This is a genomic window from Pseudomonas sp. BNK-45 (assembly GCF_047456255.1).
Lineage (GTDB): Bacteria > Pseudomonadota > Gammaproteobacteria > Pseudomonadales > Pseudomonadaceae > Aquipseudomonas.
The window spans coordinates 6,397,281-6,454,690 of the sequence record NZ_CP179909.1 but is presented as its reverse complement, the minus strand read 5'-3'; the positions used below and the strand labels follow the sequence as shown (position 1 = coordinate 6,454,690).

Annotated in this window: 49 protein-coding genes (2 of these 49 cut by a window edge); 29 read left to right on the top strand and 20 right to left on the bottom strand. The window is 63.6% G+C overall.

The features are described from left to right. Positions 1-222 carry the 3' portion of a GIY-YIG nuclease family protein gene (locus ACMGG8_RS29315; RefSeq protein ID WP_060842547.1) on the top strand. 99 nt of this gene lie to the left of the window's left edge, so only the last 222 of its 321 coding nucleotides appear in the window; its start codon lies beyond the left edge, outside the window; the stop codon is at positions 220-222. 88 nt (positions 223-310) lie between these two features. Beyond that, complete coding sequence (locus tag ACMGG8_RS29310; RefSeq protein ID WP_414158869.1) at positions 311-1,246, top strand: glutathione S-transferase family protein; 936 nt, start codon at positions 311-313, stop codon at positions 1,244-1,246. A 105-nt stretch (positions 1,247-1,351) separates the two neighbouring features. On the opposite strand, the gene ACMGG8_RS29305 is transcribed toward ACMGG8_RS29310, so the two are convergent. Both ACMGG8_RS29305 and yejK read right to left on the bottom strand, forming a co-directional pair. Next, positions 1,352-1,705, bottom strand: a complete 354-nt coding sequence (locus tag ACMGG8_RS29305) for a glutaredoxin family protein (RefSeq protein ID WP_060837658.1) — start codon at positions 1,703-1,705, stop codon at positions 1,352-1,354. Next, positions 1,705-2,709: a nucleoid-associated protein YejK gene (gene yejK, locus ACMGG8_RS29300; RefSeq protein WP_092319840.1), complete on the bottom strand. Its 1,005-nt coding sequence runs from the start codon at positions 2,707-2,709 to the stop codon at positions 1,705-1,707. The genes ACMGG8_RS29305 and yejK overlap by 1 nt, the downstream gene beginning before the upstream one ends. Positions 2,710-3,103: 394 nt before the next feature. Between yejK and ACMGG8_RS29295 the strand changes: the two genes are divergently transcribed. Then, a complete protein-coding gene (locus tag ACMGG8_RS29295) occupies positions 3,104-3,385 on the top strand; it encodes an HU family DNA-binding protein (protein ID WP_003440137.1) in 282 nt (93 codons plus the stop codon). 105 nt (positions 3,386-3,490) lie between these two features. Here ACMGG8_RS29295 and rlmF read toward each other — a convergent pair whose 3' ends face one another. The 5 genes from rlmF to ACMGG8_RS29270 all read right to left on the bottom strand — a co-directional run bounded on the left by rlmF (position 3,491) and on the right by ACMGG8_RS29270 (position 10,117). Then, the gene (gene rlmF, locus ACMGG8_RS29290) at positions 3,491-4,513 is read right to left on the bottom strand and encodes a 23S rRNA (adenine(1618)-N(6))-methyltransferase RlmF (protein WP_414158868.1); all 1,023 of its coding nucleotides are present in this window, start codon (positions 4,511-4,513) and stop codon (positions 3,491-3,493) included. A gap of 171 nt (positions 4,514-4,684) precedes the next feature. Then, the gene (locus ACMGG8_RS29285) at positions 4,685-7,531 is read right to left on the bottom strand and encodes a valine--tRNA ligase (protein WP_414158867.1); all 2,847 of its coding nucleotides are present in this window, start codon (positions 7,529-7,531) and stop codon (positions 4,685-4,687) included. A gap of 119 nt (positions 7,532-7,650) precedes the next feature. Then, positions 7,651-8,130, bottom strand: coding sequence for a DNA polymerase III subunit chi (locus ACMGG8_RS29280; RefSeq protein WP_414158866.1), 480 nt, complete (start codon positions 8,128-8,130; stop codon positions 7,651-7,653). A gap of 7 nt (positions 8,131-8,137) precedes the next feature. Continuing rightward, positions 8,138-8,566: a DNA polymerase III subunit chi gene (locus ACMGG8_RS29275; RefSeq protein WP_060837663.1), complete on the bottom strand. Its 429-nt coding sequence runs from the start codon at positions 8,564-8,566 to the stop codon at positions 8,138-8,140. A 60-nt stretch (positions 8,567-8,626) separates the two neighbouring features. Next, positions 8,627-10,117 carry a leucyl aminopeptidase gene (locus ACMGG8_RS29270; RefSeq protein WP_060837664.1) on the bottom strand — a complete coding sequence of 497 codons (1,491 nt, stop codon included), beginning with the start codon at positions 10,115-10,117 and terminating at the stop codon, positions 8,627-8,629. A gap of 306 nt (positions 10,118-10,423) precedes the next feature. Here ACMGG8_RS29270 and lptF point away from each other — a divergent pair, with 306 nt between their 5' ends. The 8 genes from lptF to pdxJ all read left to right on the top strand — a co-directional run bounded on the left by lptF (position 10,424) and on the right by pdxJ (position 18,911). Then, a complete protein-coding gene (gene lptF, locus ACMGG8_RS29265) occupies positions 10,424-11,542 on the top strand; it encodes an LPS export ABC transporter permease LptF (protein ID WP_060837665.1) in 1,119 nt (372 codons plus the stop codon). Beyond that, positions 11,535-12,596: an LPS export ABC transporter permease LptG gene (gene lptG / locus ACMGG8_RS29260; RefSeq protein ID WP_060837666.1), complete on the top strand. Its 1,062-nt coding sequence runs from the start codon at positions 11,535-11,537 to the stop codon at positions 12,594-12,596. The genes lptF and lptG overlap by 8 nt, the downstream gene beginning before the upstream one ends. A 168-nt stretch (positions 12,597-12,764) precedes the next feature. Next, positions 12,765-14,564 carry a translation elongation factor 4 gene (gene lepA, locus ACMGG8_RS29255; protein WP_060837667.1) on the top strand — a complete coding sequence of 600 codons (1,800 nt, stop codon included), beginning with the start codon at positions 12,765-12,767 and terminating at the stop codon, positions 14,562-14,564. Between the two features lie 5 nt (positions 14,565-14,569). Beyond that, positions 14,570-15,424, top strand: coding sequence for a signal peptidase I (gene lepB / locus ACMGG8_RS29250; protein WP_060837668.1), 855 nt, complete (start codon positions 14,570-14,572; stop codon positions 15,422-15,424). Positions 15,425-15,639: 215 nt separating this feature from the next. Further along, entirely contained in the window at positions 15,640-16,329 is a 690-nt protein-coding gene (gene rnc / locus ACMGG8_RS29245) for a ribonuclease III (RefSeq protein ID WP_011059421.1), read from the top strand. After that, positions 16,322-17,224, top strand: coding sequence for a GTPase Era (gene era, locus ACMGG8_RS29240; protein ID WP_019094760.1), 903 nt, complete (start codon positions 16,322-16,324; stop codon positions 17,222-17,224). The genes rnc and era overlap by 8 nt, the downstream gene beginning before the upstream one ends. Before the next feature lie 118 nt (positions 17,225-17,342). Continuing rightward, entirely contained in the window at positions 17,343-18,032 is a 690-nt protein-coding gene (recO, locus tag ACMGG8_RS29235) for a DNA repair protein RecO (RefSeq protein WP_060837669.1), read from the top strand. 132 nt (positions 18,033-18,164) lie between these two features. Then, the gene (pdxJ, locus tag ACMGG8_RS29230) at positions 18,165-18,911 is read left to right on the top strand and encodes a pyridoxine 5'-phosphate synthase (protein ID WP_060842554.1); all 747 of its coding nucleotides are present in this window, start codon (positions 18,165-18,167) and stop codon (positions 18,909-18,911) included. A 66-nt stretch (positions 18,912-18,977) separates the two neighbouring features. Here the strand turns inward: pdxJ and mltF are convergent, their stop codons facing one another. Next, positions 18,978-20,438 (bottom strand): membrane-bound lytic murein transglycosylase MltF, encoded by a 1,461-nt coding sequence (mltF, locus tag ACMGG8_RS29225; protein ID WP_060837671.1) that lies wholly within the window; start codon positions 20,436-20,438, stop codon positions 18,978-18,980. A gap of 287 nt (positions 20,439-20,725) precedes the next feature. Here mltF and purL point away from each other — a divergent pair, with 287 nt between their 5' ends. Continuing rightward, entirely contained in the window at positions 20,726-24,622 is a 3,897-nt protein-coding gene (purL, locus tag ACMGG8_RS29220) for a phosphoribosylformylglycinamidine synthase (RefSeq protein WP_060837672.1), read from the top strand. Between the two features lie 5 nt (positions 24,623-24,627). Next, positions 24,628-24,939, top strand: coding sequence for a YqfO family protein (locus ACMGG8_RS29215; RefSeq protein WP_060837673.1), 312 nt, complete (start codon positions 24,628-24,630; stop codon positions 24,937-24,939). Positions 24,940-25,062: 123 nt separating this feature from the next. Here ACMGG8_RS29215 and nagE read toward each other — a convergent pair whose 3' ends face one another. The 7 genes from nagE to ACMGG8_RS29180 all read right to left on the bottom strand — a co-directional run bounded on the left by nagE (position 25,063) and on the right by ACMGG8_RS29180 (position 33,591). Then, positions 25,063-26,769: an N-acetylglucosamine-specific PTS transporter subunit IIBC gene (gene nagE, locus ACMGG8_RS29210; RefSeq protein ID WP_108544400.1), complete on the bottom strand. Its 1,707-nt coding sequence runs from the start codon at positions 26,767-26,769 to the stop codon at positions 25,063-25,065. A gap of 22 nt (positions 26,770-26,791) precedes the next feature. Beyond that, positions 26,792-29,314 (bottom strand): phosphoenolpyruvate--protein phosphotransferase, encoded by a 2,523-nt coding sequence (ptsP, locus tag ACMGG8_RS29205; RefSeq protein ID WP_108544892.1) that lies wholly within the window; start codon positions 29,312-29,314, stop codon positions 26,792-26,794. Positions 29,315-29,341: 27 nt separating this feature from the next. After that, complete coding sequence (locus tag ACMGG8_RS29200; protein WP_108544403.1) at positions 29,342-30,364, bottom strand: SIS domain-containing protein; 1,023 nt, start codon at positions 30,362-30,364, stop codon at positions 29,342-29,344. Then, positions 30,345-31,451, bottom strand: coding sequence for an N-acetylglucosamine-6-phosphate deacetylase (nagA, locus tag ACMGG8_RS29195; RefSeq protein ID WP_060837677.1), 1,107 nt, complete (start codon positions 31,449-31,451; stop codon positions 30,345-30,347). The genes ACMGG8_RS29200 and nagA overlap by 20 nt, the downstream gene beginning before the upstream one ends. 29 nt (positions 31,452-31,480) lie before the next feature. Continuing rightward, positions 31,481-32,212: a GntR family transcriptional regulator gene (locus tag ACMGG8_RS29190; protein WP_060837678.1), complete on the bottom strand. Its 732-nt coding sequence runs from the start codon at positions 32,210-32,212 to the stop codon at positions 31,481-31,483. A gap of 274 nt (positions 32,213-32,486) precedes the next feature. Beyond that, a complete protein-coding gene (locus ACMGG8_RS29185; RefSeq protein WP_047301939.1) occupies positions 32,487-32,990 on the bottom strand; it encodes a L,D-transpeptidase family protein in 504 nt (167 codons plus the stop codon). A 49-nt stretch (positions 32,991-33,039) separates the two neighbouring features. After that, the gene (locus ACMGG8_RS29180; protein ID WP_414158865.1) at positions 33,040-33,591 is read right to left on the bottom strand and encodes an NUDIX hydrolase; all 552 of its coding nucleotides are present in this window, start codon (positions 33,589-33,591) and stop codon (positions 33,040-33,042) included. Between the two features lie 146 nt (positions 33,592-33,737). Between ACMGG8_RS29180 and ACMGG8_RS29175 the strand changes: the two genes are divergently transcribed. From ACMGG8_RS29175 to purT, 5 genes are all read left to right on the top strand, one after another. Continuing rightward, the gene (locus ACMGG8_RS29175) at positions 33,738-34,337 is read left to right on the top strand and encodes a CoA pyrophosphatase (protein ID WP_060837680.1); all 600 of its coding nucleotides are present in this window, start codon (positions 33,738-33,740) and stop codon (positions 34,335-34,337) included. A 55-nt stretch (positions 34,338-34,392) separates the two neighbouring features. Next, on the top strand, positions 34,393-34,917 hold the full coding sequence (locus tag ACMGG8_RS29170; RefSeq protein WP_060837681.1) for a gamma carbonic anhydrase family protein: 525 nt from the start codon (positions 34,393-34,395) through the stop codon (positions 34,915-34,917). Then, the gene (locus ACMGG8_RS29165) at positions 34,914-35,129 is read left to right on the top strand and encodes a DUF1289 domain-containing protein (protein ID WP_060837682.1); all 216 of its coding nucleotides are present in this window, start codon (positions 34,914-34,916) and stop codon (positions 35,127-35,129) included. Before ACMGG8_RS29170 ends, ACMGG8_RS29165 begins: the two co-directional genes overlap by 4 nt. Before the next feature lie 123 nt (positions 35,130-35,252). Then, on the top strand, positions 35,253-35,720 hold the full coding sequence (locus tag ACMGG8_RS29160; protein ID WP_414158864.1) for a preQ0 transporter: 468 nt from the start codon (positions 35,253-35,255) through the stop codon (positions 35,718-35,720). Between the two features lie 100 nt (positions 35,721-35,820). Then, positions 35,821-37,002 (top strand): formate-dependent phosphoribosylglycinamide formyltransferase, encoded by a 1,182-nt coding sequence (gene purT, locus ACMGG8_RS29155; RefSeq protein ID WP_129405424.1) that lies wholly within the window; start codon positions 35,821-35,823, stop codon positions 37,000-37,002. A gap of 77 nt (positions 37,003-37,079) precedes the next feature. Here the strand turns inward: purT and ACMGG8_RS29150 are convergent, their stop codons facing one another. From ACMGG8_RS29150 to ACMGG8_RS29140, 3 genes are all read right to left on the bottom strand, one after another. Further along, positions 37,080-38,396 carry an MFS transporter gene (locus ACMGG8_RS29150; protein WP_414158863.1) on the bottom strand — a complete coding sequence of 439 codons (1,317 nt, stop codon included), beginning with the start codon at positions 38,394-38,396 and terminating at the stop codon, positions 37,080-37,082. 319 nt (positions 38,397-38,715) lie between these two features. Further along, positions 38,716-39,945: an HlyC/CorC family transporter gene (locus ACMGG8_RS29145; RefSeq protein ID WP_414158862.1), complete on the bottom strand. Its 1,230-nt coding sequence runs from the start codon at positions 39,943-39,945 to the stop codon at positions 38,716-38,718. 9 nt (positions 39,946-39,954) lie between these two features. Then, entirely contained in the window at positions 39,955-40,767 is an 813-nt protein-coding gene (locus ACMGG8_RS29140) for an inner membrane protein YpjD (protein WP_060837687.1), read from the bottom strand. A gap of 208 nt (positions 40,768-40,975) precedes the next feature. Here ACMGG8_RS29140 and ffh point away from each other — a divergent pair, with 208 nt between their 5' ends. The 5 genes from ffh to rplS all read left to right on the top strand — a co-directional run bounded on the left by ffh (position 40,976) and on the right by rplS (position 44,546). Continuing rightward, positions 40,976-42,352 carry a signal recognition particle protein gene (gene ffh, locus ACMGG8_RS29135; protein WP_060837688.1) on the top strand — a complete coding sequence of 459 codons (1,377 nt, stop codon included), beginning with the start codon at positions 40,976-40,978 and terminating at the stop codon, positions 42,350-42,352. 249 nt (positions 42,353-42,601) lie between these two features. After that, positions 42,602-42,853, top strand: coding sequence for a 30S ribosomal protein S16 (gene rpsP / locus ACMGG8_RS29130; RefSeq protein ID WP_007927680.1), 252 nt, complete (start codon positions 42,602-42,604; stop codon positions 42,851-42,853). Positions 42,854-42,858: 5 nt separating this feature from the next. Further along, complete coding sequence (gene rimM, locus ACMGG8_RS29125) at positions 42,859-43,395, top strand: ribosome maturation factor RimM (RefSeq protein ID WP_016967527.1); 537 nt, start codon at positions 42,859-42,861, stop codon at positions 43,393-43,395. Then, on the top strand, positions 43,377-44,150 hold the full coding sequence (trmD, locus tag ACMGG8_RS29120) for a tRNA (guanosine(37)-N1)-methyltransferase TrmD (protein ID WP_016967526.1): 774 nt from the start codon (positions 43,377-43,379) through the stop codon (positions 44,148-44,150). Before rimM ends, trmD begins: the two co-directional genes overlap by 19 nt. Positions 44,151-44,195: 45 nt before the next feature. After that, positions 44,196-44,546 (top strand): 50S ribosomal protein L19, encoded by a 351-nt coding sequence (gene rplS / locus ACMGG8_RS29115; protein ID WP_009047143.1) that lies wholly within the window; start codon positions 44,196-44,198, stop codon positions 44,544-44,546. A 58-nt stretch (positions 44,547-44,604) separates the two neighbouring features. On the opposite strand, the gene ACMGG8_RS29110 is transcribed toward rplS, so the two are convergent. Further along, positions 44,605-46,731 carry a DUF4132 domain-containing protein gene (locus tag ACMGG8_RS29110; protein ID WP_414158861.1) on the bottom strand — a complete coding sequence of 709 codons (2,127 nt, stop codon included), beginning with the start codon at positions 46,729-46,731 and terminating at the stop codon, positions 44,605-44,607. Between the two features lie 325 nt (positions 46,732-47,056). Here ACMGG8_RS29110 and ACMGG8_RS29105 point away from each other — a divergent pair, with 325 nt between their 5' ends. Continuing rightward, the gene (locus ACMGG8_RS29105; RefSeq protein WP_060837690.1) at positions 47,057-47,470 is read left to right on the top strand and encodes an acyl-CoA thioesterase; all 414 of its coding nucleotides are present in this window, start codon (positions 47,057-47,059) and stop codon (positions 47,468-47,470) included. Positions 47,471-47,536: 66 nt separating this feature from the next. On the opposite strand, the gene ACMGG8_RS29100 is transcribed toward ACMGG8_RS29105, so the two are convergent. Then, entirely contained in the window at positions 47,537-49,339 is a 1,803-nt protein-coding gene (locus tag ACMGG8_RS29100) for a cation:proton antiporter (RefSeq protein ID WP_108544413.1), read from the bottom strand. 107 nt (positions 49,340-49,446) lie between these two features. On the opposite strand from ACMGG8_RS29100, the gene xerD reads away from it, so the two are divergent. From xerD to ACMGG8_RS29075, 5 genes are all read left to right on the top strand, one after another. Beyond that, the gene (xerD, locus tag ACMGG8_RS29095; RefSeq protein WP_060842564.1) at positions 49,447-50,343 is read left to right on the top strand and encodes a site-specific tyrosine recombinase XerD; all 897 of its coding nucleotides are present in this window, start codon (positions 49,447-49,449) and stop codon (positions 50,341-50,343) included. Between the two features lie 150 nt (positions 50,344-50,493). Then, a complete protein-coding gene (locus tag ACMGG8_RS29090) occupies positions 50,494-51,225 on the top strand; it encodes a thioredoxin fold domain-containing protein (protein ID WP_060837693.1) in 732 nt (243 codons plus the stop codon). A gap of 135 nt (positions 51,226-51,360) precedes the next feature. Then, positions 51,361-52,665: a homoserine dehydrogenase gene (locus tag ACMGG8_RS29085; RefSeq protein ID WP_060842565.1), complete on the top strand. Its 1,305-nt coding sequence runs from the start codon at positions 51,361-51,363 to the stop codon at positions 52,663-52,665. 104 nt (positions 52,666-52,769) lie between these two features. Next, positions 52,770-54,179 carry a threonine synthase gene (gene thrC / locus ACMGG8_RS29080; protein ID WP_011059452.1) on the top strand — a complete coding sequence of 470 codons (1,410 nt, stop codon included), beginning with the start codon at positions 52,770-52,772 and terminating at the stop codon, positions 54,177-54,179. A gap of 100 nt (positions 54,180-54,279) precedes the next feature. Next, positions 54,280-57,410, top strand: the 5' portion of a protein-coding gene (locus ACMGG8_RS29075) for an ATP-binding protein (protein ID WP_060837695.1). 475 nt of this gene lie beyond the right edge of the window; only the first 3,131 of its 3,606 coding nucleotides appear in the window; the start codon lies at positions 54,280-54,282; the stop codon falls past the right edge of the window.

The following is a 57,410-nucleotide window of genomic DNA, read 5'->3' as shown; positions in this document are numbered from 1 at the left end:
CTCTACTGCGGCATCAGCGACGACCCGGTGAAGCGCTTTGCCAAGCACCAGAGCGGCAAGGGCGCGCGTTTCTTTCTCTCCAGCCCGGCGGTGGCCCTGGTCTACACCGAAGCATGCCGAGACAAGAGCGAGGCCCTGCGCCAGGAGCGGCTGATCAAGAAACTCAGGAAGAGCGCCAAGGAGTGCCTGGTGGCCGCGGCCAGTGCAGCGGCATCAATCTGACTGATAGGTTCTCATCAGTTGGATCTGTAGGCCGTCCACGGATTGCGCGCTAAGCTTCAGCGCTCTCCCTCTTGTGGCGGACCCCAGCATGTCAGAGTTGATTCTCCACCATTACCCGACCTCTCCCTTCGCGGAAAAAGCCCGCTTGCTCCTGGGGTTCAAGGGCCTGTCCTGGCGCTCCGTGAAGATCTCCCCGGTCATGCCCAAACCCGACCTGACGGCCCTGACCGGCGGCTATCGCAAGACCCCGGTGTTGCAGATCGGGGCGGACATCTATTGCGACACGGCCTTGATCGCGCGCCGCCTGGAGCGGGAGAAAGCCTCGCCGGCGCTGTTCCCCGAAGGCCAGGAAATGATCAGCGCGACCTTCGCCGCCTGGGTCGACTCGGTGGTGTTCCAGCATGCGGTGACCCTGGTGTTCCAGCCCGAGTCGGCAGCCGTGCGCTTTGGCAAGCTGCCGCCGGAAGCGGTCAAGGCCTTCATGGCCGACCGCGCCGGGTTGTTCAGTGGCGGCAGCGCCAGCCGTCTGCCCCTGGACGTGGCCAAGCATCAGTGGCCGACCATCATGGCGCGTCTGGAGCAGCAACTGCAGCGCGAGCCGGGGGACTTCCTGTTTGGCGAACCGTCGATTGCCGATATCGCCCTGGCGCACCCGCTGTGGTTCCTCAAGGGCACGCCGGTGACCGCACCGCTGGTGGACGAGTATCCGGCGGTATCCGCCTGGTTGGCGCGGGTGCTGGGCTTTGGTCATGGCTCCTTCACCGAGCTGAGTGCCGAAGAGGCCCTTGAGGTGTCGCGCAGCGCTACGCCGGCGCCGCTGCCGGATGAGCGGTTTGTCGATCCCAATGGCTTTGCTGCAGGGCAGCAGGTGGTGATTGCTGCGACCGACTATGGCGTCGATCCGGTGGCGGGCGAGTTGCTGTTTGCCGGTACTGAAGAGTTGATCCTGCGTCGCGAAGATTCGCGTGCCGGTGTGGTGCACGTGCACTTCCCGCGGTTGGGGTTCCGTATCCAGGCACAGTGATCCACACCTGTAGGCGCTGGCTTGCCAGCGAAGGCGTCCTCAAGATCGATGCTCGATCTACTGGCCCTTTCGCCGGCAAGCGGCGCGCCGCCCGGCCGGCTCCGACTAAGGTTTCAGCGCAGCCATGATCGCGTCGGGGTCGTAGGTACGGATCAGGCTGCCATTCACGTCCAGGATCGGAATCCCGGCACCGCCCAGGGCGGTATAGGCCTGACGCGCCTCGGCATCTTTCTCGATGTCGAACTCCCGGTAGGGAATGCCCTTCTGATCGAGAAAGCGCCGGGTGGCCTTGCAGTAGCCGCACCAGTCGGTGGCGTACAGCACCACCCGGGCCTGGCTGCGGATCGCTTCGCTGACCACCGCCGAAGGGTTGAACAGGCGCTCGATCTTGCCCCAGTGCTGGTAGATCACCACCACCAGCAGGATCAGCAAGAACTTCTTCAATACCCCCTGGAGCATCAGTTGCGGCGCTTGAGCTGGTCGGTCAGTTGGGTCGGCAGGCCCTTGATGATCAGGGTCCCGGCTTCTTCGTCGTACTCGATCTTCGAGCCCAGCAGGTGGGCTTCGAAGCTGATGGACAAGCCTTCGGCGCGGCCGGTGAAGCGGCGGAACTGGTTGAGGGTGCGTTTGTCCGCGGGAATCTCCGGCGACAGCCCGTAATCCTTGTTGCGGATGTGATCGTAGAAGGCCTTGGGGCGGTCTTCGTCGATCAGTTCCGAGAGTTCCTCCAGGCCCATGGGCTCGCCGAGCTTGGCCTGGCTGCTGGCGTACTCCACCAGGGTCTTGGTCTTTTCCCGGGCCGACTCTTCCGGCAAATCCTCGCTTTCGACGAAGTCGCTGAAGGCCTTGAGCAGGGTGCGGGTTTCGCCCGGGCCGTCGACGCCTTCCTGGCAGCCGATGAAGTCGCGGAAGTACTCCGAGACCTTCTTGCCGTTCTTGCCCTTGATAAAGGAGATGTACTGCTTGGACTGCTTGTTGTTCTGCCACTCGGAGATGTTGATCCGCGCCGCCAGGTGCAACTGGCCCAGGTCCAGGTGGCGCGACGGCGTCACGTCCAACTGGTCGGTCACGGCCACGCCTTCGCTGTGGTGCAGCAGGGCGATGGCCAGGTAGTCGGTCATGCCCTGTTGGTAATGAGCAAACAGCACGTGGCCGCCCACTGACAGGTTGGATTCCTCCATCAGCTTCTGCAGGTGTTCCACCGCCACCCGGCTGAACGCGGTGAAGTCCTGGCCGCCGTCCAGGTACTCCTTCAGCCAGCCGCTGAAGGGAAACGCGCCGGACTCGGGATGGAACAGTCCCCAGGCTTTGCCCTGTTTGGCGTTATAGCTTTCGTTGAGGTCGGCGAGCATGTTCTCGATGGCTGCGGACTCTGCCAGTTCGGAGTCTCGGGCATGAAGAACTGCGGGGCTGCCGTCGGGTTTTTTGTCGATCAGGTGGACGATGCAATGACGGATCGGCATGGGCTTCTCGGCTGATTGAAGGGGGAGGGCGGGCTCCCCGAAAAAGTGCCCAGTGTACCGCAGCCGAGGGTTCGGGCGCGGTTTGCCGGGCGATGAACGGCTCGTCGGTAACGCTTATGCATTTTTTTACCGATTTAGAGCAATAAAGCTGACCAAATGGCTAGGTAGAGGCGGATATTTCCCCGTCTGTGTGCTAGTTTTGCCCCGTCTTACGCGATGTCTCAGCGTTAAGCGTGCATTCAGCATTTGTCGGGTCGAACCAAACCCTGATTTCGGTATCTATAACCCCGATCTGTCGTGGTTGTAACCGGGGTGCCAGATTCACAAGATCTGGCTCGATGGCTGACACTGCACTCTGCAATCCAAATGAATTTGATAGGGAAGGAACACCACAATGGCTATTACTAAAGACCAACTGATCGCTGATATCGCTGAAGCTATCGACGCGCCGAAAACCACCGCGCGTAACGCTCTGGACCAACTGGCCCAGATCGTTGCTGATCAATTGGAAAATGGCGGCGAAATCACTCTGCCAGGTATCGGCAAGCTGAAAGTGACCGAGCGTCCTGCCCGTACTGGCCGTAACCCATCGACTGGCGCTGCCATCGAAATCGCTGCCAAGAAAGTTATCAAGCTGGTTGTGGCTAAAGGCCTGACCGACGCTGTTAACAAGTAAGACTTGCAGTGAAACCGTGCTCAGAAGTTCTCCGGGCACGGTTTGTGTGACACCGATTCACGCAAGGTGAATCGTCTTTGAATCCCCCGCCTCTCTAGTTCTTCCTCAGTTCTTCCTGCCCCAGCGTTCCTGACTCCAGGCCTGTTGCTGTGCCTTGTCCTTGAAGGTCCAGGCGACGAAGCGGCTCTGTTTCTGTCCCTGGGACATCTCCACCACCTGGCTTTCCAGGGCGCCGGCCTTTTTCAGTGCGCTTTCAATGGCTGGCAGGTTCGAGGCCTTTGACACCAGGGTGCTGAACCACAGCACTTGCTGGCCGACGCTTGCGCTCTCGCTGATCAACTGGCTGACGAAGCGGATCTCGCCACCTTCGCACCAGAGTTCCCGGGCCTGCCCGCCAAAGTTCAGCACCGGCAGCTTGCGCTTGGGATCGGCCTTGCCCAGGGCTCGCCATTTGCGCTGGCTACCGCGGGTGGCTTCATCCAGGGAGGCGTGGAACGGCGGGTTGCACATCGTCAGGTCGAAACGCTCGGTGCTTTCCAGCAGACCGGTGAGGATCTGCCTGGGATTGCCCTGCTGGCGCAGGCTGATGGCCTTGTTCAAGCCGTTGGCCTGGACGATGGCCTTGGCGGCGGCCAGGGCGGTGCTGTCGATGTCCGAACCGAGGAACTGCCAGCGGTAGTCGCTGTAGCCGATCAGCGGATAGATGCAGTTGGCGCCGACCCCGACATCCAGCACCCGTACCGCCGCGCCACGCGGGATTTCACCCTGGTTGTGGCGGGCCAGCAGGTCGGCGAGGAAGTGCACATAGTCGGCGCGACCGGGCACGGGCGGGCACAGGAAGTCCGCCGGAATGTCCCAGTGGGCAATGCCGTAGAAGGCCTTGAGCAGGGCGCGGTTGAACACCCGCACGGCTGCCGGGTCGGCAAAATCGATGCTTTCCTTGCCGTAGGGATTGAGGATCACGAACTGCCCCAGCTCCGGGGTGCTCTTGATCAGTTGCGGGAAGTCGTAACGCCCCTGGTGACGATTGCGCGGATGCAGGCTGGCCTTTTCCCGGGGCGCGGCGGTTTTTGGGGCGGCGGGCTTGGGCTTTTTGCGCGCAGGCTTGGGTGTGCTGGGGGCGGTCATGGGGGATCGATTCGGGGCTGGTTCAAAGTGGCGGGCATTGTCACACAGGAGCAGCGGTAAGTTTCAAGCGGTGAGCGACAAGTGATGCCTGCCTCCGCGCCGCCCAAGACAAGGCGCACAAAAAAGGGAGGCCTGTATGGGCCTCCCTTTTTCACACTGCGCGAATATTCGTTACAGGCTGGAAATCCGTGCGTGCTGTTCCGCCAGCTTGCCCAGGGCCTGTTCGGCCTCGGCCAGTTTGGCGCGTTCCTTCTCGATCACTTCCGCCGGTGCCTTGTCGACGAAGGACGCGTTGGACAGTTTGCCGCCCACGCGCTGCACTTCGCCTTGCAGGCGTTGGATTTCCTTGTCCAGACGGGCCAGTTCCGCGCCCTTGTCGATCAGGCCGGCGATCGGTACCAGCACTTCCATCTCGCCCACCAGGGCGGTTGCGGACAGCGGTGCTTCATCGCCGGCGCCCAGTACGGTGATGGACTCGAGCTTGGCCAGCTTCTTCAGCAAGGCTTCGTTCTCGGTCAGGCGACGCTGGTCTTCGGCACCGGCGTTCTTCAGGAACAGGGCCAGGGGCTTGCCCGGACCGATGTTCATTTCCGCGCGAATGTTGCGAGTGCCGAGCATCAGGCCCTTGAGCCATTCGATGTCGTCTTCGGCGGCCTGGTCGATGCGGGCTTCGTTAGCCACCGGCCAGGGTTGCAGCATGATGGTCTTGCCGTTGCTACCGGCCAGCGGCGCCAGGCGCTGCCAGATCTCTTCGGTGATGAACGGCATGAACGGATGCGCCAGGCGCAGGGCAACTTCCAGTACCCGTACCAGGGTGCGACGGGTGCCACGCTGGCGTTCAACCGGCGAGTTCTCGTCCCACAGCACCGGCTTGGACAGCTCCAGGTACCAGTCGCAGTACTGGTTCCAGATGAACTCGTACAGGGCCTGGGCGGCCAGGTCGAAACGGAACTGGTCGAGCTGACGGGTGACTTCGGCTTCAGTGCGCTGCAGTTGCGAGATGATCCAGCGGTCCGCCAGGGACAGCTCGTAGGCCTCGCCGTTCTGGCCGCAGTCCTCGCCCTTGTCCAGCACGTAGCGCGCGGCGTTCCAGATCTTGTTGCAGAAGTTGCGGTAACCCTCGACGCGACCCATGTCGAACTTGATGTCGCGGCCGGTGGTGGCCAGGGAGCAGAAGGTGAAGCGCAGGGCGTCGGTGCCGTAGCTGGCGATGCCGTCGGCGAATTCGGCGCGGGTCTGCTTCTCGATGGCTTTCTGCAACTTGGGCTGCATCAGGCCGGTGGTGCGCTTTTGCACCAGGGTTTCGAGGTCGATGCCGTCGATGATGTCCAGCGGGTCGAGGACGTTGCCCTTGGACTTGGACATCTTCTGGCCCTGGCCGTCGCGGACCAGGCCGTGCACGTACACGGTCTTGAACGGAACCTGCGGCGTGCCGTCTTCGTTCTTCACCAGGTGCATGGTGAGCATGATCATCCGGGCGACCCAGAAGAAAATGATGTCGAAGCCGGTGACCAGCACGTCGGTCGGGTGGAAGGTCTTGAGGAACTCGGTCTGCTCCGGCCAGCCCAGGGTGGAGAAGGTCCACAGGCCCGAACTGAACCAGGTGTCGAGTACGTCGTTGTCCTGCTGCAGGGCAACGTCCGGACCTAGGTTGTGCTTGGCCCGCACTTCGGCTTCGTCGCGGCCGACATAGACCTTGCCGGACTCGTCGTACCAGGCCGGAATGCGATGGCCCCACCACAGCTGGCGGCTGATGCACCAGTCCTGGATGTCGCGCATCCAGGAGAAGTACATGTTTTCGTACTGCTTGGGCACGAAGGCGATGCGGCCGTCTTCCACGGCGGCGATGGCAGGCTCAGCCAGAGGCTTGGTGGAGACGTACCACTGGTCGGTGAGCCACGGCTCGATCACGGTGCCGGAGCGGTCGCCCTTCGGTACTTTCAGGGCGTGGTCGTCGACGCTGACCAGCAGGCCGGCGGCGTCGAAGGCGGCCACGATCTGCTTGCGCGCTTCGAAGCGGTCCAGGCCGACGTACTCGGCCGGGATCTTGCCGTCGACGGTTTCGTTGAGGCTGCCGTCCAGGTTGAACACCTGGCAGGCCGGCAACACGGCGGCGTTCTTGTCGAAGATGTTCAGCAGCGGCAGGTTGTGGCGCTTGCCGACTTCGTAGTCGTTGAAGTCGTGGGCCGGGGTGATCTTCACGCAGCCGGTGCCGAATTCAGGGTCGCAGTAGTCGTCGGCGATGATCGGGATGCGCCGGCCGACCAGGGGCAGTTCGACGAACTGGCCTATCAGGGCCTTGTAGCGCTCGTCTTCGGGGTTCACCGCGACGGCGGAGTCGCCGAGCATGGTTTCCGGACGGGTGGTGGCGACGATCAGGTAGTCGTTGCCTTCAGCGGTCTTGGCGCCGTCGGCCAGTGGGTACTTGAGGTTCCACAGGAAGCCTTTCTCGTCGTGGTTTTCCACTTCCAGATCGGAAATCGCCGTGTGCAGCTTGGTGTCCCAGTTCACCAGGCGCTTGCCGCGGTAGATCAGGCCGTCTTCGTGCAGGCGCACGAAGGCTTCCTTGACCGCTTCCGAGAGACCGTCGTCCATGGTGAAGCGCTCGCGGCTCCAGTCCACGGAGGAACCCAGGCGGCGGATCTGGCGGCTGATGTTGCCCCCGGACTGATCCTTCCATTCCCAGACTTTTTCGAGGAACTTTTCCCGGCCCAGATCGTGACGATTCTGGCCCTGGGCTTCGATCTGGCGCTCCACCAGCATCTGGGTGGCGATACCGGCGTGGTCGGTGCCCGGCTGCCACAGGGTGTTGCGACCCTGCATGCGGCGGAAGCGGATCAGGGCGTCCATGATCGCGTTGTTGAAGCCGTGGCCCATGTGCAGGCTGCCGGTGACGTTCGGCGGCGGGATCATGATGGTGTAGGAGTCGCCCGCGCCTTGCGGGGCGAAGTAGTTCTCGGACTCCCAGGTCTGGTACCAGGAAGTTTCAATGGCGTGCGGCTGGTAGGTCTTATCCATGCGCGGCGGGACCCTATTGGCATTTATTCAGGAAAAGCCGGGAAGTATAGCGGAGGGCGGCAGCAGCAAGCCACAAGCGGCAAGCGACAAGATGGCCATGCCCGGCTTTTGCGTGTGGCTTATGGTTTGCCGCTGGTGGTTGCTGCGAGCAGGCGTTCCAGGCGGGCGTCGAGGCGACGCTTGATCTCGGTTTCGATGTGTGGGGCGAAGTCGTCGATCACGTCTTGCATGATCAATTGCGCGGCGGCGCGCAGCTCGGTGTCCAGATGCAGCAGGGCGTCGGCACTGTTGCTGGCGGCTGCGGGTTTGGCTGCCGGCGTTGGCGCGGGAGCCGGGGGCGCAGCAGGGGTTGGTGCTGGTGCTGCGACTTGAGCCGGGGTCGGCGCAGGTTGCGGTTTGGCTGGCACGGCAGGGGCGGTTTCGGTGGTGGTCGGTTGCTGGCTGCCCACCATGTCGAACAGCAGGGGGATTTGCACTTCACTGCTCACGGTCTCGGTCAGCAGCGGTGGTTGCAGGTTGTCATCACCGAGCAGTTGACGGATCGACTCGAGGTCGTCCAGCAGGTGCGCGGGTTTTTGCAGCGGGTTGGGAGTGTCCATCGGGTGCTCAGAGTCGCTGTAAACGGTGATCTTGCAGAGGATAGCCCTGTTCGCGATAGAAACGGAAACTCTCGCGGGCCGCCTGACGAATAGTCGGGTCTTCCACCACGACCTCGGCAATTCGGGCAAAGCGCGGGGCGAAGGCCGGTACTTTCAGGTCCAGGTTCACCAGCAGGTCGTTGTGTTCGCCGGGGTCCTGGCCCAGGCCGAGGACGATCAAGCCTTCGGGTTCGCTTTCCGCCGGGCCGTGGGGGACGAAGGTTTCGCCCTTGAAGCGCCACAGGCGGGCATCGAGTTCATCCCGTTGCGCGGCATCGCTGCAATGCAGGTAGATGCGGTGGCCCATGCGCCAGGCCTTGTCGGTGAGCTTGCAGGCAAAATCCAGGCGCGCCGCGGGGTCCGCGCTGGGAAGGATATAAAAGTCGACTTTGGTCATTGTGGTTCCTGAGCCGGAGAGGGCGCCGCCTTCAAGCGACACCCTCCGCGGTCATGGTTTTCAGGCTTTGGCGCGGTCCAGCAGGTATTGGGTCAGCAGGGGAACCGGACGGCCGGTGGCGCCCTTGTCCTTGCCGCCGCTGGTCCAGGCGGTGCCGGCGATGTCCAGGTGCGCCCAGTTCAGGTTCTTGGTGAAGCGCGAGAGGAAGCAGGCGGCGGTGATGGTGCCGGCCTTCGGTCCGCCGATGTTGGCAATGTCGGCGAACGGGCTGTCCAGCTGCTCCTGGTACTCGTCGAACAGCGGCAGTTGCCAGGCGCGGTCGTCGGCTTGCCGGCCGGCGCTGAGCAGCTGCTCGATCAGCTCGTCGTTGTTGCCCAGCAGGCCCGAAGTATGGGCGCCCAGGGCCACGATGCAGGCACCGGTGAGGGTGGCGATGTCGATCACGGCCTGAGGCTTGAAGCGTTCGGCGTAGGTCAGGGCGTCACACAGCACCAGGCGGCCTTCGGCGTCGGTGTTGAGGATTTCCACGGTCTGGCCGCTCATGGTGGTGACGATGTCGCCAGGACGGGAAGCGCCGCCGCTGGGCATGTTCTCGGCGCAGGCGAGGATGCACACCAGGTTGATCGGCAGCTTGAGCTCCAGCACCGCACGCAGGGTGCCGAACACGCTGGCGGCGCCGCCCATGTCGTATTTCATCTCATCCATGCCGGCGCCGGGCTTGAGGCTGATGCCGCCGGTGTCGAAGGTGATGCCCTTGCCCACCAGGGCGAATGGCTTCTCGGACTTCTTGCCGCCGTTGTACTGCATGACGATCAGGCGTGGCGGCTGGTCGCTGCCCTGGCCCACGGCATAGAACGAGCCCATGCCCAGTTCCTTGATCTTCTTCTCGTCGAGGACTTCGACTTTCAGGCCCTTGAACTCTTTACCCAGGGCCTTGGCCTGTTCGCCGAGGAAGGTCGGGTGGCAGACGTTCGGCGGCAGGTTGCCCAGGTCGCGAGTGAAGGCCATGCCCTTGGCGATGGCCTGGGCGTGGGTCACGCCACGCTGGACTTCCGCCTCGGCGGCCTTGATGGTCAGCAGGGTGATTTTCTTCAGGGCGCGAGGTTCGGCCTTCTGGCTCTTGTAGCGGTCGAAGACATAGCCACCGTCCACCAGGGTTTCGGCCAGCAGGCGGGTCTTGCCGTAGCTGTCGCGGCCCTTGACCACGACTTCGTCCAGAGCCAGCACGGCGTCACTGCCGCCCAGGCCCTTGAGCGTGCTCAGTACGCCACTGATGAGCTTACGGAACGGGCGGTCGCCCAGTTCGCCATCCTTGCCGGTGCCGACCAGCAGCACGCGTTCGGCCTTGAGCTTGGCCACGCCGTGCAGCAGTAGGCTCTGGCCGACCTTGCCGGCCAGGTCGCCGCGCTTGAGCACGGCGCTGATGGCGCCGCCGCTGAGTTCGTCGAGTTGCTTGGCGACGGTGCCGAGCTTGCGGTCTTCGCCGATGGCGACCACCAGGGTGGCGGTCTTCAACGTTTCCGGGCTAACGCTTTTTACAACCAGTTCCATGTCCGGGTCCCTGAATGAATGGTCTAAGAGCGCAGGAAAGACTCCGGCGCGGGGCTTATCTATATAGAAGAAGGCGTCGCGTGCTGGCGACGACAAAGCCGCCAGTTTGAACCTCGCCGGTCGCGGCTGACAACCCTCGTATCGGCCAAGTTCGCCGCTTTAGAGCGCCGGGAGAGCATCCTCCGTGACAGGCGCGCGCAATCACAGGATAATGCGCCATCTTTTTCGGCGGCTCTGCAATTTGGAGCCGGCTCGATACGTTTGCTTGTTCGGCCGCCTTAGCCTGACAACCCTGGAGTGTCTGGTTTGATCGTCTTTCGTTATCTATCCCGCGAAATCCTGCTGACCCTGAGTGCCGTGAGTGCGGTGCTGCTGGTCATCATCATGAGCGGGCGCTTCGTCAAGTTCCTCGCTCAAGCCGCCTCGGGTGCTCTGGATCCGGGCTCGCTGTTCCTGATCATGGGCTTTCGTCTGCCGGGCTTCCTGCAACTGATCCTGCCGCTGGGGCTGTTCCTCGGCATTCTTCTGGCTTATGGCCGGCTTTATCTCGAAAGCGAGATGACCGTGTTGTCCGCGACCGGCATGAGCCAGCAGCGCCTGCTGGGCATGACCATGGTTCCGGCGGCCCTGGTGGCGCTGGTGGTGGCGTGGCTGAGCCTGAGCCTGGCGCCGCAGGGAGCCAATCAGTTCCAGTTGCTGCTGAACAAGCAGGATGCCCTGACCGAGTTCGACACCCTGGTGGCCGGACGCTTTCAGGCGCTCAATGACGGCAGCCGGGTGACTTACACCGAGCAGTTGTCGGAAGACCGGACCAATCTTTCCGGGGTGTTCATCTCCGAAAAACGCCTGAATCAGGAAAAGAAGGACCAGGGCATCTCGGTGCTGGTGGCCGAGAAGGGCCATCAGGACATCCGGCCCGACGGCAATCGTTACCTGATCCTGGAGAACGGCTACCGCTATGACGGCAACCCGGGCGAGGCCAACTACCGGGTGATCAAGTACGACACCTACGGCGTGCTGCTGGAGCGTCCGGACGTCAGCGACGAAGTCACTGATCGCGACGCCATGCCGACCCGCGATCTGATCGGCAAGGACGACCTGCGGGCCCGCGCCGAACTGCAATGGCGCCTGTCCCTGCCGTTGCTGGTCTTCATCGTGACCCTGATGGCGGTGCCGCTGTCCCGGGTCAATCCGCGCCAGGGCCGCTTCCTCAAGCTGATCCCGGCCATTCTGCTGTACATGGCGTACCTGACCATCCTGATCGCGGTGCGCGGTGCCCTGGAGAAAGGCAAGATCTCGCCTGCCCTGGGGCTGTGGTGGGTTCACCTGCTGTTCCTGGCCATTGGCCTGGGCTTGATGTACTGGGAACCGATGCGGTTGAAAATGGCGAGTCGTCGCAGCGTGAAGGAGATGGCTCGTGGTTAAGCTCGATCGCTACATCGGTAGCAGTGTGTTCATGGCCATTCTTGCAGTCCTGGGGATCATCCTCGGGCTGGCCTCGCTGTTTGCCTTCATCGATGAGATGGGCAGCGTCAGCGATACCTACACCGTGATGGACGTGATGAGCTACGTCGTCCTCACCGCTCCGCGCCGGGTGTACGAGATGCTGCCGATGGCGGCCCTGATCGGCTGTCTGATCGGCCTGGGCTCTTTGGCCAGCAACAGTGAGCTGACCATCATGCGTGCCGCCGGTGTCTCCGTCGGTCGTATCGTCTGGGCGGTCATGAAGCCCATGCTGGTGCTGATGCTGGTGGGGGTGCTGGTGGGCGAGTACGTGGCGCCGGCCACCGAGACCCAGGCCCAGGCCAGTCGCGCCCTGGCACAGGGTTCCGGCGATGCCCAGAGTTCCAAGCATGGCCTGTGGCACCGTCAGGGCGAGGAGTTCATCCACATCAACGCCGTGCAACCCAATGGCTTGCTGTATGGCGTGACCCGCTACCACTTCGATGACAATCACCACATGCTGTCGTCGAGCTTCGCCCGCCAGGCGCGCTTCCACGAGAACTACTGGCAGTTGACGGATGTCACCACCACCTATTTCCGTGAAGGTCACACCGAAGTCATCAGCGCGCCCGACGAGCGCTGGGACGTGGCCCTGAGCCCGCAACTGCTGAGCACCGTGGTGATGGCGCCGGAGTCCCTGTCGATCACTGGCTTGTGGGGCTACATCCATTACCTGGCGGATCAGGGGCTGAACAACGGTCGCTACTGGCTGGCGTTCTGGGTCAAGGTCCTGCAGCCCCTGGTGACGGCGGCCCTGGTATTGATGGCGATTTCCTTCATCTTCGGCCCGCTGCGTTCGGTGACCCTCGGTCAGCGCGTGTTCACCGGCGTGCTGGTGGGGTTCACTTTCCGCATCGCCCAGGACCTGCTGGGGCCTTCGAGCCTGGTTTTTGGCTTCTCTCCGCTGTTTGCGGTGCTGGTGCCGGCAGGCATCTGCGCCATTGCAGGCTTCTGGCTGCTGCGCCGGGCCGGTTGATTTAGCGGTTCCGCCAGGTTTTAAGCGCAACGCCCCGGTCTCTGGATCGGGGCGTTTTTGCATTTGACAAACGCTGACAGGCGAGCGTGACGCTCGTGCCGAGTATCAGGTACAATTCCCGGCTATTTTTCGGCGGGCCATGCCTGCAGCCTTTTTGAGTGTTCATCCGTGAGTGATTTGAGTCATATCCGCAATTTCTCCATCATCGCCCACATTGACCATGGCAAGTCGACTCTGGCCGATCGCTTCATCCAGATGTGCGGCGGCCTGGCCGAGCGCGAAATGGAAGCCCAGGTTCTGGACTCCATGGACCTTGAGCGTGAGCGCGGGATCACCATCAAGGCCCACAGCGTCACCCTCTATTACAAAGCCAAAGATGGCATTACCTACCAGCTGAACTTCATCGATACCCCGGGCCACGTGGACTTCACCTATGAAGTCAGTCGCTCCCTGGCGGCCTGTGAAGGTGCGCTGCTGGTGGTGGATGCCGGCCAGGGCGTTGAAGCCCAGTCGGTAGCCAACTGCTACACCGCCATCGAGCAGGGCCTGGAAGTGATGCCGGTGCTGAACAAGATCGACCTGCCACAGGCCGATCCGGAGCGGGTCAAGGAAGAGATCGAGAAGATCATCGGTATCGATGCCACCGACGCCGTGACCTGCAGCGCCAAGACCGGCCTGGGCGTGGACGAGGTGCTCGAGCGCCTGGTGACCACCATTCCGGCGCCGACCGGCAATATCGAAGACCCGCTGCAAGCGCTGATCATCGACTCCTGGTTCGACAACTACCTGGGCGTCGTGTCCCTGGTGCGTGTGCGTCACGGCCGGGTCAAGAAAGGCGACAAGATCCTGGTCAAGTCCACCGGCAAGATCCACCTGGTGGACAGCGTCGGTGTATTCAACCCGAAACACACCGCCACTGCCGACCTCAAGGCCGGTGAAGTGGGCTTCATCATCGCCGGCATCAAGGATATTCACGGGGCGCCGGTGGGTGACACCCTGACCTTGAGTTCGACCCCGGACGTGGAAGTGCTGCCAGGCTTCAAGCGCATCCAGCCTCAGGTCTATGCCGGCCTGTTCCCGGTCAGCTCCGATGACTTCGAGGATTTCCGCGAAGCGCTGCAGAAGCTCACCCTCAACGACTCGTCGCTGCAGTACACCCCGGAAAGCTCCGATGCCCTGGGCTTCGGCTTCCGTTGCGGGTTCCTCGGCATGCTGCACATGGAGATCATCCAGGAGCGCCTGGAGCGCGAATACGACCTGGACCTGATCACCACCGCGCCGACGGTGATCTTCGAGCTGCTGCTCAAGACCGGTGAAACCATCTATGTCGACAACCCGTCCAAGCTTCCGGACCTGTCGTCGATCGAAGACATGCGCGAGCCGATCGTGCGGGCCAATATCCTTGTGCCGCAAGAGCACCTGGGCAACGTCATAACCCTGTGCATCGAGAAACGCGGTGTGCAGCATGACATGCTGTTCCTGGGCAGCCAGGTCCAGGTGACCTACGATCTGCCGATGAACGAAGTGGTACTGGATTTCTTCGATCGCCTGAAGTCCACCAGCCGCGGCTACGCGTCGCTGGATTACCACTTCGATCGCTACCAGTCAGCTAATCTGGTCAAGCTGGATGTATTGATCAACGGCGACAAGGTCGATGCCCTGGCATTGATCGTGCACCGTGACAACGCCCACTACAAAGGGCGTGCGTTGACCGAGAAGATGAAAGATCTGATTCCTCGGCAGATGTTTGACGTGGCAATCCAGGCCGCCATCGGCGGGCAGATTGTGGCGCGGACAACCGTCAAGGCCCTCAGAAAGAACGTACTGGCCAAATGCTACGGCGGCGACGTCAGCCGTAAGCGCAAGCTGTTGGAAAAGCAGAAGGCCGGTAAGAAACGCATGAAGCAAGTGGGCAACGTGGAAATTCCACAAGAAGCCTTCCTTGCCGTGCTCAGGTTGGATAGTTAGGTCCTATGTCACTAAATTTCCCGCTGTTGCTGGTCATCGCTGTCTTCGTATGCGGTTTCTTGGCGTTGCTCGATCTGGTGTTTCTCGCACCGCGTCGACGCGCGGCCATCGCCAACTATCAGGGCAGCGTCAGCCAGCCGGATGGGCTGGTGGTCGAGAAGCTGAACAAGGAACCGCTGCTGGTTGAATACGGCAAGTCGTTCTTTCCGGTGTTGTTCATTGTCCTGGTGCTGCGTTCGTTCCTGGTGGAACCGTTCCAGATTCCGTCGGGCTCGATGAAACCGACCCTGGATGTCGGCGACTTCATCCTGGTGAACAAGTTCTCCTACGGGATTCGCTTGCCGGTGATCGACAAGAAAGTCATCGAGATCGGTGATCCACAACGCGGCGATGTGATGGTGTTCCGCTACCCAAGCGACCCCAACGTCAACTACATCAAGCGTGTAGTGGGCCTGCCGGGGGATGAAGTGCGCTACACCAGCGACAAGCATCTGTTCGTCAACGGCCAGCCGGTGGCGGAGCAGTTGGTCGGCGCTGAGCCCGGCACCCTGGGCAGCGCTGAGCTGTACAAGGAGAAACTCGGTGCCGCCGAGCACTTGATCCGCAAGGAAATGAGCCGCTATCGGGCCACTCCGGACGGTCGTTGGGTGGTACCCGCCGGGCACTACTTCATGATGGGCGACAACCGCGACAACTCCAACGACAGTCGCTACTGGGACGATCCGAGTATTCCCAAAGACCTGCTGGGCATGGTTCCCGACAAGAATATCGTCGGCAAGGCCTTCGCAGTCTGGATGAGCTGGCCCGAACCGAAACTCAGCCACCTGCCGAATTTCTCGCGGGTTGGCCTGATCAAGTAATCACACACGGCGCTGTTGAACACAGCGCCGAATGCTTTTCTGGCTCTTGTATAAAACGGCGCGCCTTCGGGTCATCCGTAACAGCCTTATCGCCAGAAGCATGCAGTCAACGATATTCAGGATGTGGATTTGAACACAGCGTTAATTGCCACCCGCACTTCGTGCGCGGCCCCTAGGATGGCGAGTTTCGGCAACGAAATCAGTGTGGGTAAACCGTGAGCGTTTCTTTGAGCCGTCTCGAGCGTCAGCTCGGCTATTCCTTCAAGGACCAGGAACTGATGCTCCTGGCCCTCACTCACCGCAGCTTTGCCGGGCGCAACAACGAGCGCCTGGAGTTTCTCGGTGACGCCATTCTCAACTTCGTGGCCGGCGAGGCGTTGTTCGAGCGCTTCCCCCAGGCCCGTGAAGGCCAGCTGTCGCGTTTGCGCGCGCGCCTGGTGAAAGGTGAAACACTGGCGGTACTGGCCCGCGGTTTCGACCTGGGCGAATACCTGCGCCTGGGTTCCGGCGAATTGAAGAGCGGCGGTTTCCGTCGTGAATCGATCCTGGCCGATGCCCTGGAAGCCCTGATTGGTGCGATCTACCTGGACGCCGGCATGGAAACCGCCCGCGACCGCGTACTGTCCTGGCTGGCCTCGGAGTTCGAGAGCCTGACCCTGGTGGACACCAACAAGGACCCCAAGACCCGGCTGCAGGAGTTCCTCCAGTCCCGTGCCTGCGAACTGCCGCGCTACGAAGTGGTGGATATCCAGGGCGAGCCGCACTGCCGGACATTCTTCGTTGAATGTGAAGTCACCTTATTGAATGAAAAAAGCCGAGGTCAGGGTGTGAGCCGTCGTATTGCCGAACAGGTAGCGGCCGCTGCAGCACTGATTGCCCTGGGCGTGGAGAATGGCCATGACTGATTCAACCGCAACACGCTGTGGCTATGTCGCCATCGTCGGCCGCCCCAACGTGGGCAAGTCGACGCTGCTCAACCACATCCTCGGCCAGAAGCTGGCGATCACCTCGCGCAAGCCCCAGACCACTCGTCACAACATGCTCGGGATCAAGACCGAAGGCGCCATCCAGGCGATCTACGTCGACACCCCCGGCATGCACAAGAGCAACGAGAAGGCGCTGAACCGCTACATGAACAAGACCGCTTCGGCGGCCTTAAAAGACGTCGACGTGGTGATCTTCGTGGTCGACCGCACCAAGTGGACCGACGAGGACCAACTGGTCCTTGAGCGCGTGCAGTACGTGCAGGGGCCGGTGATCCTGGCGATCAACAAGACCGACCGCATCGAGGACAAGGCCGAGCTGATGCCGCACCTGACCTGGCTGCAGGAGCAACTGCCGAATGCCGAGATCGTGCCGGTCTCCGCGCAGCAGGGGCATAACCTCGAAGCCCTGGAAGGCTTGATCGCCAAGCACCTGCCGGAGAACGATCACTTCTTCCCGGAAGACCAGATCACCGACCGCAGCAGCCGCTTTCTTGCCGCCGAGCTGGTGCGCGAGAAGATCATGCGCCAGCTGGGTGCCGAGCTGCCGTATCAGATCACCGTGGAAATCGAAGAGTTCAAGCAGCAGGGCAAGACCCTGCATATCCACGCCTTGATCCTTGTCGAGCGCGATGGGCAGAAGAAAATCATCATTGGCGACAAGGGTGAGCGGATCAAGCGCATCGGCATGGAAGCGCGCAAGGACATGGAGCTGCTGTTCGACTCCAAGGTCATGCTCAACCTCTGGGTCAAGGTCAAGGGTGGCTGGTCCGATGACGAGCGCGCCTTGCGTTCCCTGGGCTACGGCGACCTCTGAGACCTTTCGCCGACCAGCCGGCTCCTACAACACCCTGTAGGAGCTGGCTGGCCGGCGAACCGCTTCACCTCCTTCTCCGGACCCGGTTCCCTCTCTGCCCCTGAGATCCCCCGCAACCATGTCCAGCAACGCCCCAGTCGGCCAGCTTGCCTACGTCCTGCACAGCCGCGCTTACCGTGAAAGCAGCGCCCTGGTGGATTTCCTCACCCCTCAAGGTCGCCTGCGCGCTGTCCTGCGCAACGCACGAGGCAAGGCCGGTACCCTGGCGCGACCCTTCGTTCCTCTGGAAGTCGAGTTTCGCGGCCGCGGCGAGCTGAAGAACGTCGGGCGCATGGAAAGTGCCGGAATCGCCGCCTGGCTCAACGGCGAAGCCTTGTTCAGCGGCCTGTACCTGAATGAGCTGCTGATCCGCCTGCTGCCGGCGGAAGATCCCCATCCGGCGGTGTTCGACCACTACGCCGCCACCTTGCTGGCCCTGGCCGAGGGCCGGCCCCTGGAGCCCCTGCTGCGGGCCTTTGAGTGGCGCCTGCTGGACGATCTGGGCTATGGCTTCGCCCTGGACAGCGACATCCACGGCGCGCCCATCGCTGCCGATGGCCTGTATCGCCTGCAGGTGGATGCCGGACTGGAGCAGGTCTTCCTGCTGCAACCGGGCCTGTTCAATGGCACCGAACTGTTGGCCATGGCCGAGGCCGACTGGAGCGCTCCCGGTGCCTTGTCGGCCGCCAAGCGCCTGATGCGCCAGGCCCTGGCCGTGCACCTGGGCGGGCGGCCCCTGGTCAGTCGCGAGCTGTTTCGCAAACCCTAGGCGTACTTGCCGCTCATCCGTCGGCGGCGGCCGGCCACGCGCAGCGCTCATTCTGCGTTCGTGCAAATGGCAACAGACCCTGTTCTCCCCGTATGCTGTGCGGCGAATTTTCATTTATCCAGGAGCGCTTCCGTGACCACCAGCAATCGCATTCTTCTCGGCGTGAACATCGATCACGTTGCCACCCTGCGTCAGGCCCGCGGCACGCGTTACCCTGACCCGGTCAAGGCCGCTCTGGATGCGGAAGAGGCGGGTGCCGACGGCATCACCGTGCACCTGCGCGAAGATCGCCGGCACATTCAGGAGCGCGACGTGCTGCTGCTCAAGGACGTGCTGCAGACCCGCATGAACTTCGAGATGGGCGTCACCGAAGAGATGATGGCGTTCGCCGAGCGCATTCGCCCGGCGCATATCTGCCTGGTGCCGGAAACCCGTCAGGAGCTGACCACAGAAGGCGGTCTTGACGTGGCCGGTCAGGAGGCACGGATCAAGGCGGCGGTGGAGCGCTTGTCGAAAATCGGTTCTGAAGTGTCGCTGTTCATCGACGCCGACGAGCGCCAGATCGAAGCCTCCAAGCGCGTCGGCGCGCCGGCCATCGAGTTGCACACCGGTCGTTATGCCGATGCCCAGACGCCGAGTGAAGTGGCGGACGAGCTGCAGCGCATCGTCGACGGGGTTGCCGTGGGGCTGGCCCAGGGCCTGATCGTCAATGCCGGCCACGGCCTGCATTACCACAACGTCGAAGCGGTGGCGGCGATCAAGGGCATCAACGAGCTGAACATCGGCCACGCCCTGGTGGCCCATGCCCTGTTCGTCGGCTTCAAGGGGGCGGTAGCGGAGATGAAGGCCCTGATTCTGGCGGCTGCGGCCAAGGCCTGAGTGACCTTCGCCGACTAGCCGGCTCCTGCACCATCTCTGTAGGAGTCGGCTGGCCGGCCAGGGCTGTTAAAGCGGCGGATTGTCTTCCGGCGGCTTGGTCTTGTTGACCCCGGGCACGTGCAGGTTGCCCTCGGCGACCTGATCGCCTTCCAGCTGCGGCTGGGTCACCCAGGTCAGGATGTCGTAGTAGCGGCGGATGTTGGCGACGAAATGCACCGGCTCGCCGCCCCGGGCGTAGCCATAGCGGGTCTTGCTGTACCACTGCTTTTGCGACAGCCGTGGCAGCATTTTCTTCACATCCAGCCATTTGTTCGGATTCAGGCCTTCCCTTTCCGCCAGCTTGCGAGCGTCGTCCAGGTGGCCGGTACCGACGTTGTAGGCGGCGAGGGCGAACCAGGTGCGGTCTGGCTCCTCGATCTTGTCGTCCAGCTGTTCCTTGATATAAGCCAGGTACTTGGCCCCGCCACTGATGCTCTGCTTGGGGTCCAGGCGGTTGGACACGCCCATGGCCTGGGCGGTGTTCTGGGTCAGCATCATCAGCCCGCGCACGCCGGTCTTGGAGGTCACCTCGGCCTGCCACATGGATTCCTGGTAGCCCACCGCCGCCAGCAGGCGCCAGTCGAGCTTCTCCTGCTTGGCCGAATTCTTGAAGTGTTTCTCGTACTTGGGCAGACGCTGCTGCAGGTGTTGGGCGAAGGTGTAGGCACCGACATAGCCGAGCACGTCCACGTGGCCGTAATAGCGGTCCTTGAGGCGTTGCAGGGTGCCGTTCTTCTCCACCTTGTCGAGGAAACTGTTGATTTCGTTGAGCAGGCTGTTGTCGTCGCCGGCGGCTACCGCCCAGCTCTGGCTGCGGGCATCCCCCAGGTCGAAGGCGACCCGTACGTTGGGGAAGTACACCTGGTTCATCGCCAGTTCGTTGGAGTCCACCAGGGTCAGGTCGATCTGCCCTTCGTCCACCATGCGCAGCAGGTCGACGACCTCGACGGCGTCCGACTCTTCGTAGTCGATGCCGGGGTACTTGAGCTTGAGTTCCGCCAGTTGTTCGGCGTGGCTGCTGCCCTTGAGCACCATGATGTGCTTGCCCACCAGGTTCTGCGCGCTGGTAGGGCGGGACTGGCCGTTGCGATAGATGATCTGCGGGGTGACTTCCAGGTAAGGGTGGGAAAACCGCACCTGCTGTTTGCGCTGCTCGCTGCTCACCAGGCCAGCGGCAGCCAGCACCGGGCCTTTGGGCTGGCCCAACTGGTTGTACAGGTCGTCGAGGTTGTCGGCGGTCTCGATCTTCAGCTCCACGCCCAGATCGTCGGCAAAGCGCTTCACCAGCTCGTATTCGAAGCCGGTTTCGCCGTTGCGGTCCTGAAAGTAGGTGGCGGGGCTGTTACGGGTGATCACCCGCAGCACACCATCCTCCTTTACGCGCTCGAGGGTGCTGGGTTTTTCAACGCAGGCGCCGAGCATCAGGAAGAGTCCGGTTACGATGAGCCACTTGGCGCAGCGCGGACGTAAAGCCATAGGGGAAAACATTGGCGCAGTATACGCAAAGGATAACGGCCGCCATATCTCGACAGCGAAGGGCTTGTCTGCTAGCCAGCGGCGGTCTGGGCTGGAGGCCTCAAGAATGGGGCCTCGGTGCTTGATGTGACGATTAAAATAACCCGCGGCAATGACCCTGATGAGCCTTTGTTATAGGGCGCCTGGACCGGGCCGACGTCCGGGCGCCACCCGGGGTTGGGTTTCGAGTGCCGATGGCAACGGTTTACGTTAGAATGCACGGCCTCAAAGCACACCCCCTTCCCGAGGCTGTCCCGAAGATGTTGATCCTGCGCGGCGCTCCTGCCCTTTCTGCCTTTCGCCACAGCAAACTCCTTGAACAACTGAGCCAGAAGGTTCCAGCTGTCAGTGGCCTGTATGCTGAATTCGCTCACTTCGCCGAAGTCACCGGCGTCCTGACCGGCGACGAACAGCAGGTGCTTGCGCGCCTTCTGAAGTACGGCCCCAGCGTTCCGGTACAAGAGCCGAGCGGTCGTCTGTTCCTGGTCCTGCCGCGTTTCGGCACCATCTCGCCCTGGTCGAGCAAGGCCAGCGACATCGCCCGTAACTGTGGCCTGGCCAAAGTCCAGCGCCTGGAGCGCGGTATCGCTTTCTACGTGACCGGTGAGTTCAGCGACGCCGACGCCCAGTCGATTGCCGATGCCCTGCATGACCGCATGACCCAGATCGTGGTGGCCAACCTGGAACAGGCCGCCGGCCTGTTCAGCCACGCCGAACCCAAGCCGCTGACCGCCATCGACATCCTCGGCGGCGGCCGCGCCGCGCTGGAAAAAGCCAACAGCGAACTGGGCCTGGCCCTGGCCGAAGACGAAATCGATTACCTGATGAGCGCCTTCCAGGGCCTCAAGCGTAATCCCCACGACATCGAACTGATGATGTTCGCCCAGGCCAACTCCGAGCACTGCCGCCACAAGATCTTCAACGCCAGTTGGGACATCGACGGCCAGAGCCAGGAAAAAAGCCTGTTCGGCATGATCAAGAACACCTATCAGATGCACAGCGAAGGTGTGCTGTCCGCCTACAAGGACAACGCCGCGGTGATCGTCGGTTCCGTTGCCGGGCGCTTCTACCCGAACCCTGAAACCCGCCAGTACGGCGCGGTGCAGGAGCCGGTGCACATTCTGATGAAGGTCGAGACCCACAACCACCCGACCGCCATCGCTCCGTTCCCGGGGGCTTCCACCGGTTCCGGCGGCGAGATCCGTGACGAGGGCGCCACCGGCCGCGGCGCCAAGCCGAAAGCCGGCCTCACCGGCTTCACCGTGTCCAACCTGCAGATCCCGGGCTTCGAACAGCCGTGGGAAGTGCCGTACGGCAAGCCCGAGCGCATCGTCAACGCCCTCGACATCATGATCGAAGGCCCATTGGGCGGCGCTGCGTTCAACAACGAATTCGGCCGTCCGGCCCTGACCGGTTACTTCCGTACCTTCGAACAGTCCATCAACACCCCCCGTGGCGATGAAGTGCGTGGCTACCACAAGCCGATCATGCTGGCGGGCGGCATGGGCAACATCCGTGACGAGCACGTACAGAAAGGCGAGATCACCGTCGGTTCGAAACTGATCGTCCTCGGCGGCCCGGCGATGCTCATCGGCCTGGGCGGTGGTGCCGCTTCCTCCATGGCCACCGGCACCAGCTCGGCGGACCTGGACTTTGCCTCGGTACAGCGTGAAAACCCGGAAATGGAGCGCCGTTGCCAGGAAGTCATCGACCGTTGCTGGCAGTTGGGGGACAACAACCCCATCAGCTTCATCCACGATGTCGGCGCCGGCGGCCTGTCCAACGCCTTCCCGGAGCTGGTCAACGATGGCGGCCGCGGTGGTCGCTTCGAACTGCGCAACATTCCCAACGACGAGCCGGGCATGGCCCCGCACGAAATCTGGTCCAACGAATCCCAGGAGCGTTATGTCCTGGCGGTGGGCGCAGCAGACTTCGAGCGCTTCAAGGCCATCTGCGAGCGCGAGCGTTGCCCATTCGCGGTGGTCGGCGAAGCCACTGCCGAGCCACAGCTGACCGTGACCGACAGCCACTTCGGCAACAGCCCGGTGGACATGCCCCTGGAAGTGCTGCTGGGCAAGGCCCCGCGCATGCACCGTTCGGCCGTGCGGGAAACCGAGCTGGGTGACGATTTCGATCCAAGCACCCTGGATATCGCCGAGAGCATCGAGCGCGTCCTGCACCACCCGGCCGTGGCCAGCAAGAGCTTCCTGATCACCATCGGCGACCGCACCATCACCGGCCTCGTGGCCCGTGACCAGATGGTCGGCCCATGGCAGGTGCCGGTGGCCGACGTGGCCGTGACCGCCACCAGCTTCGACGTCTACACCGGTGAAGCCATGGCCATGGGCGAGCGCACGCCGCTGGCCCTGCTGGATGCCCCGGCGTCCGGCCGCATGGCGATCGGCGAAACCCTGACCAACATCGCCGCCTCGCGGATCAACAAGATCAGCGACATCAAGCTCTCCGCCAACTGGATGTCGGCCGCCGGCCACCCGGGCGAAGACGCGCGTCTGTACGACACGGTCAAGGCCGTGGGCATGGAGCTGTGCCCCGAGCTGGGCATCACCATCCCGGTGGGCAAGGACTCGATGTCCATGGCCACCCGCTGGAACGAAGAAGGCGTGGACAAGAGCGTCACCTCGCCGCTGTCGCTGATCGTGACCGGCTTCGCGCCAGTGGCGGACATCCGTCAGACCCTGACCCCGCAGCTGCGCATGGACAAGGGCACCACCGATCTGATCCTGATCGACCTCGGTCGCGGGCAGAACCGCATGGGCGCCTCGATCCTGGCCCAGACCCACGGCAAGCTCGGCAAGCAAGCGCCGGACGTCGATGACGCCGAAGACCTGAAAGCCTTCTTCGCCGTGATCCAGGGCCTCAACGCCGACGGCCACCTGCTGGCCTACCACGACCGTTCCGATGGCGGCCTGCTGGTAACCGCCCTGGAAATGGCCTTCGCCGGTCATTGCGGTCTGAACCTGACCCTCGACGCCGTGGCGGAAAACGCCGCGGAAATCGCCGCCATCCTGTTCAACGAGGAACTGGGTGCGGTGATCCAGGTGCGGCAGGATGCGACCCCAGGCGTGCTGGCCCAGTTCAGCGCTGCCGGTCTGGGCGACTGCGTGGCGGTGATCGGCAAGCCGATCAACAACGGTGAAGTGAGCATCTCCTACAACGGCGAAAGCGTGTTCACCGGCCAGCGCCGTCTGCTGCAGCGTCAGTGGGCGGAAACCAGCTACCAGATCCAGCGTCTGCGGGACAACGCCGAGTGCGCCGAGCAGGAATTCGACGTCCTGCTGGAAGAAGACAACCCGGGCCTGAGCGTCAAGCTGGGCTTCGACGTCAACCAGGACATCGCCGCGCCTTACATCAAGAAAGGCGTGCGTCCACAGGTGGCGGTGCTGCGTGAGCAGGGCGTCAACGGCCAGGTGGAAATGGCGGCGGCTTTCGACCGCGCCGGCTTCAACGCCATCGACGTGCACATGAGCGACATCCTCGCCGGTCGTGTCGACCTCAACGACTTCAAGGGCATGGTGGCCTGCGGCGGCTTCTCCTACGGCGACGTGCTGGGCGCCGGTGAGGGCTGGGCCAAGTCGGCGCTGTTCAACAGCCGCGCGCGTGACGCCTTCCAGGGCTTCTTCGAGCGTACCGACAGCTTCACCCTGGGCGTGTGCAACGGTTGCCAGATGATGTCCAACCTGCACGAGCTGATCCCGGGCAGCGAGTTCTGGCCGCACTTCGTGCGCAACCGCTCCGAGCAGTTCGAAGCCCGTGTAGCCATGGTCCAGGTCCAGGAGTCGAACTCGATCTTCCTGCAGGGCATGGCCGGTTCGCGGATGCCGATCGCCATCGCCCACGGCGAAGGCCATGCGGAATTCGAAAGCGAGGAGGCCCTGCTGGAAGCCGATCTGTCCGGCTGCGTGGCCCTGCGCTTCGTCGACAACCACGGCAAGGTCACCGAGCGTTACCCGGCCAACCCGAACGGCTCGCCGCGCGGGATCACCGGCCTCACCAGCCGCGACGGTCGCGTCACCATCATGATGCCGCACCCTGAGCGGGTGTTCCGTGCTGTGCAGAACTCCTGGCGTCCGGATGACTGGAACGAAGACGCGGCGTGGATGCGCATGTTCCGCAACGCACGTGCCTGGGTGAACTGAGGCTGATGTACAAGCTCAGCTTCTTCGTGCCTCCCAGCCATGTGGAGCAGGTCAAGAGCGCCGTATTTGCCGCCGGTGGCGGACGTATCGGCGCCTATGACCAGTGCGCCTGGCAGGTGCTCGGCCAGGGCCAGTTTCGCCCGTTGGACGGCAGCCAGCCGTTTCTCGGGCAGACCGGTCAGGTGGAGCGGGTGGAGGAATGGAAGGTCGAGCTGGTGGTGGCCGATGAACTGATCGCCAATGCAGTGGCGGCTCTCAAGCAGAGCCATCCCTACGAGACGCCGGCTTATGAAGTCTGGCGTCTTGAAACGTTCTGAAGTGATCCACCGATAAAAAGCCCGCTGCACCGGAGACGGTCAGCGGGCTTTTTTGTGGGACTTTTCAGTCAGGCCGGCACCTACGGGATCAGCGTAGGAGCCGGCTTGCCGGCGAAGGCGTCTTCAGGCTCTCGCCCCCACCTTCTTGTGCAGCAGCGTTTGCAGAGCGGCCTGCAATCCCCCGGCCTTCTGGCCAATCAGCACGTGCCAGACATCCCCCTCCATGCGCCGCATACCCTGGCAGCCCAGGGCGTCGAGCGCCGACTCCGACAGGCTGCGGCTGTCACTCAGTTGCACCCGCAACCGGGTCAGGGCGACGCAGTCGGCCTGCAACAGATTGTCCCGGCCACCCAGGGCGTTGAGCCACTGCTGGGCTTCCTGGGTGGAGACTTCGAGCGATTGGGGGGCCTCGACTGGTGGCGCTGGCGCCGCGACCGGGGCTGCCGCCGGCAGCGCCAGACGGATCTGGTCGGCGATACTGTCGGCCATCGGTCCCACCACCACCTGCAAGCTGCCGCCCTTGCCGGGGCGCACCACGGCCAGGGCGCCCAGGGCTTTCAATTCTGCGTCGGCGGCCAGGTTGCGGTCCGCCAGCTCCAGGCGCAGGCGCGTGGTGCAAGCGCCGACCGTGATCAGGTTGGCCGAACCGCCCAGGGCCTTGATATAGGCGGCGGCGCGCTGATCGGCGTTGAGTTCGCTCTTGTCCCCGGATGGACTGTCCTCGCGTCCCGGGGTCTTGAGGTTGAAGCGGCGGATGCAGAAGTCGAATACCAGGTAGTACACCACCGCGTACAGCAGCCCCACCGGGAACACCTTCCAGCCGTTGGTGGAGCGTCCCCAGCCCAGGGCCATGTCGATGGCGCCGCCGGAGAAGGTGAACCCCAGGTGGATGTTCAACAGGTTGGTCAGGGCCATGGCCAGGCCGGTGAGCAGCGCGTGTACCAGATACAGCAATGGGGCGAGGAACATGAAGGCGAATTCGATGGGTTCGGTGACCCCGGTAAGGAACGAGGTCAGGGCCATGGACAGGAAGATCCCGCCCATCACCTTGCGCCGTTCCGGCAAGGTGTTGCGGTACATCGCCAGGCAGGCGGCGGGCAGACCGAACAGCATCATCGGGAACATCCCGGTCATGAACTGGCCGCCCTTGGGGTCCCCGGCGAAGTAGCGGGTCAGGTCGCCGGTGACCACCGCGCCGGTGCTCGGGTCGGTGAAGCTGCCGAAGATGAACCAGGCCATGTTGTTGAGGATGTGGTGTAGGCCGGTGACGATCAGCAGGCGGTTGAACACGCCGAAGACGAAGGCGCCAAAGCTGCCGCTTTCCAGCAGCAACTGGCCGAAGCTGTTGATGCCGTGCTGGATCGGCGGCCAGATCAGGCCGAACGCCAGCCCCAGGCCCACGGCGCTGAAGCCGGTGGCAATGGGCACGAAGCGCCGGCCGCCAAAGAACGCCAGGTATTCGGGCAGCTTGATGTCCTTGAAGCGGTTGTACAGCGCGCCGGCCATCAGGCCGCTGATGATCCCGGCGAGCATGCCCATGTTGATGCTGGCGTCCAGCACCTTGAGGGTCGAGATCATCACCAGGTAGCCGATGGCCCCGGCCAGCCCGGCGGTGCCGTTGTTGTCCCGGGCAAAGCCCACGGCGATGCCGATGGCGAAGATCAGCGCCAGGTTGCCGAAGATCGATTGCCCGGCATCGTGGATGATGGCGATGTTCAGCAGGTCGGTGTCGCCCAGGCGCAGCAGCAGGCCGGCGATCGGCAGGATGGCGATGGGCAGCATCAGGGCGCGGCCGAGGCGTTGCAGGCCCTCGATGAAGTACTGGTACATGGCGTCTCTCCTGGAATGCTTGTTATGGGTTCAGCGGCCAGTGCCGGGCGCAGGCCTCGCGCACCGCGACGGCACCCTGGAGGTCGAGCAGCGGCTGGCTCAGCCGGCGGCATTCGGCGGCATCCAGCTGGCGCACCCGGTCCTTGATTTCCCCCACCTGCGGCGGGCTCACCGACAGTTCGCGCACGCCCAGGCCGATCAGCACCGGGGTGGCCAGGGGATCGGAAGCCAGGGCGCCGCAGACGCCGACCCAGCGCCCATGGCGCTCGGCACCGCTGCAGGTCTGGGCGATCAGTCGCAGCAGGGCCGGGTGCAGGGCGTCGACCCGCGCCGCCAGTCCGGCATGGTCGCGGTCCATGGCCAGGGTGTACTGGGACAGGTCGTTGGTGCCGATGGAGAGGAAGTCGGCGTGTTCCGCCAACTGCTCGGCCATCAGGGCCGCGGCCGGCACTTCGATCATCACCCCCAGTTCCGGCTGTTCGGTCAGGCCCAGTTCGGCGGCGAGCTGCTTCAGGCGCTGGCGGATGTGCAACAGCTCGGCCACTTCGGTGACCATCGGCAGCATCACCCGGCAACGTTGCACCGGGCTGACCTGCAGCAGGGCGCGCAATTGCTGGTCCAGCAGCTCCGGTCTTGCCTGAGCCAGGCGGATGCCGCGCAGGCCCAGCACCGGGTTGGCTTCCACCGGCAAAGGCAGGTAGTCCAGCTGCTTGTCGCCGCCGACATCGATGGTGCGGATGATCACCGGCTTGTCGCCCATGGCGTCGAGCACTGCCTGATAGGCCTGGCGTTGCTCGGCTTCGTCCGGGGCGGTCTGCCGATCGACGAACAGGAACTCGGTGCGCAGCAGGCCGACGCCATCGGCGCCACCCTGGTGCGCGTCCCGGGCCTCGGCGCTGGAGGCGACGTTGGCCGCCACCTCGATCGACTGGCCGTCCCGGGTCAGGGCCGGGTCACCGGCTTGCTGGCGTTGCTGCTCGCGGCGCTGTCTCCGGGCCGCAACGACCTCTTGCACCCGGGCGATGCGTTGCGGGTCCGGTGCCAGTTCCAGGCGTCCGCCATCGGCATCGAGTACCACTGCCGGAAGGTGCTCCAGCTCAAGCAGCTCCGGGCCCAGGGCCACCACGCAAGGCAGGCCTTTGCTGCGGGCGAGGATGGCCACGTGGGAGGTGGCGCCGCCGGCGGCCATGCACAGGCCGGCCACGCCCTGGGCGCTCAGTTGCAGCAGGTCGGACGGGGTCAGCTCCTGGGCGGCGACAAGGGCCCCCGGGGGCAACTGGTACTGCCAGGCTTCGCCGAGCAAGGCCCGCAGCACCCGTTGTTGCAGGTCCCGCAGGTCGTTGGCGCGCTCGGCCAGCAACGGATTGCCCAGTTGTTGCAGGACCTGGCATTGCTCGGCGATGGCGGCGCTCCAGGCATGGGTGGCGGCGCGTCCCTGGGCGATGGCGGCGTCGGCGGCGTCCAGCAGGGTCGGGTCTTCCAGCAGCCCCAGGTGGGCGTTGAAGATGTCCTGTTCCTGCTGATCCCGGCGTTGCCGGGCCTGTTCCAGGGTGCGCAGGATATCCCCGCGCACCTGCTCCAGGGCCGTGTTCAGGGCCTGGCGCTGCGACTCGGGTTGGTGCTGGCCGCTGTCCTTGGGCAGCTCCATGGCGTTGAGGCGCACCAGGGGGCCGCAAGCCAGCCCGGGTGCCGCGCAGACGCCTTGCAACACGCCAGCCTCGGTGGCCGGGCGCAGCACCTGGAGCGCGGCCGGCGCTGCGGCGTGGGCATCGTCCGCCAGGGCGCTGCCTAGCGTCTTGAGCAGCGCCTGCAAGGCGGCCTGGCAATCATCGCCCTGGCAACTGACCAGCACTTCATCCTGTTCGCCGATGCCCAGGCCCATCAGGGCGATCAGGCTGGTGCAGGGAGCGCTTTTGTCCTTGAAGCTCAGCTGTGAGTGGCTGTTGAATGCCGCCGCGGTCTGGCGCACCAGCGCGGCCGGGCGAGCGTGCAGCCCGCCGCGGTGGGCGACCCGGATCCGGGCGCTGGCCTGCTCGCTGGCGTCGGCCCGTGAAAGCTCCGGCCTGGCGGCATCCGTGCGGCGGCTGAGATGCAGCAGCGGCTCGCCGACCTTGACCGAAGACAGGTTCAGGTGACGCAGCTCGAAGTGTTCGCCGTTGGTCAGGATCATCAGGCTGATCAGGCTCCGGCAGTGCTGCGCCACATGGTCCAGGTCAAACCGCAGCAGGGGCTGGCCGGCGCTGACTTGCTGGCCTTGTTCCACCAGCAGGGCAAAGCCTTCGCCTTGCAGCTCGACGGTGTCCAGGCCCAGGTGCAGCAGCCATTCGGCACCGTTGGCGGCCCGCAGCGTCACCGCATGGGCGGTGCGCGCGATCTGCACCACTTGCCCGGCGCAGGGCGCGTGCAGCGTATCGTTGAGCGGGTCGATGGCAATCCCGTCTCCCATGGCGCCACTGGCGAACACCGGGTCGGGGACGCTGCTCAGCGGCAGGACAGGCCCGCTGAGGGGGGCACTGAGCGTCAGGTCGTTATTGTTGTTGTGCATGGCGCAGTACTCGTCGATCAAAGGGGCTTAGTGCGTGCGGGTCACTTTGCTCAGGTGGCGCGGCTGATCCGGGTCCATGCTGCGGGCCTCGGCCAGGCCGGCGGCCATCACATAGAAGCTCTGGATCGCCAGGATCGGGTCCAGCACCGGGTGTTCCGCGCGGCTCAGGGTCAGGTCCCGCTCACCGATGTCATCCGGTGCCGCCAGCAGCACCTTGGCGCCGCGCTGGCGCATGTCCGCCGCCAGGCTCAACAGGCCGCCCTGTTCGGCGCCCCGGGGGGCGAACACCAGCAACGGGTAGTCGTGGTCGATCAGGGCCATCGGGCCGTGGCGCACTTCGGCGCTGCTGAAGGCTTCGGCCTGGATCGCCGACGTTTCCTTGAGCTTGAGCGCCGCTTCCTGGGCGATGGCGAAGCCGGCACCACGGCCGATCACCATCAAGCGCTGGCAATCGCGCAGGGCATTGACCGCCAGGTTCCAGTCCTGGGTCGCGGCCTGTTGCAGGCCTTCGGGCAGAGCCAGGCCGGCCTCCAGCAGGTGGCTGTCCTCGTTCCAGTGACCGATCAGCCGGGCGCTGGCGCTGAGGGTGGCGATAAAGCTCTTGGTCGCCGCCACGCTCTGCTCGGTGCCGGCGTACAGCGGCAGGGAGAATTCGCTGGCGGCCTCCAGGGGGCTGTGTTCGGCATTGACCATGGCCACGCTGAGGGCCCCGCGCTTGCGCAGCAGGCGCACGCTGTTCACCAGATCCGGGCTCTGGCCCGATTGCGAGAAGGCGAACACCGCCTGGCCGCTGACCCGCAAGGGCGCCTGTTGCATGGTCACCACCGACATCGGCAGCGAGGCCACCGGGATGCCCACCTGTTGCATGGTCAGGTAGGCGAAGTAGCTGGCGGCATGGTCGGAGCTGCCCCGGGCCACGGTCATGGCCACTTGTGGCGGCTGGCGGCGCAGGCGGCCGGCGACCTCGACCAGGGACGGGTCCAGGTGCTGCAACTGGCTGCGGACGGCGCTGTGCGAGGACAGCGCCTCTTCAAGCATTTTTGAAGTCAATGTCTTCTCCTTCGACCATGACGGCGGTCAGTGTGAGTGCGCGGTCCAGGCGCACGCTGTCGGCCCAGCTGCCGGGTTGCAGGCGGCCGCGTTCGGGGATGCCGAGGTAGTCGGCGGGAAATTGCGACAGGCGCTGGGAGGCCTCGGCCAGGGGCAAGCCGATCTTCACCAGATTGCGCAGGGCCTGATCCATGGTCAGGGTGCTGCCGGCCAGGGTGCCGTCCGCCAGGCGCACACCGCCCAGGCACTTGGTCACGGTGTGGCTGCCGAGCCGGTATTCGCCGTCGGGCATGCCGGCGGCGGCGGTGGAGTCGGTGACGCAGTACAGGCACGGGATCGAGCGCAGGGCCACGCGCATGGCGCCGGGGTGCACGTGCAGCAGGTCGGGGATCAGCTCCGCGTACTGGGCATGGGCCAGGGCGGCGCCGACGATACCCGGCTCCCGGTGATGCAGGGGGCTCATGGCGTTGTACAGGTGGGTGAAGCTGGTGGCGCCGGCGGCGAGGGCGGCCACGCCTTCTTCGTAGCTGCCCAGGGTGTGGCCGATCTGCATGCGCACGCCGCGGGCGCTGAGTTCGCGGATCAGCGCGTCGTGGCCGGCGATTTCCGGGGCAATGGTGATCACCCGGATGGGCGCCAGTTGCAGGTACTTCTCCACTTCGGCCATGAGCGCGGTGTGGGCGAAGTTGGGCTGGGCGCCGAGCTTGCCGGGGTTGATGTAGGGGCCTTCCAGGTGCACGCCGAGCACTCGGGCACAGCCCTGGGGGCGCTGCTCGGCGTAGACCCCGAGCTCGGCCAGGACCTGGCTGATTTCCGCGCTGGGGGCGGTCATGGTGGTGGCCAGCAGCGAGGTGGTGCCGAAACGCACGTGGGTACGGGTGATGGTTTCGAAAGCTGTGCGGCCTTGCATGACGTCCTGGCCGCCACCGCCGTGGACGTGCAGGTCGATGAAGCCCGGCAGCAGGTAGGGCAGGTCATTGTCCGCCGGGTCGCAGGGGCTGCCTTCGATGGCCACGACCTTGCCGTGCTCATGGACCAGGCGGCCACGGACCCAGCCTTGGGGCGTGAGGATGTTGTCTTCGGACATGGGCGTTTCTCTGGCTCCAGGGGGCGGATTCAGCGTCGCAGCTCGGCGACGAAGTCGTAGTAGTCGTTGCGGCAATAGGTGTCGGTGACTTCGATCGGCGTGTTGTCTTCCAGGTAGCCGACCCGGGTCATCAGCAGCATGGCGGTGCCGGGGGCAATGCCCACCAGGGCGGCAAACTCGTCCGAGGCATTGATCGCCTGGATGTGCTGCAGGGCCCGGACCACGGGGCGGCCGATGCTGTCGAGGTACTCGTAGAGCGAATCACCCACCGCCTCGGGCCTGGCAATGATGCTGGCCGGCAGGGTGCTCATCTCAATGGCCATGACCGCATCGTCGGCTTTGCGCAGGCGCTTGAGCCGCGCCACCTTGTCGTTGGGCGACAGGCCGAGGCGGATCAGCTCTTCGTGGGTCGGCGGGGTGAGGGTGCGTTCCAGCCACTGCGAGCCGGGGACGAAGCCTTTGAGGCGCAGCATCTCGCTGAAGCCGGAAAGGCGCGACAGGGGCTGTTCGAGGCGCGGAGTGATGAAGGTGCCCGAGCCCTGGCTGCGACGAATCAGGCCTCGCTCGAAAAGCACCTCCAGGGCCTTGCGCGCGGTCACTCGGGAGATGCCCAGCAGTTCGCTGAGGTTGCGTTCCGAAGGCAGTGCCTGCTCGGCTTTCCATTGGCCGGAGTGGATCGCCGCTTCCAGGTTGCGGGCCAGTTGCAGGTACAGCGGGGTCGGCTGGGAGTCGTCGGGACGCAGGGTCAGGAGGTGATTCATCTATAGGTTTTCCGATGCGGTTATTAGGTTGTTGTCGCCCGGTAATGCCGAAAAACTAATACCACTTAAATACCATGTCAACGCCACCTATCGGGCTGAAGTGCAGTAAATCCGGCGCTTTCGGGGTGTATGAGAGGATAAATGATTGAAGTGGTATTAGGCAGGTCTGGCCGCGAAGGCCTTGAGTCGAGGTGGCGACCCGCAGCGGGTCGCCAAGTGGTATGCGCGCCCGGGGAGGGCGGCGGGGGGAGAAATATTTTTTGCCGGGAGGCCGTTAAGGGCGGATTTCGATCAGCGTGCCGTCTTTCACCAGGCCCCAGACTTCGCGCATGTCGACGTTGCGCATGGCGATGCAGCCATCGGTCCAGTCCAGGGTGTGGAAGTACTGCTCGGGAAACTCTTCGGTGTCCGGGGTGCCGTGGATCATGATCATGCCGCCGGGATTGACCCCTTCGCGACGCGAGCGGGCGGCATCGGTGATGTTCGGGTAGGAGATGTGCATGGCCAGGTTGTAGCGGTCGCTGGTCTTGCGCCAGTCGAGCCAGTAGAGGCCTTCCGGGGTGCGTTTATCGCCTTCCATGAGCTTGGGCCCCTTGGGCTTCTTGCCCAGGGAGATCCGGTAGGTTTTCAGTGGCTTGCCGCCATTGATCAACTGCAGTTGATGGGCGGATTTGAGCACCAGGACCTTTTCGATGACCTTGCCGTCCAGGGTTTCCACCGTGGAGGCCTGAGATAGAGTGACGACGGAACAGCACAGCAGGGCAAGCAACCAGCGCATTGACACGATATCCCCAGGCGCGCACAGATTCCGTGCACGTTTTTATTGTTTAACTGATGGCAGGCTGAGAGAGCGGCGGAATGGATTCGGAGCGTACGGCATAAGCCTGTGCCCGCCGGTCAGCGAAGAAGCATCCTAAGGTACGACCGACGGTGCGGAAAGCCAGCTCGGACCAAGGGATATCGGCTTCCTCGAACAACTGCACTTCCAGGCTCTCGGGACCGGCGGCAAAGTCCAGGTCCGCCAGCTCGGCGCGAAAGAATACATGTACCTGGCTGATGTGCGGCACGTCGATCAGGGTGTAGATATTCAGGTTGCGCACCCGGGCGCAGGCTTCCTCGAAGGTTTCGCGGATGGCCGCCTGTTCCACCGTCTCGCCGTTTTCCATGAAGCCCGCCGGCAGGGTCCAGTAGCCCAGGCGCGGTTCGATGGCGCGGCGGCACAACAGCACCTTGCCTTCCCAGGTCGCCAGGCAGCCGGCAACGATGTTGGGGTTCTGGTAATGGATGGTCTGGCAGTGATCGCAGACAAAGCGCAGGCGCGAATCGCCGTCGGGAATGCGCTGGGTCACCGGGTTGCCGCACTGGCTGCAAAATTTCATGAGGGGTATCCGAAAAGGCTGGGGCTATCTTGGCGCGCCGTCCGGTTGTCGGCAAGTTGTCGTTAAGCGACATGCCCGGGAGCGGGGGTTGGGCCACCGATTGGATTGGTGCATGATGCACGGTAGCCAACAGATCGAGATGCCTCATGCTGGACGAGCTACTTCATCGGGTAAGCCATTACACCCCACGAACCCTGGAGACCGACCGACGTTTCCCCGAGGCTGCGGTGTTGGTTCCCATCACCCGCAGCGACGAACCGGAACTGGTGCTGACCCTGCGTGCCAGCGGGCTGTCGACCCATGGTGGTGAAGTGGCCTTCCCCGGTGGCCGGCGCGATCCGGAAGACCCGGACCTGATCTTCACCGCCCTGCGCGAGGCCGAGGAAGAGATCGGTCTGCCGCCGGGACTGGTGGAGGTCATCGGCCCCTTAAGTCCGCTGATTTCCCTGCATGGGATCAAGGTCACGCCTTACGTCGGGGTGATTCCCGACTACGTCGAATACCGGGCCAATGATGCCGAGATTGCCGCTGTTTTCAGCGTGCCCCTGGAGTTTTTTCGCCAGGACCCTCGTGAACACACCCACCGTATCGACTACCAGGGCCGCAGTTGGTATGTCCCCAGCTACCGTTTCGGCGAGTACAAGATCTGGGGCCTGACCGCGATCATGGTGGTCGAACTGGTCAACCTGCTGTACGACGCCGATATCAGCCTGCATCACCCGCCGAAATCCTTTATCGACACCTGAAGCCATGGCTTGGCATGGCATAAACCGCGGCTGCCTGAACCATAAGGACAACAAGATGAAATACCGCCTGGGCGACGCCCGAGTCGACACCCATCCACAGAGCTGGGTGGCCCCGAATGCCACCCTGGTGGGCAAGGTCAAGCTCGAAGAAGGGGCCAGTGTGTGGTTCAACGCCGTGTTGCGTGGCGACAACGAACTGATCCTCATCGGTAAGCACAGCAACGTCCAGGACGGGGCCGTGATGCACACCGACATGGGCTTTCCACTGACCCTGGGCACCGGCGTGACCATCGGCCATAACGCCATGCTGCATGGTTGCACCGTGGGCGACTACAGCCTGATCGGCATCAATGCGGTGGTGCTCAATGGCGCGAAGATCGGCAAGTACTGCATCATCGGCGCCAACGCGCTGATCGGCGAGGGCAAGGAAATCCCCGATGGCTCGCTGGTCATGGGCTCGCCCGGCAAGGTGGTGCGCGAGCTGACCGAGGCACAGAAGAAAATGCTCGAAGCCAGCGCCGCCCACTACGTTCATAATGGCCAGCGTTATGCCCGAGATCTGGTTGAGCAAGAACAATGACTGCCCCTGAAAGACCCGTCGCCTCGCCTTGCGTGAGCATCTGTGCCCTGGATGAACAGGACATCTGCACCGGCTGTCAGCGCACGGTGGAGGAAATCACCCGCTGGAGTCGCATGGACAACAACGAGCGCCGCGCCGTCCTGGCCCTGTGCCACGAGCGGGCCAAGTCCAGTGGACTGTTGTGGATGGTCGGTTCCAGCTCGGCGAGCTGATCCGGCCAATCGCCGGCTCCTGCAGGCAATGCGCGGGAGCCAGCTTGCCGGCGCAAGGGTTTCTTGGCCCAACCCCTGGCCTGCAGTAACCTGTGCGCCTTCCCGACAGGTACTCTTCGCCCCATGCTCTTCCTGATCACCTATATCAGCAGTGTCGTGCTGATCAACTACGCCTTTTCCGTCGCGCCGCAGCTGGATATCGTCTGGTCGGCCTGGGGCGGGCTGGTGTTTGTCCTGCGGGACATGGTGCAGACTCGCTTCGGCCATGGCGCCGTCGTCGCCATGCTGGCGGCCCTGGTGTTGTCCTATGTCACCTCCGACCCGACCATTGCCCTGGCCAGCGCCAGCGCGTTCGCCGTCTCGGAATGCATCGACTGGCTGGTGTTCAGCATCACCAAGCGGCCCCTGCATGATCGCCTGTGGATCAGTTCGGCCCTGAGCATTCCCCTGGATACCTTCATCTTCTACGGCATGATCGATGCCATGACCCCGGGGGTGATCCTCACCGCCCTGGGCTCGAAGTTCGCCGGGGTCACCGTGGTCTGGCTGGCCATGGCCTGGCGTTTGCGCAAAGCGGCGTGCACCGGCTGAGCCAAAGGCCGCGGTTCATGTAAAATGCCGCGCTCTTTCCCCCTTGGGTCGTCCGCCTGGCGCTCGGCCCTCGATGATTCGCTCCTTTGAGGACCTTCAGATGACTCGTATCGGAACTCCATTGTCGCCAACCGCGACCCGCGTCTTGCTTTGTGGCTGTGGTGAGTTGGGCAAGGAAGTGGTGATCGAGCTGCAACGCCTGGGTGTCGAGGTGATTGCCGTGGACCGCTACGCCAACGCCCCGGCGATGCAAGTGGCCCATCGCAGCCACGTGATCAACATGCTCGATGGTGCAGCGCTGCGGGCGGTGATCGAAGCCGAGAAGCCGCACTTCATCGTTCCGGAAATCGAGGCCATCGCCACCGCGACCCTGGTGGAGCTGGAAGCTGAAGGCTTTACCGTGATCCCGACCGCGCGGGCCACTTCGCTGACCATGAACCGCGAAGGTATCCGCCGCCTGGCCGCCGAAGAGCTGGACCTGCCGACCTCGCCGTACCACTTCGCCGACACCTTCGAAGACTACGCCAAGGCCGTGCAAGACCTGGGCTTCCCGTGCGTGGTCAAGCCGGTGATGAGCTCCTCGGGCAAGGGCCAGAGCCTGCTGCGCAGCGTCGATGACGTGCAGAAAGCCTGGGACTACGCCCAGGAAGGCGGGCGTGCCGGCAAGGGCCGGGTGATCATCGAGGGCTTCATCGATTTTGACTACGAAATCACCCTGCTGACCGTGCGCCACGTGGGCGGCACCACCTTCTGCGCGCCGGTCGGTCATCGTCAGGAGAAGGGCGACTACCAGGAATCCTGGCAGCCGCAGGCCATGAGCCCCAAAGCCCTGGCCGAATCCGAGCGTGTGGCCAAGGCCGTGACCGAAGCCCTGGGCGGCCGCGGCCTGTTCGGCGTGGAACTGTTCATCAAGGGCGATCAGGTGTGGTTCAGCGAAGTGTCGCCGCGCCCTCACGACACCGGCCTGGTGACCCTGATTTCCCAGGATCTGTCGCAGTTCGCCCTGCATGCGCGGGCGATTCTCGGCCTGCCGATCCCGCAGATCCGCCAGTTCGGGCCTTCGGCCTCGGCGGTGATCCTGGTGGAAGGCACGTCCACCCAGACCGCCTTCGCCAACCTCGGCGTGGCCCTGAGCGAGCCGGACACTGCGCTGCGCCTGTTCGGCAAACCGGAAGTCAACGGCCAGCGGCGTATGGGCGTGGCCCTGGCCCGTGACGAGTCGATCGAAGCGGCCCGGGCCAAGGCGACCCGTGCTGCACAAGCGGTCGTCGTCGAACTCTGAGACGCATCGCGAGCAAGCTCGCTCCTACAAGGTCCGGATTGAACCTGTAGGAGCGAGCTTGCTCGCGAAGCGGTCGCTCAAACGACCCGATTCAAATCGTTATTGCGCGTTTCCTTCAGGCACAGCACCGCGATCAAGCTCAGGATCGCCGCCCCCGACACATACCCGCCTACCCAGCTCAACCCACCCATCGCCACCAGTTTCTGGGCGAAGAAGGGTGCGGCCGAAGCACCGACAATGCCCCCCAGGTTGTAAGCCGCCGAAGCGCCGGTATAGCGCACATGGGTCGGAAACAGCTCCGGTAGCAGCGCGCCCATCGGGGCGAAAGTCACCCCCATCAGAAACAGCTCGATGCACAGGAACAACGCCACACCGGCGGTGGAGCCCTGGGTCAGCAGCGGTTCCATGGTGAAACCGGACAGAATCGCCAGCACGCCGCCAACCACCAGCACCGGCTTGCGCCCGAAGCGATCGCTGGCCCAGGCCGACAACGGGGTCGCCGCGGCCATGAACAGCACGGCAAAGCACAGCAGGCCGAGGAACGTCTCGCGGCTGTAACCCAGGGTGGCGACGCCGTAGCTCAGGGAAAACACCGTGGAGATGTAGAACAGCGCGTAGCACACCACCATCGAGGCGGCGCCCAGCAGCACCGGCATCCAGTATTGGCTGAAGAGTTCCACCAGCGGCATCTTCACCCGCTCCTGGCGCGCCACGGCGTTGGCGAACACTGGGGTTTCGTGCAGCTTCAGGCGCACGTAGAGCCCCACCATCACCAGCGCGGCGCTGAGCAGAAACGGAATGCGCCAGCCCCAGGCGCGGAACTGCTCGTCGTCCAGGCCCATGGCCAGGGCCAGGAACAGGCCGTTGGCGGCGAGAAAGCCGATGGAGGGGCCCAGTTGCGGGAACATGCCGAACCAGGCGCGTTTGCCAGCCGGGGCGTTTTCCGTGGCCAGCAGAGCGGCTCCGCCCCATTCACCGCCCAGTCCGAGGCCCTGGCCGAAGCGCAGCACGCAGAGCAGGATCGGTGCCCAGGCGCCGATGCTGTCGTAGCCCGGCAACACGCCGATCAGGGTGGTGCAGACCCCCATCAGCAGCAGCGAAGCGACCAGGGTCGATTTGCGCCCGATGCGGTCGCCGAAATGGCCGAACAGCGCCGAACCCAGTGGGCGGGCGAGAAAGGCGATGCCGAAGGTCAAGAAGGCCGAGAGCATCTGCGCGGTGCCGGAGCTCTGGGGGAAGAACACCGGTCCGATCACCAGCGCGGCGGCGGTGGCGTAGACGTAGAAATCGTAGAACTCGATGGCGGTGCCGATAAAACTGGCGGTGGCCACCCGAGAGGCGGAGTTGCTCGGTTGGGCAGGCGCGGCGGCGCTGTAGGTGGTGCTGGTCGTCATGCGGATATCCCTGACAGTCTGTGCTCCTGTGGAGCGAATTATTATGGTCGAGCACCCAGGGATGTGGGTTTGGCGCGCTCGTCACTCGGGATGGGAGTGACGTCGAACGGTGGCGGGTGATGCCTGCAGGATCGTCTGCGGTGCGGGTAGCACGCGGATCTGCGGGGCTTGGGTAAGCAGCGCGATTATAGAAAGGCTGCTAACGATCCAACAAGGCCTGTGCTCGTTGCCGGGTTTGCGTCACTGCGCCAGGCCCTGAGAGCCCGTTGCAGGCGGGACAGGGCGCCAGCATCAGCGCCTGTGGCGTATCGGCTGCGAGTCAGACCCGGGCGGGAACGCTGCTGGTGTGCCAGAGCAGCACGCGGCTGACGCGGTTTTCCTCGGTTTCGAGGATCTCCAGGCGGTAGCGGCCGATCTTCAGGCACACGGCGCTGTCGGGAATGGTTTCCAGGGCTTCGGTGACCAGGCCGTTGAGGGTCTTGGGGCCGTCGCTGGGCAGGTGCCAGCCCAGGCTCTTGTTCAGTTCGCGAATCGAGGCCGCGCCTTCCACCACATAACGCCCGTCGGCCTGCGGGTGGATGTGGGGGTTGTCCAGGCTGTGCTCGCTTTCGAACTCGCCGACGATTTCTTCGAGGATGTCTTCCAGGGTGACGATGCCCAGCACTTCGCCGTATTCGTCCACCACCATGCCCAGGCGCCGTTGCTGCTTGTGGAAGTTGAGCAGTTGCAGTTGCAGCGGGGTGCTTTCGGGGACGAAGTAGGGTTCGTGGCAGGCGGCCAGCAGGGCTTCCTTGGTCAGGCTGGCGTCGGGCAGCAGGTGGCGGATCTGCCGGGTGTTGAGCACCGCTTCGACCTGATTGATATCACTGTGGAATACCGGTAGCCGGGTGCGCTTGTTCAGGCGCAGTTGGGCAATGATCTCTTCGATCGGGTCGTCGAGGTTGATGCCCTGCACTTCGCTGCGGGGCACCAGGATGTCGTTGACGGTGATGTTGTCCAGGGCGTGGATGCCGGACAGGGCGTGGTGTTCCTGAGGCGCGGGCTCGTCGTCCAGCAGCGCCGGATCGTCGTCGCTGTGCTTGACCGCGCTGGCCTTGGCGGCAAACGGGCGCAACAGCAGTTGGCCGATGACGTTGAGCAGCCAGGCCAGGGGATAGACGAGCTTCATGGGGATCGCCAGCAGGCTGTTGCCGAAGCTCAGGGTGCCTTCCGGATAGCGCAATGCCAGGGTGCGGGGCAGGTATTCGGCCAGTACCAGCAAGCCGCTGGTGCTGATCAGGCAGGCCAGCCAGGGGCCTTCTTCCGCCCAGTAGAACAGCGCCAGCAAGGTGCTGATGATCACCGCCAGGACCCGGCACAGGGTATTGCACAGGATCAGGCTTTCCTTGGGGAAGGCCAGTCGCGCTGTCGGTTTGTCACCGGAGCGCGAGCCGTTGCGTTGGGTCAGCAGGTGTTGCTGGGCGGCGTCGATGGCGGTGAATAGCCCCGACCAGACGATCAGCAGGGCGATTACCGCGAGCATGGGCCCGGAGGGCAGGGAGTCGGTCATGGCCGGTCGTCAGATGTGCAGGATGTATTCACGAACCAGCTTGCTGCCGAAGTACGCCAGCATCAGCAGGCAGAAACCTGCAAGGGTCCAGCGAATCGCCTTGTGCCCGCGCCAGCCCAGGCGGTTGCGACCCCACAGCAGCACGCTGAACACCACCCAGGCCAGGCAGGCCAGCAAGGTCTTGTGCACCAGGTGCTGGGCGAACAGGTTTTCGACGAACAGCCAGCCGGAGATCAGCGACAGCGACAGCAGGGTCCAGCCGGCCCAGAGAAAGCCGAACAGCAGGCTTTCCATGGTCTGCAGGGGCGGGAAGTTCCTGATCAGGCCGGAAGGGTGCTTGTTCTTCAATTGGTGGTCCTGCACCAGCAGCAGCAACGACTGGAAGACCGCGATGGTGAACATGCCGTAGGCCAGGATCGACAACAGGATGTGGGCGAGAATCCCCGGCTCCTCATCGATCACCGGCACCGTGCCGGTGGGCACGAACTGCGCCAGCAGGGCCGTCAGGGCGCCCAGGGGAAATAACAGCACCAGCAGGTTTTCCACCGGAATCCGCCAGCAGGCCAGCAGGGTCAGGGCAATGACCGCGGCGGCGATCAGGCTGGCAGCGCTGAAGAAGTCCAGGCCCAGGCCCGCCGGAGTCAGCAGGTGGGTCAGCAGGCTGAGGCCGTGGGCGAGCAGGGCCAGGATGCCCAGCGTAACCAGCAGGCGCTTGTTTGCCTTGGCGCCGGAGGCCAGGCGAGAGCCTTGATAGAAGGTCGCAGCGGCATAAAGGACGGCGGCGGCGAGGGTGGGTAGCAAGCTGGGTGACAAGGGGAGCATAAATCCTGTTAGGCAGGCCCGAAAGTCGCTGAGTTTGGCATAGAACCCACAGCCCTGAAAGACCACGCAAGCAGACGGCGAGGTGTCCGCCACGCACAGTCTTCGCTATAATCCGCGACCTGCCCACGCCGCAGGCTCATCGAGCACTTGTTTATTACGCTCTGGGCCGCCATTACCCCGGTCTACCTTGGGCCTGAAAGGATCGAGCATGTTTGAAAACCTAACCGACCGTCTCTCGCAGACGCTGCGCCATGTCACCGGCAAGGCCAAGCTGACCGAGGACAACATCAAAGACACCCTGCGCGAAGTGCGCATGGCGCTGCTCGAAGCCGACGTCGCGTTGCCGGTGGTCAAGGACTTCGTCAACTCGGTGAAGGAACGTGCGGTCGGCACCGAAGTGTCCCGCAGCCTGACCCCGGGCCAGGCCTTTGTGAAGATCGTCCAGGCCGAGCTGGAAAGTCTGATGGGCGCGGCCAACGAAGACTTGAACCTCAGCGCCGTGCCGCCAGCCGTGGTGCTGATGGCCGGTCTGCAGGGCGCGGGCAAGACCACCACCGCCGGCAAGCTTGCGCGCTTCCTCAAGGAGCGCAAGAAGAAGAGCGTGATGGTGGTGTCCGCCGACGTTTACCGTCCGGCGGCGATCAAGCAGCTGGAGACCCTGGCCAACGACATCGGCGTGACCTTCTTCCCGTCGGACCTGAGCCAGAAGCCGGTGGCCATCGCCGAAGCGGCTATTAAGGAAGCAAAACTCAAGTTCATCGATGTGGTGATCGTCGACACCGCCGGTCGCCTGCACGTCGACAGCGAGATGATGGACGAGATCCAGGCGCTGCACGCGGCGATCAAGCCGGTGGAAACCCTGTTCGTGGTCGACGCCATGACCGGCCAGGACGCCGCCAACACCGCCAAGGCCTTTGGTGATGCGCTGCCGCTGACTGGGGTGATCCTGACCAAGGTCGACGGCGACGCCCGTGGCGGTGCCGCGCTGTCGGTACGCGCGATCACTGGCAAGCCGATCAAGTTCATCGGTATGGGCGAGAAGACCGAGGCCCTGGAGCCGTTCCACCCTGAGCGTATCGCTTCGCGGATCCTGGGCATGGGCGACGTGCTCAGTCTGATCGAGCAGGCCGAGCAGACCCTCGACAAGGAAAAGGCCGACAAACTGGCCAAGAAGCTGAAGAAGGGCAAGGGCTTCGACCTCGAAGACTTCCGCGACCAGCTGCAACAAATGAAGAACATGGGTGGCCTGGGCGGCCTGATGGACAAGCTGCCGAGCATCGGCGGCGTCAATCTGGCGCAGATGGGCAACGCACAGAGCGCCGCTGAAAAGCAGTTCAAGCAGATGGAAGCCATCATCAACTCCATGACCCCGGCCGAGCGCCGCGACCCTGAGCTGATCAGCGGTTCGCGCAAGCGCCGGATCGCCATGGGTTCCGGTACCCAGGTGCAGGACATCGGTCGCTTGATCAAGCAGCACAAGCAGATGCAGAAGATGATGAAGAAGTTCTCCGCCAAGGGCGGGATGGCCAAGATGATGCGCGGCATGGGCGGAATGTTGCCCGGCGGCGGCATGCCGAAGATCTGAAGAATCCGCGCCGGCAGTCATGTCGGCGCATTTCCACGGGGACGTGGAATCCTGGGCAAACCCTCGATTGGGGCGCGCTCACTCGCTGCCGCTTGCGGCGGCTCCATAGCAAATCTGAGTGGCAGCCGATAGGCGCCGGAAAAAGTCATTTGCAAAAGTCCGGATATTCCTTAGAATATGCGGCCTTTCGGGCACCCATGCCCGCTGTGCATTTAGATTTGCAGCACCGACTACAGGAACGATGTTCACATGCTAACAATCCGTCTTGCCCTTGGCGGCTCCAAAAAGCGCCCGTTTTACCACTTGACCGTGACCGACAGCCGTAACCCACGTGACGGTTCGCACAAAGAACAAGTTGGCTTCTTCAACCCGATCGCTCGTGGTCAAGAAGTACGCCTGTCCGTGAACCAAGAGCGCGTAGCCTACTGGCTGAGCGTGGGTGCACAGCCTTCTGAGCGCGTTGCTCAGTTGCTGAAGGAATCGGCTAAGGCTGCAGCCTGAACCCTATGAACGCGACGCCAGCTCCTGCTGATGATTTGATCGTTATCGGCAAAATCTACTCTGTTCATGGCGTTCGCGGCGAAGTGAAGGTCTTTTCCTTTACTGATCCGATTAAAAACCTGTTGGACTACAAAACCTGGACGCTCAAGCGCGAAGGTAGCGTGAAACAGGTTGAGCTGGTCAGCGGACGCGGGAACGACAAGTTCCTGGTCGCAAAGCTCAAGGGTCTTGATGATCGCGAAGAAGCTCGTCTTCTGGCCGGTTACGAGATCTGCGTGCCGCGCAGCCTGTTCCCTGAACTGACCGACGGCGAGTACTACTGGTACCAGCTGCAAGGTCTCAAGGTCATCGACACCCTCGGGCAACTGCTCGGGCAGATCGATCACCTGCTGGAGACCGGCTCGAACGATGTAATGGTGGTCAAGCCTTGCGCTGGCAGCCTGGATGATCGCGAACGCCTGTTGCCCTATACCGAGCAATGCGTGTTGGCCGTCGACCTGGCAGCGGGCGAGATGAAGGTGGAATGGGACGCGGATTTCTAAGCGTGGCTAACTTGCGCGTAGAAGTGATCAGTCTGTTTCCCGAGATGTTTTCCGCCATCAGCGAGTACGGCATAACCAGCCGCGCGGTGAAACAGGGGCTGTTGCAGCTGACCTGTTGGAATCCGCGAGACTACACCACGGATCGACATCACACTGTGGACGATCGCCCGTTTGGCGGTGGTCCGGGCATGGTGATGAAGATCAAACCCCTGGAGGATGCGCTGGTTCAGGCCAGAAACGCAGCCGGGGAGGGTGCGAAGGTGATCTACCTGTCGCCCCAAGGCCGTCAACTGAATCAGTCGGCGGTGCGCGAGTTGGCGAATGAGGATGCATTGATCCTGATTGCTGGTCGTTATGAAGGCATTGACGAGCGGTTTATTGAAGCTCATGTCGATGAAGAGTGGTCGATTGGCGACTATGTACTCTCCGGTGGCGAGCTGCCGGCGATGGTCCTGATTGATGCGGTTACGCGACTGCTGCCCGGAGCTTTAGGGCATGTGGATTCCGCGGAGGAAGATTCCTTCACGGACGGTCTGCTGGATTGCCCGCACTACACCCGACCGGAGGTGTATGCGGATCAGCGTGTTCCCGACGTATTGCTAAGTGGCAATCACGCACACATCCGGCGTTGGCGTTTACAGCAGTCCCTTGGTCGGACCTATGAACGACGCGCCGATCTTCTGGAAAGCCGCTCGCTTTCTGGAGAAGAGAAGAAGCTGCTCGAGGAATATCTCCGCGAGCGGGACGATAGTTAACAACGTATCGATGGTAGATCCGACGATTTACCTTAGGAGCACAGCATGACCAACAAAATCATCCTTGCACTCGAAGCAGAGCAGATGACCAAAGAGATCCCAGCCTTTGCCCCGGGCGACACCATTGTCGTTCAGGTGAAAGTGAAGGAAGGCGATCGTTCCCGTCTGCAGGCGTTCGAAGGCGTAGTTATCGCCAAGCGCAACCGCGGTGTGAACAGCGCGTTCACCGTACGTAAAATCTCCAACGGTGTTGGCGTAGAGCGTACTTTCCAGACCTACTCCCCGCAGATCGACAGCATGGCTGTCAAGCGTCGCGGTGACGTGCGTAAAGCCAAGCTGTACTACCTGCGCGACCTGTCGGGTAAAGCAGCTCGCATCAAGGAAAAACTGGCTTAAGTCCAGCTTCCGATGCAGAAAAAAGCAGCCTACGGGCTGCTTTTTTGTTGCCTGTCATTTAATCCCCGGAGCGGTTGAGCAGGACGCAGACCGTATTGGCGATCCGCTCCAGCAGGACCTCGTCGTAAGGCAGCCAGGGCAGCGCCGCCAATTTGCCACTTTGCCCCGCCAGGGCTACTTCCACCGGTGCCCCATTGCGCGTCACGCGCCCGCTGACCAGATGCACCGCATAGTCGCCGGCCCGGACATGACGTCCTTCCAGCGACACCAGCCCCTCCTCGATCAGCGTGGCGAAGGCCATGCCCAGTACGTGGCGGCGCATCAGCGTCATCTGGGTGAGATTCTGCCCGGCCAACAGATTCAGACGTTGTTCACGCCTGGCTACCGGCATTTGCGGCAGGGGCTGGCCGGTGGCGCTCTGTGCCAGTTCCTCGATGGCGAAACTGCTGACGCTGACCAGCAGGTCGATGGCCCGGCAGGCCTCTGAAAACACCTGGGGCGGCACATCTTGAATCTGCATCGGCTGCCAATGTCGGTCGGTGCGCCGGGCAAAGCTTGTGCTGCCCGACTGGCAGTGCCCCTCCAGGCCCGGGTACAGCGCCGTGTTCACGGCGAAGCTCACCCGGATGTCGCCCAGGCATCGGTTCAGACCGCCGTCCCTGTCGATCTTCCAGCCTTCGCGGCGGGCCAGGCCGATCAGTGGGCGGATGGACAGGCTGTAGCCGGCGAATGCCTGGCAGTGGTGGCTTTCCAGCTCTGGCGGGGACGGCAGGTAGTACTCGCGAAACACCTGGCGCAGCGGCTGTTTGATCCGGCGTTGGCTGATCAGCTTTTGCCAGGCGTGGCGCTCCTCGGCGCTGGCCGACAGTGGGTGCCACAGCGAAATCCTGCACCCGGCCTCCAGGTCCAGCGACTGGCCCCAGGGGTCCATCGCTTGCGCGTTCGCATCCAGCAGGAAGCTGCGGCGTTGGCCATGGTCGCAGTGGGCAACCCAAATCAATGAGCGGGTAAAGGGCGAGCCCACGGCGGAGTCGGCCAGTTGCGCTCGCCAGTCGCGCAAAGGCAGCTCGAAGGCTTGCCACAGTCCGGATTCCAGGCAGTTGGCCAGAAGCCCGTGCTGGGCCTTGCCCGGCGTGCTGGTAGGGGCCAGGCGCAGGGCGATCTCGGGGCGTTGGGCCAGGCCGCGTTCGGCAGGCTTGAGGTTGCGCGCGAGTTTTTTCTGGATGCCGGCATGGCGCACCAGGCTCAGGGCGCTGCGCAGTGCCTGCACGCTTTCCGGGGTTGGCACCTGCTCGATGCAGTGCCCCAGGGCAATGGCCAGGGACTGCGATGGCGCGGTCTTGGCCTGGGTCGGGGCGACACAGGCCTTGGGCAGCAAAATGTCCATCAGCGGTGGCAGCCAGGGGGCATCGCGCAGCAGGGCGACCCGTGCGGCGCGGGCGATCACCGGCGTGTCATCGGTGGTAAAGGCGCCATCGGCCACATAGGGCGTGGCGCCGCTGTGAATCGCGTCCAGGCGCTGGGCCGCCGTGTTGAGAATCTGCTGTGAGAATTCGACGTATGCCGCGTCATCCATCAACACCCTGGCCGGATCGGCGCTCAGGTGATGATGGCCGGTCCAGTACTCGCTACCGGCCAGGGCCTGCTGTGAGCGCGGCTCCAGTTGCCCAAGCAGTTCGAACTCCTGCCGGGCGTAAGGCGAATTCCCATGGTGCTGTTCCACCCAGCGTTGCAGCGCCCCACGGGCCTCTTCATCCACCCATTGCGTCAGCATGTACGCCTGGGGGTAATTCGCCGCCCACTGTGCGCCGGGTTCCGCGAGGATCCTGCGCAGCTCCGCGGCCAGGGCGGCGCTCGGTGTGCCGCTGAAACAGGCCAGTTGCTCCAGTGCCTCTGGCCAGGTCAGGCAACTGCGCAGCGCCTCCAGCAGGGTGGCGTGGTCGAGGGCCGGGCTCAGTTCCAGTTCCGCGGCCTGTTGCACGATCACGGTCGCCAGTTGCTGCGCCGCCGGGTTGCCAGGGTCGCGCAGGGCCCGGCGGATGTCTGGCCACAGGCTGCCCAGTTGAGCGGGTGTCAGTGGGCTGATGTCGAGCGGCGGGCCGATGAAGTCTGGATGATCCACTCGGTCGGCATTCAGGCGTTGTTGCAGGTGCGTGACGAGTGAAGGCGTGAGCGGGGCATCCATGGCGGCGGGTCTCCTTTGACAGTGCGCGGATCATCGCATTTTTTCTCGCCGCCGTTGGCCTCAGGCCCCTGGCGGGTTCTTTCGGCCCCTGGCGGGCGGCGATATACTCGCCGGCCCAATAAAGTGTGATCGCCCACGCCGTGCAACCCGCATGGACGCCCAGGGCGCGTGACACCCTCCTGGCGCTCCTGACCTGACGTTATCCACAGGCAGGCGGCCCCCGATTGTTTCCCTCAAGCCTTTGGTCGCTGCCCGACAGCGCTCATCGGCATTCCATGCCCGCAGCGTGCCCATGCGCGGATCTATTCATTCAGGCAGTAATTCGATGACCCCTCGTGAGCAAGAAATCCAGCGTCGTACCGAACTCTCGGTGACCCGCGTGACCAAGGCGGTATTCCCGTCCACCACCAACCATCACAACACCCTGTTCGGCGGCACGGCCCTGGCCTGGATGGATGAGGTTTCGTTCATTGCGGCCACGCGTTTCTGTCGCTTGCCGCTGGTGACGGTGTCCACCGACCGCATTGATTTCAAGCACCCGATTGCCGCCGGTTCGATCGTCGAGTTGGTCGGGCGAGTGGTGAAGGTGGGCAACACCAGCCTCAAGGTCGAAGTCGAGGTGTTTGTCGAAAGCATGAGCTGCGATGGGCGGGAAAAAGCCATCCATGGCCTGTTCAGCTTTGTCGCCATCGATGACGAAAAGCGCCCGGTGCCGGTGCTTCCGGGGTTTGCGGCGTAGAAGGCGGCTTGCCGGCGAGCACGCTATCGGGGCTCTTCGCCGGCAGCCGGTTCCTACCGGGGCTGGTTACGGGGACTCGGGCTGGATCAGCGCCAGCAGGGTCCAGCCCGGTGCCGGCTTGAGGTCGCTCTCCGGGGTGACTACGTGCACCCAGCCGTTGCTGTCGCGGGCGAACAGCAGGGTGGCGCGTTCGCCGTGCAGGGCCTGGTAGTCATCCCAGCCGAAGGCCTCGGTCAGGTGCGTGCTGTACAGCTCCGCGCCCTGGCCCAGCAGGCTGGCCAGCTTGGTGTAGCTCAGGGCCTCGCTGCCCAGTAGCTGGCCTCGGTGTTCGTGACTGGCGCGGTGTTTGTCGGTGCGCCGGCTTTCCTGGCTGTTGGCCAGGGCGAACAGGCGCTGATGACCGAAGTCATGACGAAAGCGCATGGCCGCCAGGGTGTTGAGCTCGCCGGAGGGCGAGAGCGCCAGCAGATGCCCCAGGCCCACCAGGTCCAGGTGCGCGTCGGCATGTTGCGAGGCCGGGTTGCCGAAGTAGGTCGGCAGGCCTTCCATGCGCGCTGTGCGGATGTTCTCCCAGCTGGAGTCGGTCAGCAGCACCCGGCTGCCCAGTTGCTGCAGGGCCTTGCCCAGGGTGCGGGCCGGACCGTTGGCCCCGACGATCAGAAAGCCGCTGGGCGCCGGTTCGGCGACGTTCAACAGGCGCGCCAGAGGGCGAGCGGTGGCGCTTTGCAGGACCACGGTGCCTATGATCACGGCGAAGGTCAGCGGCACCAGCAGCAGCGCGCCCTGATGGCCGGCTTCGTCCAGGCGGATGGCGAAGATGGCCGACACCGCGGCGGCGACAATCCCCCGTGGGGCAATCCACGCCAGCAACGCCCGCTCGCGCCAGCTGAGGCTGGAGCCGGCGGTGGACAGCAGCACGTTCAGCGGGCGGGCGATGAACTGGATCACCAGCAGCAGGATCAGCACCAGCGGGCCCAGGGCGATCAGCGCCTTGAGGTCCAGGCGCGCTGCCAGCAGGATGAACAGCCCGGAGATCAGCAGCACGCTGAGGTTCTCCTTGAAGTGCAGGATGTGCCGCACGTCCACGCCCTTCATGTTGGCCATCCACATGCCCATCAGGGTCACCGCCAGCAGCCCGGATTCGTGCATCACCTGGTTGGAGGCAATGAAGATCCCCAGTACCCCGGCCAGGCTTGCCAGGTTGTGCAGGTATTCCGGCAGCCACTGGCGCCGCATGATGCTGCCCAGGACCCAGCCGCCGACAATGCCGAACAGGCTGCCGCACAGAATCACGCCGCCGAAGGTCAGCAAGCTGTGGCTCAGGCCATCGCCGGCGGCACTGGCGATGATGAAGCTGTAGACCACCACCGCCAGCAGGGCGCCGATGGGATCGATGACGATGCCTTCCCAGCGCAGGATGTTGGCGATCGAGGCCTTGGGGCGCACCACCCGCAGCATGGGCACGATCACCGTCGGTCCGGTGACCAGGGTCAGGGTGCCGAACAGCAGGGCCAGCATCCAGTCGAAGCCCAGCAGCCAATGGGTGGCCAGGGTGATCACCGCCCAGGTGGACAGCGCGCCGAGGGTGACCAGGCGATGGACCACACTGCCGATCTCGCGCCATTCCGAGAGGTGCAGGGTCAGGCTGCCTTCGAACAGGATCAGCGCCACCGCCAGCGACACCAGGGGCATCAGCAGCGGGCCGAACATTTCCTGCGGGTCGAGCCAGCCGAGCACGGGGCCGGCCAGGATGCCGCTGAGCAGCAGGAACAGAATGGCCGGCAGCTTCAGCCTCCAGGCCAGCCATTGGCAGCCCAGTGCCGCCACGCCGATGCCGCCGAAGGCCAGCAGAATCTGTTGTTCGCTCATCAATGCACCCTGTTCCTTGAAATGGCTGGCTATGAAAGACTAGCGACCCTCCGTGCAGTTCACTATTTTTTTACCCGCAGCCCCTGGGCCGCGCCTTTCGAGTCTTTATGCCCGCCATCGACCACCCTCTGATCGACCGTTTTCTCGATGCCCTGTGGTTGGAGAAAGGCTTGTCCGACAACACCCGCGACGCCTATCGCAGCGATCTGGCGCTGTTCAACGGCTGGCTGCAGGAGCAGGGGCTGGAGCTGCCGCGAGCCGGTCGCGAGTTGATCCTCGATCACCTGGCCTGGCGCGTGGAGCAGGCCTACAAGCCCCGTTCGACGGCGCGGTTTCTCTCCGGCCTGCGCGGGTTCTATCGCTATCTGCTCAGGGAGAAGCTGATTGAGGTCGATCCGACCCTGCGGATCGACATGCCGCAACTGGGGCGGCCGTTGCCCAAGTCGCTGTCGGAAGCGGATGTCGAGGCGCTGCTGGCCGCCCCGGACCTGAGCGAGGCCATCGGCCAGCGCGACCGCGCCATGCTTGAAGTGCTCTATGCCTGCGGGTTGCGGGTCACCGAGCTGATCAGCCTGACCCTGGAGCAGGTCAACCTGCGCCAGGGTGTGTTGCGGGTCATGGGCAAGGGCAGCAAGGAGCGCCTGGTGCCCATGGGTGAGGAGGCGATTGTCTGGGTCGAGCGCTATATGCGCGATGGCCGTGCCGAGTTGCTGGGCGGGCGGCCCAGCGATGTGCTGTTTCCCAGTCAGCGCGGCGAGCAGATGACCCGACAGACCTTCTGGCACCGGATCAAGCACCAGGCCAAGGTCGCCGGGATCGGCAAGGCGCTGTCGCCCCATACCCTGCGCCACGCGTTTGCAACGCACCTGCTCAATCACGGTGCCGATTTGCGGGTGGTACAGATGCTGCTGGGGCACAGCGACCTGTCCACCACCCAGATCTACACCCACGTGGCGCGCGCGCGGCTGCAGGATCTGCACGCCAAACATCATCCAAGGGGCTGAATGGGCGTCCGTGCGGCGCTTTGCGTCGCCCGTAGTCGGTGCCGGCAAACAGATGTGATAGGCTTTGCCGGTTTGCAAAAAGGGTGTTTGCCCGCGTTTGGTCCCGACCAGCCTTGGCGTTTGCCCATTTGCCCGCCTTCAGGAGTTCCCATGCGTTTGACCCAGATTATTGCCGCCGCCTCCCTGGCGCTGCTCAGCACCTTCGCCGTGGCCGATGACAGTGCCGAGAAAGCCATCCGCAAGAGCCTCGAGACGCTGCAGCTCGAAGTGCCGGTGGAAAGCATCACCGCCAGCCCCCTGGCGGGCCTGTATGAGGTCAAGCTCAAGGGCAGTCGCGTGCTCTACGCCAGCGCCGACGGCCAGTTCGTGGTTCAGGGCTATCTGTTCCAGCTCAAGGACGGCAAGCCGGTGAATCTCACGGAAAAAACCGAGCGCCTGGGCATTTCCAAGTTGATCAACGGCATTCCGGTCGCAGAAACTGTGGTCTATCCGGCCATTGGCGAAACCAAGACCCACATCACCGTATTTACCGACACCACCTGCCCCTACTGCCACAAGCTGCACGCGGAAATCCCGGCGCTGAACAAGCAGGGTGTGGAAGTGCGCTACGTGGCCTTCCCGCGCCAGGGCCTGGGCTCGCCGGGTGACGAACAGCTGCAGGCGGTCTGGTGCTCGGCGGACAAGAAAGCCGCGATGGACAAGATGGTCGACGGCAAGGAAATCAAGGCCGCCAAGTGCGATAACCCGGTGTCCAAGCAGTTCGCCCTGGGTCAGTCGATCGGCGTCAATGGCACGCCGGCCATCGTTCTGGCCGATGGACAGGTAATTCCCGGCTACCAGCCGGCACCACAGATCGCCAAACTGGCGCTGGGTGCGAAATAATCCTGCATCGTCACGCTAGCCTTTGACGATCATGCCCCTCTGCGTGTAGCTGGAGGGGCATTAATAGAGAGCCGCGCTGTTTGCGGCTGTTTTCCACGGCCGGCCTTGAGTCGGCCGTTTTATGGGGAGTTCAGAGTGAATCCGGTCAAAGTAGGCATCTGTGGGCTGGGTACTGTCGGTGGCGGTACCCTAAACGTACTTCAGCGTAACGCCGAGGAGATTGCCCGCCGTGCCGGGCGTGGAATCGAAGTAGCGCAAATTGCTACCCGTACGCCAAAGCCGCAGTTCCAAACGACCGGTATTGCGATTACCAACGATGTATTCGCCGTGGCCACCAACCCCGAGATCGATATCGTCATCGAGCTGGTGGGCGGCTACACCGTGGCCCGCGAGCTGGTGCTCAAGGCCATCGAGAACGGCAAGCACGTGGTCACCGCGAACAAGGCGCTGATCGCCGTGCACGGTAACGAAATCTTCGCCAAGGCCCAGGAGAAGGGCGTGATCGTGGCCTTCGAAGCCGCCGTGGCCGGTGGCATCCCGGTGATCAAGGCGATCCGCGAAGGGCTGTCGGCCAACCGCATCAACTGGCTGGCGGGGATCATCAACGGCACCGGCAACTTCATCCTCTCGGAAATGCGCGAGAAGGGCCGCACCTTCGAAGACGTGCTGGCCGAAGCCCAGGCCCTGGGTTATGCCGAAGCCGATCCGACCTTCGACGTCGAAGGCATCGACGCCGCGCACAAGCTGACCATCCTGGCGTCCATCGCCTTTGGTATCCCGCTGCAGTTCGACAAGGCCTACACCGAAGGCATCACCAAGCTGACCACCGCCGACGTGAACTACGCCGAAGCCCTGGGCTACCGCATCAAGCACCTGGGTGTGGCGCGCCGCACCGAGGCGGGCATCGAGCTGCGGGTGCACCCGACCCTGATCCCGGCCGATCGCCTGATCGCCAACGTCAACGGCGTGATGAACGCGGTCATGGTCAATGGCGACGCTGCCGGTTCGACCCTGTTCTACGGCGCCGGCGCCGGCATGGAGCCGACCGCTTCCTCGGTGGTGGCCGACCTGGTGGACGTGGTTCGCGCCATGACCAGCGACCCGGAAAACCGCGTGCCGCACCTGGCCTTCCAGCCGGACTCCCTGTCTGATCACCCGATCCTGCCGATCGAGTCCTGCGAAAGCGCCTACTACCTGCGCATCCAGGCCAAGGATCACCCGGGCGTACTGGCCCAGGTGGCGAGCATTCTTTCCGAGCGTGGCATCAACATCGAATCGATCATGCAGAAGGAAGTGGAAGAGCAGGACGGCCTGGTGCCGATGATCCTGCTGACCCACCGCGTTCTGGAGCAGCACATCAACGATGCGATTACCGCGCTGGAGGCCCTGCAGGGCGTCGTTGGCCCAGTGGTCCGTATCCGCGTCGAACATCTCAATTGAAGCAGCGGCAAGCTTCAAGTTCCAAGCGGCAAGCCAGAAGCGCAACTGCTCTGACTTGTCGCCTGTAGCTTGCAACTTGCAGCTCAAACCGAAGGTTTGTCCCCATGCGCTATATCAGTACTCGTGGCCAGGCACCGGCCCTGAATTTCGAAGATGTGCTGCTGGCCGGTCTGGCCAGCGACGGCGGTCTCTACGTACCGGAGAACCTGCCACGTTTCACCCAGGAAGAAATCGCTTCCTGGGCCGGCCTGCCGTATCACGAGCTGGCGTTCCGGGTCATGCGCCCGTTCGTCACCGGCAGCATTCCGGATGCCGACTTCAAGAAGATCCTCGAAGAAACCTACGGGGCGTTCTCCCACAACGCCATTGCGCCGCTGCGTCAGCTCAATGGCAATGAGTGGGTGCTGGAGCTGTTCCACGGCCCGACCCTGGCGTTCAAGGACTTCGCCCTGCAACTGCTGGGTCGCCTGCTGGACTACGTGCTGGAGAAGCGCGGCGAGCGCGTGGTGATCATCGGCGCCACCTCCGGTGACACCGGTTCGGCGGCCATCGAAGGCTGCAAGCGTTGCGACAACGTCGACATCTTCATCCTGCATCCGCACAACCGGGTATCGGAAGTGCAGCGCCGGCAGATGACCACCATCCTTGGCGAGAACATCCACAACATCGCCATCGAAGGCAACTTCGACGACTGCCAGGAGATGGTCAAGGCCAGCTTCGCCGACCAGGGCTTCCTCAAGGGCACGCGCCTGGTGGCGGTGAACTCGATCAACTGGGCGCGGATCATGGCCCAGATCGTCTACTACTTCCACGCGGCCCTGCAGCTGGGCGGTCCGGCGCGCTCCATCGCGTTCTCGGTGCCCACCGGCAACTTCGGCGACATCTTCGCCGGCTACCTGGCGCGCAACATGGGCCTGCCGATCAGCCAGCTGATCGTCGCCACCAACCGCAACGACATCCTGCACCGCTTCATGAGCGGCAATCAGTACGTCAAGGAAACCCTGCACGCGACCTTGTCGCCGTCCATGGACATCATGGTGTCGTCGAACTTCGAACGCTTGCTGTTCGACCTGCACGGTCGCAACGGTGCGGCCCTGGCCGCGCTGATGGACAGCTTCAAGCAAGGCGGCGGTTTCAGCGTCGAACAGGACCGCTGGACCGAAGCGCGCAAGCTGTTCGATTCCCTGGCGGTGAACGACGAGCAGACCTGCGAAACCATCGCCGAAGTCTTCGCCCAGACCGGCGAAGTGCTGGACCCGCACACCGCGATCGGCGTCAAGGCCGCCCGTGAATGCCGTCGCAGCCTGGACACGCCGATGGTGGTCCTTGGCACCGCGCACCCGGTCAAGTTCCCGGATGCCGTGGAGAAGGCCGGTGTCGGCAAGGCCCTGGAGCTGCCGGCGCACCTGTCCGACCTGTTCCAGCGTGAAGAACGCTGCACGGTCCTGGCCAACGACCTGAAAGCGGTGCAGGCTTTCGTCAGCCAGCACGGCAATCGTGGCAAGCCGCTCTGACCGGATGGTCTTGTCGTCCACGAAGCCCGTCTCCTGACGGGCTTTGTTTTTTCTCGCACTTGTTGCATGAGCTTGGCCCGGCTGGGGCAGGGAGGCACGGATGAGCAACCGCCAAACCCATTGCATGTCACTTGCCTTGTGGCGGCTTGTCGGGGGCCTGCTGGCCTGCCTGTTCTGTGGCGCGTTGCTGGCGGCTGCGACGAAGAATCTACCCTTCAAGCTGGTGCCGGCTTTCGTTGACCTGGAACCCCTGGCCCTGGCACCTGCCGAACGCCAGTGGCTGGCGACGCATAAGACGCTGAGGGTCGGCATCGCCATCGATGACTACCAGCCCATTGATATCACCCGGGACCGCAATCGCTATCAAGGAATCAGCGCCGACTACCTGGCGCTGGTGGGCGAGCGGTTGGGTGTCACGATGGAGGTCCTGGGGTTTTCCGAGCGAGAGCAGGCGATTGAAGCGCTGCGCAACGGCAGTATCGATGTCCTGACCAGTGCCAATGGCTATGAGCGCGGTGTCTCGGGGCTGCGTTTCACCAGTGACTACATGCCTGACAGGGCGGTAGTGGTGGTGCGTCGTGACGGGGTGAGCTCCAGCGATGACCTGGCCGGCAAGAAACTGGTGTTATTGGATGGCTATGCCAACGCCGAGCAGGTTCATGCGGCGTATCCGAACAGTCAGATCATGCTCTCGCCGAACCTCTACAGCGGCTTGGAGGCATTGAATCAGGGCGATGCCGACGCCTTCATCGGCAATGAGATCATCGTCCGCGCCTACCAGGCCCTGCGCCCTTATCTGGCGGTGCGGATTCAGGATGAAAGCCGCCTGCCGCCGACGGGCTTTGCCTTTGCCACGCGGGATGACAACGTGCTGCTGGCGGGCATGCTGGAGCAGGCGCTGCAGAGCATCGACGAGTCCCTGCAGCGGGAAATACAGGCCCGTTGGACCACCGGGCTGGGGGCGAATATCTCGGGTGAGCGCATCGAACTCAGCGCCGAGGAGCAGGCCTGGATTCTCCAGCACCCGCATGTGATGGTCGCGTCCCAGCAGTATCCGCCCCATGTGTTCAAGGACAAGGAGGGGCGCTGGGCTGGCCTGAACATCGATTTGCTCAACCGCATCTCGCGCATGACCGGTCTGCATTTTGTGCACAAGGAGAGCCTTACCACGGCGCAGACCCTGGAGCTGCTGGAAAGCGGGCAGGCGCAGATGAACTCGACCCTCACGGCCAGTGAAGACCGGCGACTGTTCCTGAATTTCTCCCATGCCTTTGGTGGTGCCGCCTGGGTTTTTGTCGTGCGCCCCGAGGATCGGCGCCTGAGCAGCCTGGAACAGTTGGCAGGCGAGGTACTGGCGCTGCCGGCCCGGCACACCCTTGAGAGCTACATTCGCCGCAACTACCCCGATATCCGCTTGCGCAGTGTCGCCAGCGATGAAGAGGCGCGGGCCCTGGTGAGTAGTGGCGAGGCCCGGGCAACCATTCAGAATGAGGTCCAGGTTCAGGCGCTGGGGGCGGCCGATGACGGATTGCGGGTCGGACGCAGTGTCGAAGGCACCTGGTCGGCTGACGAGTTTTCCGTGCGCAAGGATCAGCCCGAACTGCTGAGCATCTTGAACAAGTCGCTGGAGGCGCTGCCGGTGGCGGAGCTCAGTGCCATTCGCCTCAAGTGGCTGGGAGCCACGCCGGTGCCGATGCCGGCCTGGCAGCGTGTGCCGACCTGGGTCTACTGGGCCATTGCCACGGCGCTGCTGTTCGGGCTGGCCTCCCTGGCCTGGAGCAGTCGGCTCAAGCGCCAGATTCAGCAGCGATTGCAGGCCGAGCAACGACTCAATGATCAGTTGGTGTTCATGCGTGCTCTGCTCGACGGTATTCCCAATCCGATCTTTGTCCGAGACCTGGAAGGGCGCCTGATCACTTGCAACAAGAGTTACGAGCAGCAGTTGGGGACGAGCCTGGAGCTGATTCGCGGACGACAACTGACCGAGCTGGACCTGTTGCCTGCGGCCACCGCTCGCCAGTTGCATGGCGAGATCATGCAATTGCTGGCCAGCGAGGCGTCGGTGTTCGCCGATCGGCAGGTGGAGACGCGCAATGGTTCGATTCACGCCTATCAATGGACAGTGCCCTTCTATAGCGCCGACGGGCTCCTGCAAGGCTTGCTGGGCGGCTGGATCGATATTACCGAGCGCAAGCGCCTGGAGAATCAGCTGGTGGAGGCGCGTCAGGCGGCCGATCAGGCCAATGCCGCGAAAAGCGCATTTCTGTCCACCATGAGCCATGAGATCCGCACGCCCATGACGGCCATCGTCGGCTTGCTTGAGCTGGAAAAGGAGCAGGCCAGGGTCAGGGGCGCGCCCTTCTCCGAGGCCTTGCGGGTGGCCTATCGCTCCGCCCAGGAGTTGATCAGCCTGATGGGGGACAGCCTTGATCTGGCCAAGATCGAAGCCGGCCACATGCAGTTGGTGCCACAGGTCACCGCCCTCAAGCCGTTTTTCGAGAGTGTTCGGCAGTTGTTCGAGGTGACGGCGCGTAATCAGGGGGTGCATTTACGGTTGGTGTTCAACGCAGAGGCCCAGGGCCGTTATTTCTTCGACCCGCTGCGCTTGCGCCAGGTCCTGCACAACCTGTTGAGCAACGCCCTGAAGTTCACCGCGGAAGGTGAGGTGCGGGTGACGGTCGAGCGTCAGCCCGACGAGTCCGGTATCGAGTGCCTGCGCATCAGTGTTGCGGACACCGGCCCGGGTATCAGTGCCGAGCAGCAAGCGAACATTTTCACGCCTTTTGTTCAGGCCGACGCCATGACCTCCTCGACGTATGGCGGTACCGGGCTGGGTCTGAGCATTTGTCGGCAGCTGATCGAGTTGATGGGCGGGCGCATTCACCTGTCGAGCGAACCGGGTGCGGGAACCGTGGTCACCCTCGAGCTGTATCCGGAACGGGTCAGCGACGATCTCGAGCCTCAGGCGTCACCGTCTGCCGAGCGCCCGCCGAGTCGCAGCATCGAGGTGCTGGTGGTGGATGACTTGAGCGCCAATCGGATGGTCCTGAGCCAGCAGTTGATGTTTCTCGGACACCGGGTCGTGGCCTGTGACAATGCCCAGGAGGCGCTGCAGCAGTGGCGTTCCGGGGCCTTTGACGTACTGATGACCGATTGCAACATGCCGCAGATGAGCGGCTATGCACTGACCGAGGCCATCCGCCGGATCGAGGCGCAAGAGGGGCGTCGGCG

Coding starts and splice junctions, on each gene's coding strand:
- ACMGG8_RS29310 (WP_414158869.1), top strand. CDS start 311: ATGTCAGAGTTGATTCTCCACCATTACCCGACCTCTCCCTTCGCGGAA.
- ACMGG8_RS29305 (WP_060837658.1), bottom strand. CDS start 1,705: ATGCTCCAGGGGGTATTGAAGAAGTTCTTGCTGATCCTGCTGGTGGTG.
- yejK (WP_092319840.1), bottom strand. CDS start 2,709: ATGCCGATCCGTCATTGCATCGTCCACCTGATCGACAAAAAACCCGAC.
- ACMGG8_RS29295 (WP_003440137.1), top strand. CDS start 3,104: ATGGCTATTACTAAAGACCAACTGATCGCTGATATCGCTGAAGCTATC.
- rlmF (WP_414158868.1), bottom strand. CDS start 4,513: ATGACCGCCCCCAGCACACCCAAGCCTGCGCGCAAAAAGCCCAAGCCC.
- ACMGG8_RS29285 (WP_414158867.1), bottom strand. CDS start 7,531: ATGGATAAGACCTACCAGCCGCACGCCATTGAAACTTCCTGGTACCAG.
- ACMGG8_RS29280 (WP_414158866.1), bottom strand. CDS start 8,130: ATGGACACTCCCAACCCGCTGCAAAAACCCGCGCACCTGCTGGACGAC.
- ACMGG8_RS29275 (WP_060837663.1), bottom strand. CDS start 8,566: ATGACCAAAGTCGACTTTTATATCCTTCCCAGCGCGGACCCCGCGGCG.
- ACMGG8_RS29270 (WP_060837664.1), bottom strand. CDS start 10,117: ATGGAACTGGTTGTAAAAAGCGTTAGCCCGGAAACGTTGAAGACCGCC.
- lepB (WP_060837668.1), top strand. CDS start 14,570: ATGTCACTAAATTTCCCGCTGTTGCTGGTCATCGCTGTCTTCGTATGC.
- era (WP_019094760.1), top strand. CDS start 16,322: ATGACTGATTCAACCGCAACACGCTGTGGCTATGTCGCCATCGTCGGC.
- recO (WP_060837669.1), top strand. CDS start 17,343: ATGTCCAGCAACGCCCCAGTCGGCCAGCTTGCCTACGTCCTGCACAGC.
- mltF (WP_060837671.1), bottom strand. CDS start 20,438: ATGTTTTCCCCTATGGCTTTACGTCCGCGCTGCGCCAAGTGGCTCATC.
- purL (WP_060837672.1), top strand. CDS start 20,726: ATGTTGATCCTGCGCGGCGCTCCTGCCCTTTCTGCCTTTCGCCACAGC.
- ACMGG8_RS29215 (WP_060837673.1), top strand. CDS start 24,628: ATGTACAAGCTCAGCTTCTTCGTGCCTCCCAGCCATGTGGAGCAGGTC.
- nagE (WP_108544400.1), bottom strand. CDS start 26,769: ATGTACCAGTACTTCATCGAGGGCCTGCAACGCCTCGGCCGCGCCCTG.
- ptsP (WP_108544892.1), bottom strand. CDS start 29,314: ATGCACAACAACAATAACGACCTGACGCTCAGTGCCCCCCTCAGCGGG.
- nagA (WP_060837677.1), bottom strand. CDS start 31,451: ATGTCCGAAGACAACATCCTCACGCCCCAAGGCTGGGTCCGTGGCCGC.
- ACMGG8_RS29190 (WP_060837678.1), bottom strand. CDS start 32,212: ATGAATCACCTCCTGACCCTGCGTCCCGACGACTCCCAGCCGACCCCG.
- ACMGG8_RS29185 (WP_047301939.1), bottom strand. CDS start 32,990: ATGCGCTGGTTGCTTGCCCTGCTGTGCTGTTCCGTCGTCACTCTATCT.
- ACMGG8_RS29180 (WP_414158865.1), bottom strand. CDS start 33,591: ATGAAATTTTGCAGCCAGTGCGGCAACCCGGTGACCCAGCGCATTCCC.
- ACMGG8_RS29175 (WP_060837680.1), top strand. CDS start 33,738: ATGCTGGACGAGCTACTTCATCGGGTAAGCCATTACACCCCACGAACC.
- ACMGG8_RS29170 (WP_060837681.1), top strand. CDS start 34,393: ATGAAATACCGCCTGGGCGACGCCCGAGTCGACACCCATCCACAGAGC.
- ACMGG8_RS29165 (WP_060837682.1), top strand. CDS start 34,914: ATGACTGCCCCTGAAAGACCCGTCGCCTCGCCTTGCGTGAGCATCTGT.
- ACMGG8_RS29160 (WP_414158864.1), top strand. CDS start 35,253: ATGCTCTTCCTGATCACCTATATCAGCAGTGTCGTGCTGATCAACTAC.
- purT (WP_129405424.1), top strand. CDS start 35,821: ATGACTCGTATCGGAACTCCATTGTCGCCAACCGCGACCCGCGTCTTG.
- ACMGG8_RS29150 (WP_414158863.1), bottom strand. CDS start 38,396: ATGACGACCAGCACCACCTACAGCGCCGCCGCGCCTGCCCAACCGAGC.
- ACMGG8_RS29145 (WP_414158862.1), bottom strand. CDS start 39,945: ATGACCGACTCCCTGCCCTCCGGGCCCATGCTCGCGGTAATCGCCCTG.
- ACMGG8_RS29140 (WP_060837687.1), bottom strand. CDS start 40,767: ATGCTCCCCTTGTCACCCAGCTTGCTACCCACCCTCGCCGCCGCCGTC.
- ffh (WP_060837688.1), top strand. CDS start 40,976: ATGTTTGAAAACCTAACCGACCGTCTCTCGCAGACGCTGCGCCATGTC.
- rpsP (WP_007927680.1), top strand. CDS start 42,602: ATGCTAACAATCCGTCTTGCCCTTGGCGGCTCCAAAAAGCGCCCGTTT.
- rimM (WP_016967527.1), top strand. CDS start 42,859: ATGAACGCGACGCCAGCTCCTGCTGATGATTTGATCGTTATCGGCAAA.
- trmD (WP_016967526.1), top strand. CDS start 43,377: ATGGGACGCGGATTTCTAAGCGTGGCTAACTTGCGCGTAGAAGTGATC.
- rplS (WP_009047143.1), top strand. CDS start 44,196: ATGACCAACAAAATCATCCTTGCACTCGAAGCAGAGCAGATGACCAAA.
- ACMGG8_RS29110 (WP_414158861.1), bottom strand. CDS start 46,731: ATGGATGCCCCGCTCACGCCTTCACTCGTCACGCACCTGCAACAACGC.
- ACMGG8_RS29105 (WP_060837690.1), top strand. CDS start 47,057: ATGACCCCTCGTGAGCAAGAAATCCAGCGTCGTACCGAACTCTCGGTG.
- ACMGG8_RS29100 (WP_108544413.1), bottom strand. CDS start 49,339: ATGAGCGAACAACAGATTCTGCTGGCCTTCGGCGGCATCGGCGTGGCG.
- xerD (WP_060842564.1), top strand. CDS start 49,447: ATGCCCGCCATCGACCACCCTCTGATCGACCGTTTTCTCGATGCCCTG.
- ACMGG8_RS29090 (WP_060837693.1), top strand. CDS start 50,494: ATGCGTTTGACCCAGATTATTGCCGCCGCCTCCCTGGCGCTGCTCAGC.
- thrC (WP_011059452.1), top strand. CDS start 52,770: ATGCGCTATATCAGTACTCGTGGCCAGGCACCGGCCCTGAATTTCGAA.